Genomic DNA, 46,795 nt, shown 5'->3' with positions numbered 1-46,795 from the left:
GGTTCGCGTGAAGAAAACGCGTCAAAACAAGAATCTAGAGCTTCGGTTCTGATTCAATCAGAACCGAAAATGCTCTAGTTCCGCGCGGCGTAGAGCGGGGTTCGCAGGGTCAGCTGGTAGGACGGCTTCGGCATCCAGGCGATCTGCGCGGTGATGCCGAACAGGCGGTTGTCGTTGTCGTCCATGCGATCGAGGTCGAGCCGCAGGATCGGCTGCGTGAAGGACTCCGCCAGCGTCCGGCCCGCGAGCTGCGCGCCGCCGAACGACTGCACGCCGAGGCGCCCGGTGAACTTCCAGTTGCTCGGCCATTGGTAATAGCCGCCGGCATAGAGGATCGTGTTTGGCCGGATGCTGGCGAACGGGCTGGCGATGGTGGTGTAGGTATATTGCATGCCGGCCAGCCAGCCCCGCGTCTCGTCCTCGTCGAGCGCGTAGTCGAATTCCAGGATGTTGTTGAACGAGTTCGTCATGCCCTGCTCGTTCGGCACCGACTGCGTCAGGGTCGATTGCAGCGTGATGGTCGGGATCCTGCCGCCATTCTGCTGATAAAGGTCAGCCTGCACGCCAATGTTCCAGCTCGTGACGTCGAACGTCGACCAGCCGCCGCCGATGTCGGTCGTCGAGCCCGATACGCCGCCATAGAGCGAGACGCGGTCGTTGACGTCGACGGTCAGCGGCAGGTCGACGGCAATCGACTTCGCGGCCGGCAGGCCGTTCGGCAGCGTCGCGCCTCTGCGCACCGCCAGGGCTTCGAGGGCGGTCGACAGCGACGTGCTGCCGAAGCCGAGCCCGAGCGTCCCCGCAGGGATCGACGCATAGCTCGTACGCAGATCGAGATAGAGGTTCGGGATCGCGGGTTTCGCCGGCGCATCCTCCTCGTCGTCGGCGGCGAAGGCCGCGCCGGCCGAAACCACCAGACAGGCCAGTCCCATCGCGACAGCGCGCAAGACTGGACGATGTGATGGGCGGCGAGGGGACACGTGACAATCCGACGCGTGGGTCGTGGTGGCGAAATCGTGAGCTAGATGGAACGTGATTGTTCCCGCGGTCAAGCGCTATCGGCAGACCATGGACGGCATCGACAGGCGCGGCTACCTTGCCGGGATCGCACTGACTCGCTCGCCGGCCGAGATAGGCCGGACAACGGAGGACGACAGCCATGACCACGTCACGCCGCATCCTGCTCGCTGGAATGGCGGGGCTCGCCGTCGCTCCGACCGCCGTGGCGGCTGCGCCCGCGCCGGTGCCCGATGACACGACGGTTGCCGAGGAACGCTTTGCGCGCATGATTGCCGCCGCGCATGCGCCCGATGTCAGCTGCGCCCGCCAGGCGGAGCGCTATGCGGACGCGCATTGGCCTGACTACGTCATGGCCGCCCGGGCCGTGATCGACGCGCGCGCGTAATCCGCACTACCTCTCCACCGCTCGCCGCACCTGCTCGCCGATCTGCGACAGCACCAGCTGCGCTTGCGGCAGGATCGCGCCCATGGCGTGGAAATTGTGAACCATGCCGTCGTGACAGACATGCTCGACGGCGACGCCTGCGGCGAGCAGCTTGCGGGCATAGGCGTTGCCTTCATCGCGCATCGGGTCGTATTCGGCGGTGTGGATGATCGCGGTCGGCAGGCCAGCGACCCGTGTTGCGCGCAGCGGAGACACGCGGGGATCTGCCGTGTCGATTCCCTCGGGCAGATAGTCGGCGAGATCGGCCTCGATCGTGACGCGGTCGATCAGATGGCCCTCGGCAAAGGCTTCGCGTGAGGGCGAGGTTTCCTCGAAATCCAGCACCGGGCAGATCAGACATTGCGCGGCGATGGCAAGGCCTGCGGTCTGCGCCGCCTCCTGGCATACGATCGCCGCGAGCGTTGCCCCGGCGGAATCGCCGCCGACCACCAGGCGGTCGGCGTCGACGCCGAGCGAGGCGGCCTCGCGCGCAACCCATTCGGTGGCGGTGATCGCGTCCTCGATCGCGGCCGGAAAGGGATGCTCCGGCGCGAGCCGGTAGTCGACCGAGACGAGGCGGCAGCCGGTGGCATGCGCCAGCGCCGCCGCGATGCGGTCATGCGTGGCAATGCCGCCGGCAACGAGACCGCCGCCGTGGAAGAACACGAAGCCCGGCGCAAGCTCCTCGGCACTTGCAGGCGTGTAGAGCCGATAGGGCACCTCGTGGTCGCGGCCGGGCAGCACGCCGTCGCGCGTCGTCACGTCAGGCGCATCGGTGCGGGCGAACTGCATCAGCTTTGCCAACGATTGCCGCCGCGCCTCCACGCTCGGCCGGGTTCTCGCCTGCGGCGCAGCCGCGGCCATCATGGTCAACAAGCGCTTTGCGAGCGGATCGAGCGGCATGGCGGACTCCATATCGTGGCCGACATTATAGCCGATTTGTCATGTCTTACCCTCCAGGGAAGTGTCCCGGCCCCCTACGCAAATCGTTTAGAAATTGGGGCAATAGTGCCGGGATATTTGCCAGGGGAGGCCTGACATGGCCGAGATCAAGAAACCGATCGAATATTCGCCGAGCTGGACCTTCTTCGAGGGCAAATGGCACGACGGCAACGTGCCGATCATGGGCCCGCGCACGCACGCGGCCTGGCTCGGCTCGGTGGTGTTCGACGGTGCACGTGCCTTCGAGGGCGTCGCGCCAGATCTCGACCGTCACGTCGCCCGCGCCAATCAATCCGCGATCAATTTCGGCCTGAAGCCGGTGGTCGATGCCGGGACCTGGCTCACGCTCGCAAGCGAAGGCATCGCGCGCTTCGCGGCCAATGCCGAGCTCTACATCCGCCCGATGTACTGGGCCGAGAACGGAAGCGGCGGCGGCGTGCTGTTCGATCCCGAAACGACCAACTGGTGCCTGTGCATCTACGAGGCGCCGATGCCCAAACCCGTCGGCAACGCCATCACCTTGTCGCCGTTCCGCCGGCCCACGGCCGAATGCGCGCCGGTCGAGGCGAAAGCGGCCTGCCTCTATCCGAACAATTCGCGCGCGCTCGCCGAAGCCGCCTCCCGCGGCTTCCAGAACGCCTTGATGCTCGACATGCTCGGCAACGTCGCCGAGTTCGGCAATTCCAACGTGTTCATGGCCAAGGACGGCGTGGTCTTCACGCCCGTGCCGAACGGTACCTTCCTCAACGGCATCACGCGCCAGCGCGTCATCAGCCTGCTGCGCGGCGACGGCGTCACGGTGGTCGAGAAGACGCTGCGTTACGCCGATTTCTTGGCGGCCGACGAGATCTTCTCCACCGGCAATTTCGCCAAGGTCGCGCCGGTGATCCGTATCGACGAGCACGAGCTGACGCCGGGCCCGTTCTACACCAAGGCACGAAAGCTCTATTGGGACTTTGCGCATGCGGTGAAGCTGGCGGCGTAGTTGCTGTTTACTCCGCTGTCATCGCCTGACTTGATCGGGCGATCCAGTATTCCAGAGACGGTTGTGATTCCTCGATAAGCCGCGGCGTACTGGATGCGCCTTCGCGGGGCACGACGGCTACTTTTGGCCGCGCCTTCGAAACCGGCTGAACTGAAACGCCTGCGTCGAATCCCACGGCGTATGATGCGTCTCGCTCTGGGTCTCGATCAGCGCGAAATCCGGCCCGAGCTCCGCTGCGAGGCTCGCGCTGTCATGGCGCTGCACCGGCAGGCCGCTGCACTTCTCCGGACCGTCGGGTGCGAACGTTGCGATGATGACATGGCCGCCGGGGGCGAGCGCCGACCGCAGCCGTTCGACGTAGGCCGCCCTGTCGCGGGGATCGGTCAGGAAGTGAAAGGCGGCGCGATCGTGCCAGACCTCGTAGGTCTTCGCGGGCTGCCATGTCGTGGCATCGGCAACGATCCAGCTGGCTGATGCTGCGGCGGGGCCGATGCGCTTCCTGGCGGCGTCAAGCGCGTTCGCGGAGAGATCCAGCACGGAGACGTCGCGATATCCATCCCGCAACAACGCATCGACCAGACGGGACGCGCCGCCGCCGATATCGATGATGGCCGCGTCATGATCTGGACCGGCCGCCCGGATCATCGCGAGCGAGGTCGAGGGGCTATTCTGAAACCAGCTGACCTCGGCCTCGCCCTTGGTGGCGTAGACTCCGTCCCAATGGGAACTTCGGTCGGACATCGCGCATCCTCCGGCGCATTGGGTGCGGAGGTAAGGAAAGACCTATTCGTCCTTCTTCGACATCCGCTCCAGGCGGTCCTGCATTTCCTTCATCTGCTGGCGCAAATCGTCGATGTTGCTGTCCTTCGGCGTCTCCGCATTCGCATCGGGCTCCGGCTCGGCGGTCGCCGGACGGGGCGGGGCGAAGGGCTTGAACATCGAGAAGGTCTGCTGGAACAGCTCCATGTTGCGGCGGACCTGTTCTTCCAAAGGAGCAAAGGGAGTGCCGGACAGGGTGTTGGCGATCTGCTTGCGGAACTTCTCTTGCTCCTGGGTCAGGGTCGCGATCGACTGCTCCAGATATTTCGGCACCACCATCTGCATGCTGTCGCCGTAGAAGCGGATGAGCTGACGCAGGAAGGTGGTCGGCAGCAGGTTCTGGCCGGCCTTGTTCTCCTGCTCGAAGATGATCTGGGCGAGCACGGAGCGGGTGATGTCGTCGCCGGTCTTGGCGTCATAGACCAGGAAATCCTCGCCATCCTTGACCATCGCGGCGAGGTCTTCCAGCGTCACGTAGGTGCTCGTCCCGGTGTTATAGAGCCGGCGGTTCGCGTATTTCTTGATGGTTGTGGGTTGGTCTGATTTCGCCATGGGCTCTCACTTGCAAACGCGGAGAACGGGAACCCGGCGGGCCATGCCGCAGGGCGGGAAGAGTACGCAACGCAACAAAATAAGCATTTTCAAAGGGCTCACGCTACCGTTTTGTGCGGCACGGTTAATCGCGGAGCAAAATCTTGCTTGCGAAAGCGCCAAGAACGCTATTTTGAATGCGCTGCGGCATGAATTCGGTCGCCGGCCGATTGACATGCCTCAACGACGTTAACAGGATGGCTCACGACACTGGCGAGCCGTTTCTCTAGCCCCGCCTGCCCCTTCAAAGAACCTCAAGCCTCAGGAGATGCCCATGTCAGACGATGTCGTCATCGTCAGCGCCGCCCGCACCCCGGTCGGAAGCTTCAACGGAGCGTTCGCGACCCTTCCCGCTCATGATCTCGGCGCCGTCGCCATCAAGGCCGCGCTGGAGCGCGCTGGCATCGAGCCCGGCCGCGTCTCCGAAGTCATCATGGGCCAGATTCTGACCGCCGCCCAGGGCCAGAACCCGGCCCGCCAGGCGTCGATCGGCGCCGGCATCCCGGTGGAGAGCCCGGCCTGGGGCGTCAACCAGCTTTGCGGCTCGGGCCTGCGCACGGTCGCGCTCGGCTATCAGGCGCTGCTCAACGGCGATTCCGAGATCGTGGTTGCCGGCGGCCAGGAATCCATGAGCATGGCCCCGCACGCCCAATATCTGCGCGGCGGCGTCAAGATGGGTCCCGTCGAGTTCGTCGACACCATGATCAAGGACGGCCTGTGGGATGCCTTCAACGGCTACCACATGGGCAACACCGCCGAGAACGTCGCGCGGCAGTGGCAGATCACCCGTGCCCAGCAGGACGAGTTCGCGGTCGCCTCGCAGCAAAAGGCCGAGGCGGCGCAGAAGGCCGGCAAGTTCAACGACGAGATCGTCCCCGTCACCATCAAGACCCGCAAGGGCGACGTCGTCGTCAGCGCCGACGAATATCCGCGCCATGGCGCAACGCTCGATGCGATGGCCAAGCTCAAGCCAGCCTTCGAGAAGGACGGCACGGTCACCGCGGGCTCCGCGTCCGGCATCAATGACGGTGCTGCCGCCGTGGTGCTGATGACCGCCAAGCAGGCGGCCAAGGAAGGCAAGAAGCCGCTCGCGCGCATCGTGTCCTGGGCGCAGGCCGGCGTCGATCCGAAGATCATGGGCTCGGGCCCGATCCCGGCCTCGCGCGCCGCGCTGAAGAAGGCCGGCTGGAATGTCGGCGATCTCGACCTGATCGAGGCCAACGAGGCCTTCGCGGCGCAGGCCTGCGCCGTCAACAAGGACCTCGGCTGGGATACCTCGAAGGTCAACGTCAATGGCGGCGCGATCGCGATCGGTCATCCGGTCGGTGCCTCCGGCGCCCGCGTGCTGGTGACCCTGCTGCACGAGATGCAGAAGCGCGATTCGAAGAAGGGCCTTGCCACGCTGTGCATCGGCGGCGGCATGGGTATCGCGATGTGTCTGGCGCGCGACTGAGGGTAACTGACGCGTAGCTGAGGTGCTGTTGCGCGTGCGCTGCACACCTCGGTGAGTGCGTTGCACGCGACTAAAAAGGCAGCGGTTGCAAATCAAATATTCTTCGCAAGCGCGCAGGCCTCGACTAAATACAAACGCCCGGCTCAACGCCGGGCGTTTTGTTCTTGATGTCCGTCAAACCAACCGCATAATCCAACGCTAAAAACAATCACTCCAGAAACGTCCGAAGAGTCCAAGGGAAGGAATGGGATATGGCACGTGTTGCATTGGTCACGGGTGGTACGCGGGGCATCGGTGCTGCGATCAGCAAGGCACTGAAGGCGGCTGGATACAAGGTTGCGGCGAGCTATGCCGGCAACGATGCGGCCGCGGAGAAGTTCAAGGCCGAGACCGGCATTGCCGTCTACAAATGGGACGTCAGCAGTTTCGACGCCTGTGCCGAAGGCGTGAAGAAGGTCGAGGCCGATCTCGGACCGATCGAGGTGCTCGTCAACAATGCCGGCATCACCCGAGACACCGCCTTCCACAAGATGACGCTCGAGCAGTGGAACGCCGTCATCAACACCAATCTCGGCTCGCTCTTCAACATGACGCGCCAGGTCATCGAGGGCATGCGCTCGCGCAAGTTCGGCCGCATCATCTCGATCTCGTCGATCAACGGACAGAAGGGACAGTTCGGCCAGGTCAACTATTCCGCGGCGAAGGCCGGCGACATCGGCTTCACCAAGGCGCTGGCGCTGGAGAATGCCAAGGGCGGCATCACCGTGAACGCGATCTGTCCCGGCTACATCAACACCGAGATGGTGCAGGCGGTACCGAAGGACGTTCTGGAGAAGAACGTGATCCCGCAGATCCCGGCCAACCGGCTCGGCGAGCCCGAGGAGATCGCGCGCGCGGTCGTGTTCCTCGCGGCCGACGAGTCCGGCTTCATCACCGGCTCGACCCTGACGGTCAACGGCGGTCAGTACATGGTGTGATGCGATCGCATCACGCCGGCTGATATTGTCGCCATCGACGTGCCCGGGCTTGTCCCGGGCATCCACGGACTTACAACAGCCGTCGCCACGGAAGAACGTGGATGGCCGGGACAAGCCCGGCCATGACGGAAACATTGGGCCAATGACTCCCCGCACCGCCACGCTGATCGGCCTGACCGCGATCCTGATGTGGTCGCTGCTCTCGGTGATGACGGTGGCGACCGGAAAGATCCCGGCGTTCCAGCTCGCTGCGATGACGTTTGCGATCGGCGGTCTGGTCGGCCTGCTCACCTGGATCGGCCGCGGCGATGCGGCGAAGAGCCTGCGTCAGCCGCTCGTCGTCTGGGTCGTCGGCGTCGGCGGCCTGTTCGGCTATCACGCGCTGTATTTTCTGGCGCTGCGCTTTGCGCCGCCGGCCGAAGCCGGCCTCCTGAACTACATGTGGCCGCTTCTGATCGTGCTGTTCTCGTCGTTCCTGCCCGGCGAGCGGCTCGCCCTGCATCACATCATCGGCGCCGTGCTCGGTCTCGTCGGCACCGTGCTGCTGTTCGCCGGCAATTCCAGTGGGTTTGCGCCGGGAGCGGTGCCGGGATTGATCGCGGCTTTCATCGCGGCCTTCGTCTGGGCAACCTATTCGGTGCTGTCGCGTCGGTTGAAAGCTGTGCCGACCGACGCGGTCGCGGGCTTCTGCCTTGCAACGGCCGTGCTCGCCGCACTGATGCATGGCCTGCTCGAGACGACGGTCTGGCCGGAGACCGCGGTGCAATGGCTCTCGGTGATCGCGCTCGGCATCGGTCCCGTCGGTGCCGCCTTCTACGCCTGGGACATCGGCATGAAGCGCGGCGACATCCGCGTGCTCGGCGCCGCCTCCTACGCAACGCCGCTGCTCTCGACCGGCTTCCTCATCGCCGCAGGATTCGCAAAAGCCAGCGCCAACATCGCCATCGCCGCGGTCCTGATCGCCGGCGGCGGCCTGATCGCGGCGAAGGACATGGTGTTGCGCAAACGATGATTCGTCCGCTCGCGATATCGCTCATGCTGCTTGCCGACCTCGCTTGTCCGGGCGCCGTGGCACAGGTCGTGGCGAAGCCCGAAACATTCACCGGCATCCATCGGAAGGAGCGCGTACGCGGCCGTTCCGAGACCGCCACGGTCAGTGACGGCAAATCCTTCGTTCAGCTGACTGAGCGGCGATATCGGACAGGCGGCTTTTGGCCGCCTTACGAGACATTGCCCACGATCATCGTCCGACGATTGCCTGTGCGGAGCCGCGCTTCGGCCAATCACGACTGATCTGCAGCTAAGGCGCGGGCTGCCAGCCCGGCGGCCGGTACATCGCTTCCGGGATCTGTCCGAGCTCGGAGCGCTGCAGGCGTTGCGGCGTCAGGCCGTAGAACTCCTGGAAGCTGAGGATCAGCGGGCGCCATTTGTCGGGATCGATGCGGTTGGGCGCGCCGTCCATCATGATATCGGGGTGTGCGTGCACGCGGGTGATGCGAACCTCGATGGCCGCGAGGTTGCCGCGCCAGACCGCGTCGTCCTGTGCCATGTCGTGCACATGCGCGAGCTTTGCCTCCATCTGCACCGGACATTCGACCGCACGCGGCGCGCGGACTGTTTCGCCCGGCAGCGCCGTCAGACCGCTGAGATTGAATTTGTCCCTCTCGTGCCGATAGCCACGATAGAGCTTTCCCGGCGGCACGGGATCCGATCCGGTGGTGCGGGCGAGGCGATCGACGGCGGCAACGAGGTCCGCCGACGGCAGATTGAGTACGCATTCGCCGGTGCGAATCAGATTCTCGGTGGTCTTGGAATTGCGGGCGAGGCCGAGCATGCAGCGCCATCCGATCCACCACGCTGACGACATCGGCGCGAGATTGTGCGAGCCGTCGTCGTTGGTCGATCCGATCAGGACGACGGGCGTTCCGAAATAGAGAATGGCCGGGTCGATCTGAACCGTCGGGGGATCGAATGTACCGTGCATCTTGCGCTCCTGTTCGCTGCGAGCGCCGTCCTACGATGCGCGACGGATCGATCCCACCCGATTCCAGATCGCGTTACGGCTCCCAGCCCTGAGGTGCGAGCTCGAAGCCGGCGAATTCGAACGCGGGTGCCACGGTGCAGCCGACCAGCGTCCACTCGCCCGTGGTTTCCGCCATCTGCCAGGCCTGCGCCGGCACGATCGCCTGCGGCCGTTCGCCATGGACGAGGTCCGCGCCCAGCCGCACCTCGTGCTGCGAGCAACCCTCATGGGCGATGCGCAGCATCAGGGGGCTGCCGGCGTAATAGTGCCAGGTCTCGACCGCATCGACGCGATGCCAGTGCGAGCGCTCGCCGCGTGCCAGCAGGAAGTAGATCAGGGTCGAGCGCGAGCGGCCGTTGGCGTCCGTAGTCTGGTCGCGAAACGTCTCGCGATAGTGCCCGCCTTCGGGATGCGGGCGGAGTTCGAGGCGCGCGATGATCTCGGCTGCTGTCGGCATCGATCCTCGTCAGGACTTGTTCTTGCGCTCGCGCAATTCGCCGAACACCGCGGCGGCATCCGCGCCCTTCATGTGCAGCCTGGCTGCGACCTGCGGTTCGTCGGCCCGCAGGAACACGTTGGCCCGCTTCTCCTCGCCAAGCAGGGTGGGAATGGTCGGCTTGTTCTCGGCCCGCAGCTTCGCCACCTCCGCCGCGCGCGCCTGGAGCGCCGCATTGTCGGGCTCGACGGTGAGGGCGAACTTGACGTTGGACGCCGTGTATTCGTGGCCGCAATAGAGCTTGAAGTCGTCGGGCAGGGCGCGCAGCTTCAGCAGCGAATCCCACATCATCGGGTAGGTGCCCTCGAACACGCGCCCGCAGCCGATCGAGAACAGCGTGTCGGCGGCGAATACCGCTTTTTCGTTGTCGAACACGTAGGAGATATGGTCGAGCGTGTGGCCGGGTGTCTCGATGACGCGCGCCAGCAAATTGCCGATCTTGACCACGTCGGCATTGGCGACGCGCAGATCGACGTCCGCGATCCCCGTGGTCTTGTCGTGCGGCGCGACGACGCGGCAATCGTATTTCCGCTTGAGCTCGGCGACCCCGCCGACATGATCGCCGTGATGGTGGGTGATCAGGATGTCGGTGAGCTGCCAGCCCTCGCGCTCCAGCGCCTTGATGATGGGGCCCGCCTCCGGCGCGTCGATCGACGCCGTCGCCTTGGTTTCGACATCGTGGATCAGATAACCGAAATTGTCGTTTAAACAGGTGAAAGTACGAATTTCGGCGGCCATGTCATCTCCATCGGGCTCAGCCCCGCCAGACAAATATGGCGTTAACGTTGCGCAGGCAATGCAATATTCCGCGCGCGGCGGCGCTCTCGTGCATGTTACATTGCCGTCATGACCATCGACGTCGTCGACCTCCGCGAGTTCTATTCCCGCCGCCTCGGGATCGTGGCGCGGCAAATGATCAACCGCGGCATCAGGGAGCGCTGGCCGGGCGCGCAAGGCCAGCGCGTGCTCGGCATCGGCTATCCCACGCCCTATCTGGGGTTGTTCCGGGAGGATGCCGAGCGCTGCATCGCCTTCATGCCGGCGGCCCAGGGCGTCCTGAAATGGCCGACGGGGCGGCCGGCGCTGGCCTCGCTGGTCGACGAATTCTCGTTGCCGCTTCCCGACGCCGCGGTCGACCGCATCCTGCTGATCCATGCGCTGGAGATGTCGGATGATCCGGCCGCGCTGCTGCGCGAGGTCTGGCGGGTGCTGTCGCCCTCGGGCCGCGTGATCGCGGTGATTCCGAATCGGCGCGGGGTGTGGACCCGCACCGACAGCACGCCGTTCGGTCACGGCCGGCCCTATTCACGCTCGCAGATCACCGACCTCTTGCGCCAGACCTGGTTCACGCCGACCGCCTGGGGCGAGGCCCTGTTCATGCCGCCCTATGCCGGCGGCTGGGTGCTGAGATCGGCGCAAATGTGGGAGCGTGCCGGCGCAGCGCTGTCACTGCCCTTTGCCGGCGTGCACATCGTCGAGGCCACCAAGCAGGTCTATCGCGCAATCCCCGCCAAGCGCGAACGGGCGCGGTTGATTCCCTCGCTGGCAAAGCCGGTGCTGGTGCCGTCCTCGACCACGGTGACACGCAGCTGAAAACAAAACGTCCCGGCGCGAGGCCGGGACGGTTGCAGTTCAAAATTCAGAACAGGCTCACTCGCCGGGGGCGACTTCGTCGCTCGAGGCGGCTGGAGCTGCCTCGCGCTCGGGGCGCGGGCCATGCGGCCGGCGCCGCCGGCGCGGATAGCGTTCGCCACCGCCGGCACCGCCTTCGAAGCCGGCCTGACCGCCATTGGCGCCGACATTCACTTGCGGTTGCGGGCCGGTGATGAAGGATGGCAGGCGATCGACGCTGCCGGCGTCGCCGATGACGGGCTGCGGCTGGTTCGCAGGCTGCGGCTGATATTGCGGTTGGGGCTGGAATTGCGGCTGCGGGCGATGGTCGCGTTCGCGGTGCTCGCGCGGCTGCTGGTTGTCGCGCTGCTGATGGTCACGCTGATGATGTTCGCGCTGGCCGTCGCGGTCGCGCATGAAGGACTGCTGCTGCGGCGGCTGCGGGACGAAGCCCGGCTCCTGGCCGAAATTCGAGAAATTCTCGCCGTCGTCTTCGCCGTCGTCGCCATGGCTGCTGACGGGCTCGTCACCGCGCGGCTGCTGGTTCTGGCGGAACTGCTCCTGAGCGGCCGCGATCAGGCGGAAATAATGCTCGGCATGCTGGTAGTAGTTCTCGGCCGCAACGGGGTCGCCGGAGGAGCGCGCGTCGCGCGCGAGCTGCAGATATTTCTCGGCGATGTGCGAGGCGGTGCCGCGGATCTTGATGTCGGGTCCGTTGGACTCGTAGACCCGGGTCATCGGGTTCTGGCTGCGCCGGTTGTTGTTATTGTTGTTGTTGCGGTTGCGCATCCGCTGCTTGTTCTGACCGTTTCTCATGTCCTGCCTTTAATTCCAGCCCTAAAGGTTGCACGCATTACTGATTGCTAGGAGTGACCTGGTGACAGCGGTTCACATTGCTCACGCGCACGAGCGGATTGATCCCTGCCGATGTTCGTCGACCGTCGCGCTCAACAAAGACGCGTTCCCCACCCGCCAGCACTGATCGCCAGCGAACCCATTCATTTTGCCTGCCGAAACAAGCCCAGCTTTGTTGCGTAAGTCTTCAAGCGCAATATCAGGCTTTCGTTCACGTTGCGGTCGGAGAGCAGCACAGCTCCAATGGCCATCGCGCTCAACAGGACCTGCGGCTTGGAACCTATAATCAGTAAAGCTCTCGCCCGAGAGCCCGGCTTTCGCCCGTAGGTCTACGGGGCCGGCACCGATCTGTTGATCGGAACGTAGTCGTTCCCAAGGGATATTCCAAGAGCTTTTTGCACGCCAATCCGGCTTTTATGGGGGCATTTTTCGGGCCGAAACGGCCCGCGGAATGCCCGCCAGGTCGGCCTTCGCTGGCCTGTCCACCGTTAACCCCGCGGCTTCCATAAGGGTCTCAATGTTTCTCGCCTGGCCCTGTCCGGCCTCGACAATCAGCGCGCCGCCGGGGGCGAGGCACTCGCTCGCCTGAGGGATCAGGGCGCGATAGGCGTCATATCCGTCATTGCCGCCATCCAGCGCCAGATGCGGGTCGTGCTCGCGCACCTCGATGCTCAATGTCGGGATTTCGGCCGAGGGGATATAGGGCGGGTTCGACACGATGAGGTCGAACGGGCCGCGCAGCGCCGACGCATAGGAGCAGGCGACAAAGACCGCGCGGCCGGCAAGGCCGAGCGCGCGGGCATTGTCCCGCGCCGTGCCGAGGGCGGTGAGGCTGAGATCGGTGCCGACGCCGAAGGCATCGGGAATTTCGTGCAACAGCGCCAGCAGGATCGCGCCCGAGCCGGTGCCGATGTCGGCGATTCGCGGCTGCTTGACCTCCCGATCGCGAAGGACCTCGAGCGCAAGCTCGACCACGGTCTCGGTATCGGGGCGCGGCACCAGGGTGGCATCCGACAGACGAAACGGCAGGCCCCAGAATTCCTTGGTCCCGAGAATCCGTGCCACCGGTTCGCCGGCGACCCGGCGCTGCGCGTATTGCGCAAGCCGCGACGCCTCGGCGTCGGTGAGCGGCCGGGTGGCCTGCGTGACCAGGCCGGTCAGATCGAGACCGAGGACCGCGCCAAGCAAAATACGGGCATCGAGTTCGGCGTCATCGAGCAGTCCCGACCTCAGTTGCGCAGCCAGTGCGCGCCGCGCGCTCTCGATGGATTGTCCGGTGAAGGAATTGCCCACGCCGCTACGCCGCCGCGCCTTGTGCGGCGAGCTGTGCGGCCTGGTGCTCGGTGGTCAGCGCGTCGATCAATTCGCCGAGCGCTTCGCCCGCGATCACCTGCGGCAGCTTGTAGAGCGTCAGGTTGATGCGGTGGTCGGTGACGCGCCCTTGCGGGAAATTATAGGTGCGGATGCGTTCGGAGCGATCGCCGGAGCCGACCTTCTCCTTGCGTTCGGCCGACCGCGCGGCGTCGACGCGCTGGCGTTCGGCATCGTAGATGCGCGAGCGCAGGATGTTCATGGCGGAGGCGCGGTTCTTGTGCTGCGAGCGGCTGTCCTGCATCATCACCACGATGCCGGTCGGGATGTGGGTGATGCGGATCGCCGATTCCGTCTTGTTGACGTGCTGGCCGCCCGCGCCTTGCGCGCGCATGGTCTCGATGCGCAGATCGTCGTTCTTGATGTCGACGTCGACATCCTCGACCTCCGGCAGCACGGCCACCGTCGCGGCCGAAGTGTGGATGCGCCCCTGCGTCTCGGTGTCGGGCACGCGCTGCACGCGGTGCACGCCGGATTCGAATTTCAGCTTGGAGAACGCGCCGCGGCCCTGCACCTCCGCGATGATTTCCTTGTAGCCGCCGACGGTGCCTTCGCTGGCCGAGATCACCTCGACCTTCCAGCCCTGCAGGCTGGCGAAGCGTTCGTACATCCGGAACAAATCGCCGGCGAACAGCGAGGCCTCGTCGCCGCCGGTGCCGGCGCGGATTTCCAGCACCACGTTGCGATCGTCCATGGCGTCCTTGGGCAGCAGCGCGACGCGGATCTTCTGAACCAGCTCCTCGATCCTCGGCGTCAGCTCGTCGCGTTCGGCTTCCGCCATGCCGCGCATCTCGGCATCGGTTGCGGGATCGGCGATCAGCGCCTCGGTGTCGGCGAGCTCCTTGACGGCGGAACGGTAGGTCTTCACCGCTTCGATCAGCGGCGTGAGCTCGGCGAGCTCGCGCGTGATCTGGACGTAGCGCTCGGAGGCGAGCTGCCCCAGCGATTCGGCCTCGAGCGAGGCGTGATGCGCGAGCAGGACGTCCAGTTTGGCTTCGGGGAGTGACGACATCGGTACGGTCTCAAATGCGGAAAAGGGGCGGGGCGGCAGGGAGCGGCGACAGGCCCGCTACAATGCCAAGCCTTCGGCCTCGGCAAATTCCGTCAGCTTCTGCCGGATCGAGACGCTGCCTGCCGGCGCGTCCAGGAGCGGGCCGAGCATGGCTTCGGCCTTCTTGGCATCGAGATCGATCACCATGGCCTTGACCGGGCCGAGCGCGGTCGCCGAAAGCGACAGCGAGCGGTAGCCCAGCGCAATCAGCGCCAGCGCGCCGATCGGCTTCGACGCCATCTCGCCGCAGAGCGAGAGCGACTTCTTCGCCTCCTGGCACTTGCGCGAGATATCGCGCAGCGCGCGCAGGATCGGCGCCGACATGGTGTCGAAGCGCTCGGAGACCTTGGCATTGCCGCGGTCGACCGCGAACAGGAACTGGAACAGATCGTTGGAACCGACCGAGATGAAGTCGACCTTCTTCAGGAGCTCGTCGAGCTGATAGAGCAGCGCGGGAACCTCGACCATGGTGCCGATGTCGATTCGTTCAGGCAGCGTGTGGCCGTGCTGGCGCAGATAGGTGAGCTCGCGCTCGACCAGCGCCTTCGCCGCATCGAACTCGGCGACCTCCGAGATCATCGGGAACATGATGCGCAGCGCGCGGCCGCCGCCGGCGCGTAAGAGCGCGCGGATCTGGCCGCGCAACAGGCCGGGACGGTCCAGGCCGAGCCGGATCGCACGCCAGCCGAGCGCGGGATTTTCCTCGATCACCGCTTCCATATAGGGCAGCGCCTTGTCGCCGCCGATGTCGAGGGTGCGGAAGGTGACCGGCTTGGTGCCGGCGGCATCCAGCACGGTGCGGTAGAGCGCCAGCTGGTCGCTGGTGCGCGGCAGGCTCTGGCCCACCATGAATTGCAGCTCGGTGCGGAACAGGCCGATGCCGGCGCTGCCGGTGTCCTCGATATGCGGCAGGTCGATCGCGAGCCCGGCGTTGATCATCAGCTCGACCTTCTGGCCGTCCTTGGTGACGCAGGGCCGGTCGCGCAGCGCCAGATATTGCGCCTGGCGGCGGGCGCGGAAGCGCACGCGCTCGGCGAAGGCCGCCTCGACCTCCTGAGAGGGCCGCACATAGATCGAGCCGGAGGTGCCGTCGACGATGATGGCATCGCCGGGATCGGCGATACCGGGCGCGTTCGGCACCTCGCCGACCGCGGGGATGCCGAGCGCGCGCGCCACGATCGAGACGTGGGAATTGGCGGTGCCTTCCTCCAGCACGATGCCGCGCAGGCGCTTGCGGTCGTAGTCGAGCAGCGCCGCCGGGCCCATCGCGCGCGCGATGACGATCGCATTGTCGGGCAGTTGTTCACGCGACGGTGCGTGGTCCTGACCGACCAGCTGCCGCATCAGGCGATAGCCGAGATCTTCCAGATCGTGCAGCCGGTCGCGCAAATAAGGATCGGTCGAGCGCAGCATGCGCGCGCGGGTGTCGGACTGCACGCGCTCGACCGCGGCTTCCGCGGTGAGGCCGGTGGCGACCGCCTCGTGCAGCTTGTGCGACCAGCCCTGGTCGTTGGCGAACATGCGGTAGGCTTCCAGCACCTCGCGATGCTCGCCGCCTTCGGCGACGTCGCCGCGCTCCAGCATGCGATCGAGATCGGCGCGCAGCTTGGCGAGCGCGGTGTCGAGCCGCTTGATCTCCTTCGGCAGGTCCTCGGCGATGTAGTCCTTGATGACGACGCGCGGCTCGTGCAGCACCACATGGCCGAGCGCGATGCCCTCCGAGAGGATCGCGCCGACCTTCTGCGCGGAATGGCGCGCGGCCGGCTCCTGGCCCGGCTGGGCCAGTGCGGAGAGCTCGCCGGAGGCGATCAGCTCGGCCAGCACCATCGCGGTGGTCTGCAGCGCCTCGAGCTCCTCCTCGACATAATTGCGCTTGGCGCGGTTCTGCACCACCAGCACGCCGAGCGTGTTGCCGGCCCGCAGGATCGGCACGCCGAGGAAGGAATGGTAGATTTCTTCGCCGGTCTCGGGGCGGAACGAGAAGGCCGGATGGCTCTGCGCATCGCTCAAATTGAGCGGCGTCGCCTCGCTGGCGACGAGGCCGACCAGGCCCTCATGGGCGCTCAGCACGGTGTGGTGCACCGCCTCGCGGTTGAGACCTTCGGTGGCGTAGAGCTCGAGCGTGTTGTCGATGCGCAGCACATAGACCGAGCACACTTCGGCCACCATGTTGGCGGCGATCAGCACCACGATCTTGTCCAGCCGCTCCTGGGCCGAGACCTGCTCCGCCATGGTTTCGCGGAGCCGTCTCAACAAGACGCGGGGACCTCCCGACGCGCTCCGCATGTCCCCTCAATCTCCTTCGTCTGCCCGGCCCGGCGGTATCGGCCGGCGGCTGGCCAAAATCCCAGAAAAACAACCAAATTGTTCGTCCGGCGCAGGCGCAAACCCAAATTTTCTTGAAAATCTAGTGCCTGCACCGAATCAGCGGCCTGAACTGGGACACAGTCTGCGGCAGCCCACCCTGTTCGCCGTATAGCGAATTGGGGCTTGTTTTGCCAAGCAAAACGCCTGCCAAACGCGAAAGTGTGGACACCTCGCGTTTGCTGCGGCCGCTAAGAGAAAATTCGTCTAGGCCTGATCGAGACCGTAGAGCGTGTGCAGCGTGCGCACCGCAAGCTCGGTATAGGCCGTGTCGATCAAAACCGAGAATTTGATCTCGGAGGTTGTAATGGCCCGGATGTTGATATTCCGCCCCGCGAGGGCCGAGAACGCCTGGGCGGCGACGCCGGCATGGCTGCGCATGCCGCTGCCGATCACCGAGATTTTTGCGACGTCGGTGGCGGTATCGAGCCGTGCATAACCGATCTTGCCCTTGGCGGCGGTAATCGTGTCCTTGGCGCGGGTGTAGTCGGCGGCCGGCACCGTGAAGGTCAGATCGGTGGTCTTGCCGTCCTCGGAGACGTTCTGCACGATCATGTCGACGTTGATGTTGGCATCCGCCAGCGGGCCGAAGATCGAGGCGGCAACGCCCGGCTTGTCCTCGATCTGGCGCACCGAGATCTGGGCCTCGTCCTTGGAGAAGGCGATACCGGTGACGACGTGGCTTTCCATGATCTCCTCCTCGCTGCAGATCAGCGTGCCGGGCGGCTGGTTGGCATGCGGGTCGATATCCTCGGGCTTGTCGAAGCTCGAGCGGACGAAGATCGGCATGTTGTGGACCATGCCGAGTTCCACCGAGCGGACCTGGAGCACCTTGGCGCCCTGGGAAGCCAGTTCCAGCATGTCCTCGAACGCGATCTTGTCGAGCCTCTTGGCCTTCGGCACGATTCGCGGGTCGGTGGTGTAGACGCCGTCGACGTCGGTGTAGATGTCGCAGCGGTCGGCCTTGACGGCGGCGGCAACCGCCACGGCCGAGGTGTCCGAGCCGCCGCGGCCGAGCGTGGTGATGCGGTTGGTGTTCGGTTCGATGCCCTGGAAGCCGGCGATGACCGCGACCTCCTTGCGCTCCTTAAAGCGCTTGATGATCTCGCTGCCGTCGATGTCCTCGATGCGGGCCGAGGCATGGGCGTCGCTGGTCTTGATCGGGATCTGCCAGCCCTGCCAGGAGCGGGCCTGGATGCCCATGCCCTGCAGCACGATGGCCAGCAGGCCGGACGTCACCTGCTCGCCCGAGGCGACGACGGCGTCGTATTCGCGCGCATCGTGCATCGGCGAGGCCTCGGTGCACCAGGCCACCAGCTCGTTGGTCTTGCCCGACATCGCCGAGACGACCACGGCCACTTCATGGCCGGCATCGACCTCACGCTTCACATGGCGTGCGACGTTGCGGATACGTTCGATGTTGGCGACGGATGTGCCGCCGAATTTCATCACGAGGCGGCTCATGACGACGCGTGCATTCCTTCAAAGGGATCAGTATGGTGGCCCGCGCGAAACGATGCCGCGAGCACCCGACCGCGCGTATACAGAGGGGCGGGGCCGGGGGCAAGCGGGTTCCTGCGGGCCGGGTGCGGGCAATGGGTTAACCGAGGTCATGGCGCGTTACATCGACGAGATTCTGCAGCCCGGCGAACGGGTGCTGTATTCGACCAATGCGCATTGGATATTCTATTTCCCGGCCATCCTGGCCTGGATCGTGGCCGTCGCACTCTTCGTTGCGTCCCGGCAAACGGTGGTCGAAGGGCTCGTGCTTCTCTGTCTCGTCGCCGCCGGCCTCGTCGCGTTGGCTGCGCTGTACTGGACCTTGAAAGGCTGGTTCCACCGCTTCACCACCGAGACCGACGTCACCAACCTCCGGGTCGTGCACAAGACCGGCTTCATCAAGCGCCGCACCTTCGAGATGGCGCTGGACAAGGTCGAGAGTGTCGACGTCAACCAGACCATCCTTGGACGTATTCTCAATTACGGCGATGTGACCATCAACGGGGTCGGCGAAGGCCGCGAAACCATCCGGACCATCGCCTCGCCGCTCGCCTTCCGTAGTTCGATCACCACGCGGTAGGACCGCGCCTGACCATGAGCATGCAGCAAGATACTTCCACGACCACCGCCCAGCCGGGCTCGACCGTCGATGCCGCCGAGATCGCGAAATTCTCAAAGCTCTCGGCAGAGTGGTGGGACCCCAACGGCAAGATGGCGCCGCTGCACCGGATCAACCCGCTGCGGCTCGGCTATATCCGCGATGCCGCCTGCCGCAAGTTCGAGCGCAATGTGCGCAGCCTCAACTGCCTCGGGGGCTTGCGCGTGCTCGACATCGGCTGCGGCGCCGGCCTGCTTTGCGAGCCGCTGTCGCGCCTCGGCGCGCAGGTCATCGGTGTCGATCCTTCCCAGAGCAATATCGCCGCGGCCAGGCTGCATGCCGACAAGAGCCATCTTGCGATCGACTATCGCTGCACCACGGTCGAGGAGATCGACCCGCGCGAGCGCTTCGACATCGTGCTGGCGATGGAGGTGGTCGAGCACGTCGTCGATGTCGGCGTCTTCCTGAAACGCTGCGCCGCGATGCTGAAGCCGAACGGCCTCATGGTGGTCTCGACGCTGAACCGCAACTGGAAGAGCTTCGCGCTCGCCATCGTCGGCGCCGAATACGTCCTGCGATGGTTGCCGCGCGGCACCCACGAATGGAACAAGTTCGTCACGCCCGACGAGCTGACGAAATATCTGCTCGACAACCGCCTCGTCATCACCGAGCAGACCGGCGTGGTCTACTCCCCCTTCGCCGACAAATGGTCGCTCTCGTCGGACATGGACGTGAACTACATGGTGGTGGCCGAAGCGATGGTGTGAGGGTGCGAGCGAGCTCCGAGCATCGCTCCTATGACTTGGGTGTGATTGACCTGTCGCCACGCTGACGGCAGGTTGGCTGCACGCCTCTCCAGCCGCAGCCCTCCACCCATGCTCACCGTCACCAGCCTCTGGATCCCCTTCACCGTCGTTGCTGCGCTCGGGCAGGTCGCGCGCAATGCGATGCAGCGGTCGCTGACGAAGCCGCTGGGCACGTGGGGCGCGACCAACATCCGCTTCCTGTTCGGCTTCCCGTTCTCGCTGCTGTTTCTCGGCGTGGTGCTGATCGCGACCGGCGATCATCTCGGCTTGCCGCCGACCGTGTTCTGGCCGTGGCTGCTGCTGGGCGCGCTCAGCCAGATCGTCGCCACCGGGTTGATGCTGCTGGCGATGAACGACCGCTCCTTCGTGGTGACGACGGCTTACCTGAAGACCGAGGCGATCCAGACCGCGATCTTCGGCTTCGTCTTCCTCGGCGATCACCTGACCTGGCTGAAGGTGCTGGCGATCGTGATCGCGACGATCGGCGTCGTCATCACGGCGCTGCGGCCCGGCGGCGAGAAGAGTTTTGCCGAGCTGAAGCCGACCATCACCGGCCTCGTCGCGGCCGCGGCCTTCGCGCTGTCGGCGGTCGGTTTTCGCGGCGCCATCATCAACGTATCAGGCGTCTCCTTCGTGACTGCGGCCTCGTTCACCCTGGTGCTCGGCCTGTTCGTGCAGACGCTGGTGCTGACGATCTATCTGCTCTGGCGCGCGCCAAAGGTGCTGCAGGCGATCCTCGGCTTGTGGAAACCGTCGATGCTGGCGGGCTTCATGGGCGCCTTCGCCTCGCAATTCTGGTTCCTGGCATTCGCGCTGACCGCCGCCGCCAATGTCCGCACGCTCGCGCTGATCGAGGTGCTGTTCGCGCAAGCCGTGGCGTACTACTCGTTCAAGCAGCCGATCGCGGCGCGCGAGATCATCGGCATCGCGCTGATCGTGATCGGTGTGGCGGTGCTGGTGGGGGCGTAGGATTTGTCAGCGGAGCCTGGCGAGGATCACGGGCGCCACTGCGCTCAACTCGCCATTCAAGATAGGGTTTGCCAAATCAAATATCGCGGCATCGATCAACTCCTCAAACCCTGCTTCGAAGCCGATATCTTCGCGGCATTCCACGAGATTTGCCCAATCCTCAACGGTGGGCGCATCGATCTCACCCCTGGAATATCGGTCGAGCACAGCAGCGATATGGCTACGCAACAAAGTAACCACCGGAGCGCAGTCCCAAGTCAACGTGCCAAGTTCCGCCTTGAGTTGCGCTACGGGTACATCGAACTGGATGAGCGACGAAAGAACGGATTCGCGGCTCATGGCTCGCGTTAGTTCCGGTCTTCCGGCAGCGTCGGCAGGGGCGAGACCTCGATGCCTTCGTCGATCAGCGACTTCGCTTCCTCCGGCGAGGCCTCGCCATAAATCGGGCGGTGTTCCTTGTCGCCGTAATGCATCGCGCGGGCTTCGTTGGCAAAGCGCTCGCCGACATTATCGGCATTCTTCACGATGTGATCGCGCAATTCCTTCAGCTTGGTGCGCAGCTCTTTTTCCTGCGCCATCAGCAGCGACGTCGGGCCTGACGGCGCGGCCTCGGGCGCGGCGGTCGTCACCGGCTCGGGCGGTGGCGTCGCGCGCCCGCGGCCCTTCTTGCCGACGATGCGGGGGGCCATGATCGCCTTGTCGACCTTGGCGGAGCCGCAGATCGGGCACGTCACCAGCTTGCGCTTGACCTGCGAATCGTAAGCCGACGAGCTCTGGAACCAGCTTTCGAACGCGTGGTCCCGATCGCAGCGGAGCGCATAGCGGATCATGCCGATCCCCGCACCAGATGCAGATGGTCCGGCCCCGCCTTGGGGTCGGATACGCCGAAGCGGCGGCCATGCTGGAGCGAGGGAATCGCGCGGCGCGCGGTTTCGACCTTGGCCGGATCGATCCTGGCCATGATGACGCCGGGTTCGACGTCGCCCTCGGCGAGGATCTCGCCCCAGGGGTCGATGATCAGCGAATGGCCGTAGGTCTCGCGCTTGTTCTCGTGGGTGCCTGCCTGCGCCGCAGCGAAGATGAAGCAGCCGGTCTCGATCGCGCGCGCACGCAGCAGCACATGCCAATGCGCTTCGCCGGTCTTGCGGGTAAAGGCCGAGGGCACGGTGATGAAATAGGCGCCGCTCTCGGCCAGGGCACGGTACAGCGCAGGAAAGCGCACATCGTAGCAGATCGTCAGTCCGACACGGCCCCAGGGCAGGTCGGAGATCACCGCGGTCTCGCCCGGCTGGTAGTTGGCGGATTCGCGATAGCTCTCGCCGTCCGGCAGCTCGATGTCGAACATGTGGATCTTGTCGTAGCTCGCGAGCACATTGCCCTCGGGCCCGATCAGGAAGGAGCGGTTGACCGCCTTCTCCGGCGAAAACCGCAGCGCCAGCGAACCGACATGGAGATGGATCTTCAGTTCCGCCGCCAGCGCCCGATAGGCCTTCAGCGAAGTGTCGTCCTCTTCGCTTTGCAGATGCTCGAACAGCGCCTTGCGGTTCAGCTGCATCATGTTGCTGACTTCGGGCGTCTGCACGTAGTCGGCGCCATTGGCTGCCGCCTGGCGGATCAGCTTCGTGGCCTGCGCGAGGCTCGGCCCCGGCATCAAGCCGGTGCGCATCTGCACCATGGCGGCGGTGAATGTGCGGTCATCGCTCATGACACTGCCTTCACGCTTTCGAGCATGCCGTCGAGCTTGCCCTCGCGGTCGAGCGCATAGAGGTCGTCGCAGCCGCCCACATGGGTGCCGCCGATCCAGATCTGCGGGAAGGTCGAGCCCTCGCCGGCACGATCGTACATCTCGGCCCGCCATGAGGCGTTCTTGGCGACGTCGAATTCGGTGAAGGTCGCCTTCTTGCGGGTCAGCAGCGACTTGGCGGCGGAGCAATAGCCGCAGCCCGGCCTAGTGTAGATCTCGACAGCAGCGGTCATCTCGTCTGGCGCTCTCATGTCATGAATTCGTTGAATTATATGGGACTTTACTTGGTCTCCACAACCCGGGCGAAGACCAGCACGTCGACCTGGGCGGCCTTGGCGCGGAGCAGCGCCCGCGCACAGGCATCCAGCGTTGCGCCCGAGGTCAGGACATCGTCGATCAGGATGATGCGACGTCCCTGGACCTCGGCCTGGCGGTCTGGAGATACCTGGAATGCGCCCTGCACATTGGTGGCGCGCTGGGCTCGCGACAGGCCGATTTGCTGCTCGGTGGCGCGCACCCGGCGCAGCACCTCGGCCCTCGCCCTGACGCCGCTCTGCCGCTCGATCACGCGCGCCAGCGCCCCGGACTGGTTGTAACGTCGCCGCCAGGCCCGCCGCCAATGCAAGGGAACAGGCACCAGCATATCGGCCCCGGCCAGCAGCTCGCCGCCCGCCCGCGCCATCCAGCGGCCCATGGCCGGCGCCAGATCGGTACGATCCTGGTATTTCAGCGCATGCACCAGCGTGCGCGCGACGTCGTCATAGCGCACCGCGGCGCGGGCGCGCTGGTAAGCCGGCGGGCTTGCAATCGCTTCCATCGACAGCATGTCGGGGCCGGGGTCGTAGACGAAGGGAATGCCGAGCCGCGGGCAATAGGGCCGCTCGATGAACGACAGCCGCGCCCAGCACGCCGCGCAAACGCCCTCGCCATCGACCGGCTCGCGGCAGGACACGCATTGCGTCGGCAGCGCGATGTCGAGCGCCAGCCGAGCTGCGCGATTCAGCACGTTGCGGCCAGCCGTCCACGCGGCCCGCAGCGGCGCGGCGATGGAACGGGTAGGGGCGGCGTCGGCGTCCATGGGGAGAGGCTAACGCCGCATGCGCCGGATTGCCAGAACCGTGGAGATCGGCGTAACCAGCGGCATGGCTCAGCCCCCGCAAAGTCCGCCCGCTTTGTTCGATCGTGCCTTGCTGCACGTGCGGCAACGCCGTGCGCAGGCACAAGGCGCCGTGAGCTTCCTGCTCGACCGCGTCGCCGAGGACATGTCCGACCGGCTCGCCGCGGTGATGCGGGAGTTTCATGCGCCGGTTGATCTCTGGACGCCCGGTGAGGGGCTTGCTGGCTTGCGCGCCCGGCTGCCCTCCATCGCGCACATTGCGCTCGACGCGGCCGGTGCGGAGAGACTGCCTGTTTCTCCGGAAAGCCTCGATCTCGTCGTCTCGGCGCTGGCACTGCAATTCGTCAACGACCTTCCCGGCGTGCTCGCGCAGGTCCGTCGCGCGTTGAAACCAGACGGGCTCCTGCTCGCCGCGATGATCGGCGGTGACAGCCTGACCGAGCTGCGGCAGGCCTTTGCGGCCGCCGAGGCCGAATGCGAGGGCGGTGTCTCCCCGCGCGTCGCGCCGTTCGCCGATCTGCGCGACATCGGCGCGCTGTTGCAGCGGGCCGGCTTCGCGCTGCCGGTCACCGACGTCGACCGCGTCGTGGTGCGCTATGGCAATGCGTTCGCCTTGATGCAGGATCTTCGCCGCATGGGCAGCGCCAACGTGTTGATCGAACGCCGGCGCACACCGAGCCGGCGCGCGACGCTGCTGCGCATGGCCGAGATCTACGCCGAACGCTTTGCCGATGCCGACGGCCGCATCCGAGCCACGTTCGACATCATCTGGCTGTCCGGCTGGGCCCCGCATGCAAGCCAGCAGCAGCCGCTGAAGCCGGGATCGGCGAAAGCCAGTCTGGCAGAGGCGGTGAAGAAGGCTGGGGAGACGTAAGCTCTCTCCTCCGTCATGGCCGGGACAAGCCCGGGCATGACGCGGAGAGTGTGGCGAGCACCTCGGGCTCACATCAACAAGTCAATCAAATGCGGGATCAGCGGAATGTCCGCGGGCGGCATCGGGTAGTCGCGCAGCTTGTTGGCGCGGACCCAGGCGAGGGTCTGGCCTTCGCGCGGCGCGACCTGCCCTTCCCAGCGCCGGCAGATGTAGAGCGGCATCAACAGATGGAAGGTCTCGTAGGCGTGGCTGGCAAAGGTCAGCGGCGCGAGGCACGGTTCGGCGACGGTGATGCCGAGCTCCTCGTTGAGCTCGCGGATCAGGCTCTGCTCCGGCCGCTCGCCGGGCTCGAGTTTTCCGCCGGGAAATTCCCAGAGGCCTGCCAGCGTCTTGCCCGGGGGGCGCTGCGCGATCAGGACGCGTTTGTCGGCATCGACGAGCGCGCAGGCCACCACCAGTGTCAATTTGAGATCGGCCATAGGTCCCTGTCGCCCGCTCGAGATGGTTCGCAATGGTTTGTTAACCCCCGTTGCGGCTCCGCGTTTTTACGGTTTGCATAAGTCATATTTAATCAACGGTTCCTAGAGTGGAAGCATATTTAAACCATTCCAGGCCAATCCATGCGCGCCGTGTTTCGCACCACCATCCGCCGGTTCGCCCGCGACCGGCGCGGCAATATCGCGGTGATTTTCGCGCTGGCCTGCGTTCCCCTGATCACGGTGGTTGGCTGCGCCGTCGATTACTCCCGCGCGACGCAGATTCGGGCCAAGCTTCAGGCCGCGGCCGATGCGGCCAGCGTCGGCGCAGTCGCCAAGGCCTCGCCGGGATTTGCGGCGGCGGGCACCATGACCTCGGACGGAGGGATCCCGGCCGGCGTCACCGACGCCAAGAACATCTTCAATGCCAACGTCGCCAACCTGACCGGCTACACGCTCAACAGCGTCACGCCGACCGTGGTCAAGAGCGGCTCGACGGTCACCTCGACCGTCGCGTTTAGCGCCAGCATCAAGACCATGTTCCTCGGCGTGATCGGCAAGACGGCGCTGACGATGACCGGCACGTCGACGGCGACGGCCAGCATGCCGCTCTATATCGACTTCTACCTCCTGCTGGATAATTCGCCGTCGATGGGCGTGGCGGCGACGCCGGCCGACGTCACCAAGATGGTCAACAACACGTCGGACAAATGCGCCTTCGCATGCCACGACTACAACGACTCGAACAACTACTACAATCTCGCCAAGACGCTCGGCGTCACGACGCGGATCGACGTCTTGCGCAGCGCAACCCAGTCCCTGATGGATACCGCCGCGGCCAGCGAGACCTATTCGAACCAGTTCCGCATGGCGATCTACGATTTCGGCGCATCGTCGAAAAACATCGGCCTGCGCGCGCTGTTCTCGCTGTCGGCGAGCCTGTCGAGTGCCAAGACGGCGGCGGGCGGCATCGACCTGATGGGCGTCTATGGCAACAACGATTCCTACACCGCCGACAAGGACACCCAGTTCAGCACGGTCTTTCCGGCCATCAACTCCGCAATCACCGCGCCGGGCGCCGGCACGTCGTCTGCGCCGCTGAAATATCTGTTTTTCGTCTCGGACGGTGTCGCCGACGAGTACAATACCGGTTGCTCCAAGCCGCTCGTGAGCGGCGGACGCTGCCAGTCGCCGATCGACGTCTCGCTCTGCACCACCATCAAGAATCGTGGCATCAAGATCGCGGTGCTCTACACCACCTATCTGCAGCTGCCGACCAACTCCTGGTACATGACCTACATCGACCCCTTCAACAAGGGCCCGTTCGGTCCGTCGCCGAACAGCGAGATCGCCGACAACATGCAGAGCTGCGCCTCGCCGGGGCTGTATTTCGAGGTCAGTCCGACGCAAGGCATCTCGGATGCGATGAACGCGCTGTTCCGGAAAGCGGTCGCGGACGCCCGGATCTCGGGGTGAGATAGTCCCGTCATTCCGGGGCGATGCGTCGGCATCGAACTACGGGGCGCAATTGCGCCCCTGAGAATCTCGAGCTTCCGGGTTCTCGCTTCGCGAGCCCCGGAACGACAACCATGGTCCTACGACCTGTAGTCCCCGTTGATCGCCACATATTCCTTGGTGAGGTCGCAGGTCAGCACGCGGTCGCGGCCCTTGCCGAGGCCGAGCGAGACCAGAATCGCGATCTCCGGGGCCTTCATCGCTTCCGATACCTGCACCTCGTCATAGGACGGATCGCGCGCGCCGCTCTTGGCGACGCGGATGCCGTTGAAGGAGATCGAGAGCTTGTCGCGATCGGCCGGCTCGCCGGCCTTGCCGACCGCCATCACGACGCGACCCCAATTGGCGTCCTCGCCGGCGATCGCGGTCTTCACCAGCGGCGAGTTGGCGATCGACATCGCGATTCTGCGCGCCGAGGCCTTGGTCTTGGCACCCTCGACGGTGATCTCGACCAGCTTGCGGGCGCCTTCGCCGTCGCGCGCCACCTGCTCGGACAGATTCGCCAGCACCTGGTTGAACGCCTTCGCGAAGGCCTTCAGGCGCGGGTCGCTGGCGCGGCTGATCTTTGGCGCGCCGTGCTCGGCGGCAGCGCCGGTGGCGAAGGCCAGCAACGTGTCCGACGTGGACGTGTCGCCGTCGATCGTCACCGCGTTGAACGTGTCCTCGACGCCGGCCTTGAGCAGGGCCTGCAGCGCCGCGGGCGCGATCGGTGCGTCGGTGAAGATGAAGGACAGCATCGTCGCCATGTCGGGCGCGATCATGCCGGCGCCCTTGGCCATGCCGTTGATGGTGACCTTGGCCTTGCCGAGCTTGACGGTCGCGGTCGCAACCTTCGGGAAGGTGTCGGTGGTCATGATCGCCTTGGCCGCGGCGAGATAGTCGCCGGGCTCGGCGGTCTCGGCGAGGCGGCCCAGCACGCCGTCGAATTTCGTGGCATCCAGCGGCTCGCCGATCACGCCGGTTGAGGCCAGGAAGATTTCGCCCTCGCTGCAGCCGACCGCCTTGGCTGCGATCTTGGCGGTCAGCGCGGTGGAGGCGCGGCCGGTCTTTCCGGTGAAGGCGTTGGCGTTGCCGGAATTGACGACGAGGGCACGCGCCTTGCCGCCCTTCAACTTGGCGCGGCACCATTCCACCGGCGCCGAGGGGCACTTCGACTTGGTGAAGACGCCGGCGACCGCGGTGCCCTTGTCCATCACCGCCAGCAGCACGTCGGTGCGGTTCTTGTAGCGGATGCCGGCTTCGGCCGTCGCAAGACGGACGCCCGCGATCAAGGGCATATCAGGAACGTTTTTCGGGGCGAGCGGGGAGACGGTTGATGACATCGCGGGGCGCCTTGGTGGGATCTGGATATGCAGATGCCCGGCCCCTCTTTGCGAAGACGAGCTTCGCTCTCAGGGCCGGGCATCAGGAAGACTTAAATACTCTTGGCGTCAGCGAAGTGACAGCGAATTCTTACTTCTTCGCGGGCGGCGCCATCTTGCTGTCGGAGGGCTTGGCTGCGTCGGCCGGCTTCGCATCCTTCGATGCGTCTGCCGCCGGCTGGTCCAGCCGCTCGACCTTGGCCTCGGCGCGCAGCTTGGCGACGTACTCGGCCTGGGCCTTGCGGGTGACGTAGCTTTCGATCTGGGTCTTGACCTGCTCGAAATCCGGCGCCTTGCGGTTGCGCTTTTCCTCGACCTTGATGATGTGCCAGCCGAATTGCGACTTCACGGGGTCGGAGATCTTGCCCGGCTCCAGCGAGAAGGCCACGGCCGAGAATTCCGGCACCATCTGCTCCTTGGTGAAGAAGCCGAGATCGCCGCCGTCGGCCGAGCCCGGATCCTTGGACTTCTTCTTGGCCAGCTCGGCGAAATCGGCGCCCTTGTCGAGCTCGGCCTTGACCGCCTTGGCCTCGTCCTCGGTCTCGACCAGGATGTGGCGGGCGCGCACCTCCTGCTCGCCGGTGATTTGCTTGGAGGCCTCCTCATAGACCTTCTTCATGGCGTCCGGGGTGGTGGCGGCCTTGCCCTCGCCCGCGAGCAGGCTGTCCATCAGAAGCCGGTTGCGGGCGAACGCCAGGCGCTTCTTGAACTCCTCGCTGTCGGCGACCTTCTTGTCCTCGGCAGCCTTGCTGACGATTTTCATGTCGATCAGGAAGGACAGGACGTTCTCGTCCTTGGTGGCCGGGTCCATCTGGGCGAGGCTCGGTCCGAGTTCCTCCTCGGCCATGGCAACGTCGCTCTTCTTGATTTCAGCGCCATTGACCTTCGCCAGGACCGGATCGTCAGCGGCCCGGAGCGGGCCCGCGAACGCCAGGGACAGCGCCAAAGCGAGGCAGCCCGCCAGGGCGGACGCATGGCGGAAACGCTGGCCGGTGGATACCGGGAACGAGGTGGTCATGGAAAATCCTTTTGTTGAAGCAGGGGGGCTGCTCGAGCGGGGCGGACACTCGCCCAATTCAGGGGGGCTTGGCAACGCGAAAAGTCTGTCAAAATGATGAATTAGCCGCAATGCGCCCGCCGTTGACAAGGCCCTGACCGGGCCATATCTCTGCCCGGTCGCGACCATGGCGATGGCGTTTATTTTGCTGCGTTTTTGGCCGTTGAACCCAGACTTGCCCAATTCCCACCCATATGGCGGACGACCCCGCGGTCCGGGCCGAAGGCGCCATCAGGCGTCACGGTGAGTTGATAGGCAGGCGGGTGACAACTTCTTGGCTGCAACGCGGTTAATTCGCGAACACAGGAACTAGGCATGATCGGCGCGCTCGCCCGCAAGTTTTTCGGCTCCGCCAACGACCGGCGGGTGAAGGGATATCAGTCCCGCGTCAACGCGATCAACGCGCTGGAGGCGGAGGTCTCGAAACTCTCCGACGAGGCGCTCAAGGCCCGCACCGCGGAATTCAAGAAGCAGCTCGCCGAGGGCAAGACGCTCGACGACCTGCTGGTGCCCGCCTTCGCCACCGTGCGCGAGGCCGCCAAGCGCACCCTCGGCCAGCGCCATTTCGACGTCCAGCTGATCGGCGGCATGGTGCTGCACGAGGGCGACATCGCCGAGATGAAGACCGGCGAAGGCAAGACGCTGGTCGCGACGCTCGCGGTCTACCTCAACGCGCTCGCCGGCAAGGGCGTCCACGTCGTCACCGTCAACGATTACCTCGCCCGCCGCGACTCCGGCTGGATGGGCCAGATCTACGGCTTCCTCGGCCTGACCACCGGCGTGATCGTCCACGGCCTCGACGATGCCGAGCGCAAGGCCGCCTATGCCTGCGACATCACCTACGGCACCAACAACGAATACGGCTTCGACTATCTGCGCGACAACATGAAGTACCGGCTCGAGGACATGGTCCAGCGGCCGCACTTCTACGCCATCGTCGACGAAGTCGACTCCATCCTGATCGACGAAGCGCGCACGCCGCTAATCATCTCCGGCCCGCTCGACGACCGTTCCGATTTCTACAACACCATCGATTCGTTCCTGCCCAGGCTCGACAAGACCGACTACGACGTCGACGAGAAGCAGCGCACGGTGACGCTGACCGAAGCAGGCATGGAGAAGATCGAGGGGCTGTTGCGCGATGCCGGCCAGCTCAAGGGCGAGTCGCTCTACGACGTCGAGAACGTCTCCGTCGTGCACCACATCAACCAGGCCTTGCGCGCCCACACGCTGTTCACCCGCGACAAGGATTACATCGTCCGTGACGACGAGGTCGTCATCATCGACGAGTTCACCGGCCGCATGATGCAGGGCCGCCGCTATTCCGAAGGCCTGCACCAGGCGCTGGAAGCCAAGGAGCACGTGACGGTCCAGCCCGAGAATCAGACGCTGGCCTCGATCACCTTCCAGAACTACTTCCGCATGTACGAGAAGCTGGCCGGCATGACCGGAACGGCGCTGACGGAAGCCGACGAGCTGTTCGACATCTACAAGCTCGAGGTCGTGGAGATCCCGACCAATCTGGCGGTCGCGCGTCTCGACGAGGATGACGAGGTCTATCGCACCCAGAACGAGAAATACGCCGCGATCCTGGCCGAGATCGAGCGCGCCAACGCGCGGCTGCAGCCGGTGCTGGTCGGCACGGCCTCGATCGAGAAGTCGGAAGTGATCGCCGAATACCTCAAGAAGCACGGCTACCGGCAGATCGATTTCGGCAACGAGAATTCGATGCAGAAGCTGTACGCCGCAGCGCGTGCCAACAAGCCGGCAAAGCTGTTCGCGGTGTTGAACGCGCGCTTCCACGAGCAGGAAGCCTATATCGTGGCGGAAGCCGGCGTTCCCGGCGCGATCACGATCGCCACCAACATGGCCGGCCGCGGTACCGACATCAAGCTCGGCGGGTCGCTCGAAATGCGGATCCAGCAGGAGACCGCCGGCATCGAGGACGAAGCCGAGAAGGCCAAGAAGATCGAGCAGATCAAGGCCGACATCGAGCATTTCCGCGACATCGTGCTGAAGGCCGAGGAGACCGTCGAGATCGAGCCGGCGAAGGGATCCAAGCCCGCCAAGACCGTGAAAAAGCCCGGCGGCCTCTACATCATCGGCTCCGAGCGTCACGAATCCCGCCGCATCGACAACCAGCTGCGCGGCCGCTCCGGCCGTCAGGGCGACCCTGGCCGCTCCAAGTTCTTCCTGTCGCTGGAAGATGATCTGATGCGCATCTTCGGATCGGACCGTCTCGACAGCATGCTGCAGCGTCTCGGCCTGCAAGAGGGCGAGGCCATCATCCATCCCTGGATCAACAAGGCGCTCGAGAAGGCGCAGCAGAAGGTCGAGGCCCGCAACTTCGACATCCGCAAGAACCTCTTGAAGTTCGATAACGTCCAGAACGACCAGCGCAAGGTGATCTTCGACCAGCGTGTCGACCTGATGAAGGACGAGAGCGTCGCCGAGACAGTCGCCGACATGCGCCACGCCTTCATCGACGACCTCGTCGCCAAGCACGTGCCCGAGCATGCCTATGCCGAGCAGTGGGACGTCGCCGGCCTGAAGGAAGAATTGAAGCGCGTGCTCGACCTCGACCTGCCGGTCGACGAATGGGCCAAGGAAGAGGGCATCGCCGACGAGGAGCTGCTCACCCGCATCGAGACCAAGGCGGACGAGCACATGGCGGCCAAGGTCGCGCAATGGGGTCCCGACGTGATGCGTTACGTCGAGAAGACCATTCTGTTGCAGACGCTCGACCATCTCTGGCGCGAGCATCTGATCATGCTCGACCATCTGCGCCAGGTCATCGGCCTGCGCGGCTACGGCCAGCGCGATCCCTTGCAGGAGTACAAGACGGAAGCCTTCAACCTCTTCCAGGAGATGAGCGCGCATCTGCGCGAGGCCGTCACGGCGCAGTTGATGCGCGTCGAGATCGTCCCGCCGGAGCAGGAAGCCCCCGTGCTGCCGCCGATGGAGGCGCACAAGTTCGATCCGAACACCGGCGAGGACGAGATGGCGCTTGCGAGCGTCACGCTCGGCGCGCAGGCCTCCGACGCGGCGCTGCGCGATCCGAAGAATCCGGCGAGCTGGGGCAAGGTCGGTCGCAACGAGGATTGCCCGTGCGGCTCGGGCAAGAAGTACAAGCACTGCCACGGGCGGTATGCCTGATCGATGATCTCAATACCCGGCGAACTCGCGGTGCCGTATTGGCTGACGAGTTCGCCAGGGGTTGAAATGCTTCCGATCCATGTGGTGCCTGCTGATCTTCAGGTGCATCACGAATGGTAGGCGCACGCCATTGAGGATGGCTGCCTCACATTTGTCAGGCGAGCTGCCTTCGGTCACGCGCGGCTGAGCACGCTTTGGCCATTTGGCAGCCGGCCCCGATGTTGAGCGAACTGGTCCTTGGCCCGTTCATCACCTTCGCGAGACGATCGCCCCGTTGTGGGCGCGTGGCCTGCAGCGCCTGTTCCTGTGATCGCTTCCGGGTGCTGCGGCAGATTGTCGGCGGCCACGCGCTCGTTCGGCTGCGCAGCTGCAGCCCGGAAGCCGATGGTCGAAGCGCGGCATCGTGTCTCGGAGGATGCCTGCGGGTGGATCATTCAATCCTTTGCTGCTGCTCATTGTGAACTGGATCACCTCTACTGGGCTCAATCCATGTTCTGATTGAATCGCACGGGGGGCCGAAAATTGGGAGCCAGACAATGTCCAGACGCGCGCTGCCAACCACCTTGTGTGTTCTTGCCCTGAGTTTTTATGCTTGCGGTTCCGCCCCTGCGAGCCAGGTGGCCGGATGGTGGGGCGGAACATGGTCGTGCAACATCGACGGCCGGCCCGCCCGGATGAAATGGGCCGCCGTTGATGACAGTCAAACAAGCTGCGACGGCGACACTTGCACCACCAGTTCGGGAGCGCGCTGGGCAGGCAGCTTCTCGGACAATGGCTCGCGATGGGTGAAGTTGACAAATCCCCGCAGCGGAACGCAGGGCGGCGTCTACTTCAACCATGCCGACGGCAATAAATGGTATTTGGCCAAACCGGTCAGCAACAAGGCCGCTGGCTGGACGACATGGAACGGCCAACGCTATCGCCTTTCGTGCTGGCGATGATGCCACCATGTGGCGCCTGCTTATTCTCCGCCTGAACTCGAAAGCGAGCCTTGAGGACTGAATAAGGCCCGGATGCGCGCTGTGAGCGCCAACGCCAGCCGGCGTGACCAGCGCGCGTGCTTTCGTGGAGAGCCTCTCTCCCTGCATTGAATGGCAGATGAGCGTGTCGGCTTCGCAAGGCCGCCACGCTCGCATTAATTCGAGCTGTCGATCAGGCTCTCCAGCAGCCGCTTGAGCTCGCTCGTCGACTTGTCGCCATAGCTCTCCAGGATGTGCTCCTCCTGGTCGACCGCGAGCGAGTTGAGCTTCCTGCACAGCACCTTGCCGCGGTCGGAGATGAACATCAGCACCTTGCGGCGGTCGTTGGGGTCCTGCACGCGATAGACCAGCGTGTCCGAGACCATGCGGTCGATCATCTTGGTCAGCGTCGGATGGTTGAGCAGCACGGCCTCCGCGAGCTCGCCCATCGAATGGCCGTTGCCATCCGACAGCACCTTCAGGATGCGCCATTGCTCGACCGGCACGCCTTCCTTGCTCAACCGCAGTTCGAGCTGCCGGTTGATCTCCCGGTTGGCTTGCGCGAGCAGATAGGCGAGATGCTCGGTGATCGGGGTGTTTGTTTTGGTCGGTTTTGCCACGGCTAAGACTTCGTCTTGACCCAAATGAGTGAATGTCTTGCAATCAATGCTGCATCTATATGCACTTCAATTGTTGAATATTCAATATTTTCAAAATAGGATCATTGCCCAACAAAAGGGCGGATGCCGCGGCCGCCCGCAGAATGTGCTTTCAGGTCTGCTGCCAGACAGGAGTTGGCGTGCGCGCGACGGTAAACTTCCCGGCTCACGGCGGTCCGGCGTTGCCGCCGTCCATGCTGCTCAGGAATCTGTCGTCATCGGCGGCTGACGGTGCGTTGTCGCCGAGCGATCATGCCCTTTTCAGGCGGCGCGGCAGCAACAGGCTCCGCATCGGCGGCTTCATCTGCTGCTCCGGCTCCCCCGGCGTCTGGGGCCCCTGCGCCACCAACAGCGCGCAGCTCGCCGTCGCCGAGATCAACAGGCGCGGCGGCATTCTCGGTCGCGAGATCGAGTTGTCCATCTACGACGCCGGCGGGCCGCTGGATGAGGTCCTGGACCGCGCCGAGCAGGCGATCGCGTTCGACGAGGTCGATCTCATCGTCGGCCTGCACACCAGCGCGGTCCGCGTGGCCTTGCGCGACGTCACCACGCGCCATCGCATCCCCTACATCTACACGCCGGTCTACGAGGGCGGCGAGCGCACGCCCGGCGTGATGGCGATCGGCGAGACCCCGCGCTGGCAGAGCCGGCCGTCGATCCACTGGCTTGCCGACGTCAAGAAGGCCCAGCGCTGGTACCTGATCGGCAGCGATTACGTCTGGCCCTGGCAATCGCACCGTGCGGTGAAGAACTACATCAGGGAAACCGGCGGCCATGTCGTCGGCGAAGAGTTCGTTCCTCTCGGCGAGGACAACCACGAGCCGCATCTGGCGCGCATCCGCGCCGCCAAGCCCGACGTGGTGCTGATCTCGCTGATCGGCACCGACAGCGTCACCTTCAACCGCGCCTTCGGCGAATGCGGGCTCGGCGCCACGACGCTGCGGCTCGCGGGCGCGATGGACGAGACCGTGCTGCTCGGCATCGGCGCCGACAACAGCGAGAACATGTTCTGCGCCTCCGGCTATTTCACCGGCACGGGGGCGCGCGCCAATGACGAATTCCAGAGCCGCTATCACGCGATGTTCGGGCCGAACGCGCCGCCGATCGGCTCGGTCGGGCAGTCCAGCTACGAGGGCCTGCGATTTCTCGAAGCCGTCGCGAACAAGGCCGGTTCGTTGTCGATGGGCCCGATGCTCGCGGCCGCCCGCAACATCGTCTATAGCGGCGCCCGCGGCCCGGTCACCGTCCGCGACGGGCGCGCGCGGATGCCGATGCATCTCGCCGAAGCCGACGGTCTCGATTTCAAGCTGATCAAGCCGATCTGACTCCGCCGCGGCAATTCCTGCAGGCCGGCCTGCAAAATAATACTTGAAAAGGAAAATATTTCCGTTTTGAATGTTTCCGCCGGGCCGGTGCGCTCGTCGCGCCAAACGCGGCCGCACGCCCAAAGACGGATCCAGAAAACTTCAGGAGAGCGCCGTGACAGTTGTCCTTCCCACGCCAGCCCAGCTTCGCAGTGTCGCCGAGCAATGCGGCCTTTCGCTCACCGACGAGGACGTCACCTCCTTCCGCGGCCTGATGCAGGGCTCGATCGAGGCCTACAATCTCGTCGCCGCGATGCCGGACGAGCTGCCCGAGGTGAAATATCCGCGTACGCCCGGCCATAGGCCCTCGGCGGAGGAGAACCCCCGCAACGCCTGGTACCGCAAGTCGACCGTGAAGGGCGCCGCCGGCGGCAAGCTCAAGGGCAAGACCGTCGCGCTGAAGGACAACATCATGCTCGCCGGCGTGCCCATGACCAACGGCTCGTCGACGCTGGAAGGCTTCGTGCCTGACTTCGACGCTACCATCGTCACGCGCATGCTGGATGCCGGCGCCGAGATCAAGGGCAAGGTGCATTGCGAGCATTTCTGCCTGTCCGGCGGCAGCCACACCGGCTCCTACGGGCCGGTGCACAATCCGCACAAGATGGGCTACTCCGCCGGCGGATCGTCGTCGGGCTCCGGCGTCGTGGTCTCGCTCGGCGAGGTCGACATGGCGATCGGCGGCGACCAGGGCGGCTCGATCCGCATGCCGTCCTCGTTCTGCGGCGTCTACGGCATGAAGCCGACCTGGGGCCTGGTTCCTTACACCGGCATCATGCCGATCGAGATCTATGTCGACCATACCGGTCCGATGACCGCGACGGTCGCCGACAACGCGCTGCTGCTCGAAGTGCTCGCCGGCGACGACGGCTACGATCCCCGCATCAAGGCACCGAAGGTCGAGGAATACACCAAGGCGCTCGGCCAGGGCGTCAAGGGCATGAAGATCGGCATCGTCAAGGAAGGTTTCGAGCAGCCGGTCGCAGAGGCCGCGGTGAATGAGAGCGTGCGCGAGGCCGCCAAGCGCTTCAAGGATCTCGGCGCCAGCGTCGAGACCGTGTCGATCCCGATGCACATGCTGGGCGGCGCGATCTGGACCCCGATCGGCACCGAGGGCCTGACCCAGACCATGATGTTCGGCGACGGCTACGGCCTGTCCCGCGGCGATCTCTATTCGACCTCGCTGATGGATTTCCATCGCGGCTGGCGCCGGCAGGCCGATTCGCTGTCCGAGACCACGAAACTGTTCATGATGCTCGGCACCTACATCAACAACAATTTCGGCCCGCGCTTCTACGGCAAGGCGCTCAATATCTCGCGCCGCCTGACCGCCGCCTACGACAAGGCGTTCAAGGACTACGATCTGCTGCTGATGCCGACCACGCCGATGAAGGCGACCAAGCTGCCGGAGCCCAATGCCAGCCGCGAGGAATACGTTGCCCGCGCGCTGGAGATGATCTCCAACACCGCGCCGTTCGACATCACCCACCATCCCGCGATGTCGCTGCCCTGCGGCATGGTCGACGGCCTGCCCGTCGGTCTGATGCTGGTGGGACGCATGTTCGAGGAATCCACCATCTACCGCGCCGCGCACGCCTTCGAGCAGATCGGCGACTGGAAGAAGATGTGAGCGGAACCTCAGTGAAGACGAGCGGAACGGCAAAGCATGGCTAACGCGTTCGTCGCAGCGTTCGAGATCCTGAGCTTCGGCGCGATCATCGTCCTGATCGTGCTGGGGCTCGGGATCATCGCCAGCATGATGGGCATCTTCAACTTCGCGCAGGGCGAGTTCGTTCTGCTAGGGGCGTACATCACCTATCTCGCCTATGCCAAGGGACTGCCGATCTGGACCGGCATGGTCGCCGCGCCCTTCGTGGTCGGCGGGCTCGGCTTCGTGCTGGAGGCGCTGATCATCCGCCGCTTCTACGCCGCGCCGATCGTGGCCATGCTCGGCACCTATGCGCTCGGCCTGATCATCCGCGAATCCGTGCGCGGGTTGATCGGCGGCTTCTATCTCACCGTGCCCGAGCCGATCGGCGGCTCGATCGACATCGGCGCCATGCACATCTCGGCCTGGCGCTTCACCATCATCGTCATCACGCTGCTGGTGATGGCCGGTTGCTATCTCCTGCTGTCGCGCACCAGCTTTGGCCTGCGCATGCGCGCCACGCTGGAGAACCCGTCGCTGGCCCGCGCCTCCGGCATTTCCACGCCCCTCATGTACGGCGCCACCTTCGCGTTCGGCTCTGCGCTTGCCGGTCTCGCCGGTGCGCTGATCGTCCCGGTGTTCAGCCTCTATGCCGATCTCGGCCTGCGCTTCCTGATCCAGGGTTTCGTCGCGGTCATGGTCGGCGGGGTCGGCTCCTTCATCGGGCCGGTCGCGGGCGCCGGCGTCATCGGCACGCTCAGCGCGGCGCTGCCATGGATCATGGCGCCCGTCGTCGCCGACGTCCTCGTCTTCGTGCTCGCCATTGTCTTCATCAAATTCCGCCCGCAGGGCCTCATCGCTGGAAAAGGGGTTTAGTCATGTTCGATCGCACGCAGCTCTCGCGCCGCCGCTTTCTCTCCAATTTCGCCTTTGCGTCCGGCGCGGTCGCGACCGGGGTCGGCAGCTGGGTGATCCCGGCACCCTGGGCCAATGCGGCCGAGGCGCCGATCAAGGTCGGCATCGCCACCGACCTCACCGGCCCGATCGCCTATGCCGGCAACGCCGACGCCAACGTCGCCAAGATGGTGATCAAGGAGATCAACGCCGCCGGCGGCCTGCTCGGCCGTCCGCTCGAGCTCTACATCGAGGACACCGCGTCGAACGAATCCGTTGCCGTCGGCAACGTGCGAAAACTGATCCAGCGCGACAAGGTCGACATGGTGCTCGGCGGCATCACCTCCTCGATGCGCAACGCGATCAAGGACCCGATCGTGGCGCGCGGCAAGACCCTCTACATCTATCCGCAGCTCTACGAGGGCAAGGAGTGCACGCCCTATCTGTTCTGCACCGGCCCGACGCCGGCCCAGCAATGCGACGAGTTCATCCCCTGGCTGATCAAGAACGGCGGCAAGAAGTTCGCGCTGCCGAGCGCCAATTACGTCTGGCCGCACACGCTCAACGTCTATGCCCGCAAGGTGATCGAGGCGAACGGGGGCGAGGTCGTGTTCGAGGAATACTATCCGCTCGACCAGGTCGATTTTTCCGCGACCGTCAATCGCATCATCTCCAACAAGGTCGACGTGGTCTTCAACACGGTCATTCCGCCGGGCGTCGGCCCGTTCTTCAAGCAGCTTTATGAAGCGGGCTTCCTCAAGAACGGCGGCCGGCTCGCCTGCGTCTACTACGACGAGAACACGCTCAACATCAATCAGGCCGCCGAGATCGAGGGGCTCGCCAGCTGCCTCGACTATTTCAAGGTGCTGACCAAGGAGAACCCGTTCGACGCCAAGATCCAGGCGGCCTATGAGAAGGACTTCCCGGGCAACTTCCTGTTCGCCGCCGGCAGTGCCGCCACCGGCACCTATCGCGGCCTGAAGCTGTGGGAAGCCGCCGTCAAGGAAGCGGGCAAGATCGACCGCGACTCGGTCGCGGCCGCGCTCGACCACGCCAAGATCGCCGAAGGTCCGGGTGGACCTGCCGAGATGGTCCCCGGCAAGCGGCACTGCAAGATGAAGATGTACACCGCCGTCGCCAAGGGTGGGAACTACGAGATCGTCGCGCGCAGCAACGGCCTCGTCGATCCCAAGGAATGCTGAGGCGGAATGCCGAAAGCAATGGGCGCTGTGAAGCAGGCAGTCCCCGCCGAGATCGGCGGGGAACGGGACGTTGCAATGGCCGGTAGCCGAGCCGCGGGAGCGGTCGCGTCGACGCGAAAAATCCTGCCGATCGTCGAGGGCGTCGTGCTTCTCGCGGCGCTGCTCGCGCCGCTGCTGCTGCAGGACTATCTCACGGTGTTCGCGACGCGCGTGATCATCCTCGCGCTGTTCGCGCTGTCGTTCGACCTGGTCTGGGGCTATGCCGGCATCATGAGCTTCGGCCAGGCGCTGTTCTTCGGCTCGGCCGGCTATGGCGTGGCGCTGCTCGCGCGCGACCTCGACATCACCAACATCTTCCTGGTGCTGCCCGCAGGCACGCTGATCGGCCTCGCTTTCGCGTTGCTGCTCGGCGGCTTTCTGCTCTTGGGCCGGCATCCCTCGAGCGTCATCTTCGTCTCGCTCGGCACGCTGACCGGCTCCTACGCCGCCGATCGTCTCGCGCGCGGCTGGTATTATCTCGGCGGCCAGAACGGCATCCCCTCGATCGCGCCGATGTCGCTCGGTTCTTACGAGTTCACGGAAGGCCCGGCGTTCTACTATCTCGTGCTCGGCATCCTCGTCGTCGTCTACCTGCTCTGCCGCTTCCTGGTCCGCTCGCAGTTCGGCCTCGCGCTCGCGGGGCTGCGCGAGAACGAGCAGCGTATCGCCTTCTTCGGCTACAAGGTGCAGCATCTGAAGGCGATCATCTTTACCATCGGCGGCGCCGTTGCAGGCCTTGCCGGCAGCCTCTATGCCTTCCACGAAGGTTTTGTCTGGCCCAACATGGTCGGCGTCGTCGTCTCGACCCAGGTCGTGCTCTACGTGCTGTTCGGCGGCTCCGGCACGCTGATCGGCGCCGTCATCGGCGCGGTCATCGTCGAAGGTGTCAGTTTCTGGCTCTCGGACAATTACCGCGACATCTGGCCGATCATCCTCGGTCTCTTGCTGCTGCTTGTGATCCTGTTCCGGCCGCTCGGCCTGATCAGCTTCGTGCTCGGCGAGCGCGAACGTGTCGGCAGCTTCGGTGCCAGGTCCAAGGAGAACGTCAAGGAGAAGCGCAATGCTCCTTGAAGCCGCCGGCATCAGGAAGGTCTTCGGCAAGCTCACCGCGCTCGACGGCGCCGCGCTCAGCGTCGGCGAGAACGAATTCCACGGCCTGATCGGCCCGAACGGCTCCGGCAAGAGCACGCTGATGAAGTGCATCGCCGGCGCCGAAGTGCCGACGACAGGAAAGGTCTCCTTCGTCAACACCGACATCACCGCCTTCACGCCGACCGAGCGCGCGCGGGCGGGCATGAGCCTGAAGTTCCAGATCACGTCCGTGCTGCCGTCGCTGACGCTGTACGACAACATTCTGCTCGCGCTGCAGGCGCAATCTTCGCTGGTCGACCTCGTGTTCTCGCGCACACGCGGGCTCCTGCACGACCAGGTCATGACCATGCTGACGCAGTTCCGTCTCGCCGACCGCGCCTTCGAAGCCGCGGCTGCGCTGTCGCACGGCCAGCAGCAATGGCTGGAGATCGCGATGGCGCTTGCCGGCAAGCCGAAACTTTTGCTGCTCGACGAGCCGACCGGCGGCATGAGCCTCGAGGAACGCCGCGTCACCGGCGAATTGCTGCAGCCGATCAAGCAGCACTGCTCGCTCGTCATCGTCGAGCACGATCTCGATTTCATCCGCGACATCTGCGACCGCCTCACCGTGCTCGACCAGGGCAGGGTGCTGGCCTCCGGCACCGTCGCGGAAATCCAGGCCAACAAGGCCGTTCAGGAGATTTATCTGCGCCGTGCCTGAATTCTTGGACATCAAGCATCTCGACGCCGGCTATGGCCGCAGCCAGGTCCTGTTCGACGTCACCCTCGGCATCCCCTGGCGTGGCGGCGTTGCCGTGCTCGGGCGCAACGGCGCCGGCAAGACCACGCTGATGAAGACCATCGTCGGCGAGCTGCCGGCGTGGAAAGGCGAGGTCGCCTTCGACGGCCGCGACATCAGCCGCCGCGCCACCCAGGAGCGTGTCCGGGCGGGCATCGGCTACGTGCCGCAGGAGCATTCGGTGTTCGCGCGCCTGTCGGTGCGCGACAATCTTGCCGTCGGCTCGCTCGCGAACAAGAAGGCCGATGCCGTCGACCACGTGCTGACGATCTTCCCCAAGCTCGGCCAGCGCCTCGACCAGCCCGCCGGCACGCTCTCCGGCGGCGAGCGCAAGATGCTCGCGATCGGCCGCGCCATGCTGGGCGATCCCAAGCTGCTGCTGCTGGACGAGCCGACCGAAGGGGTCTGGATCGGCGTGATCGAGGAGATCACCGAGCGCCTGATCGAGCTTGCCAAGAGCATTGCCGTCATCATCGTCGAGCAGCACCTCGATCTCGCTTTGCGCGTCGCCGACTACGCCTATGTGCTCGACCGCGGCCGCGTCGCGCTGCAGGGCGAAGCCGGCGAGGTGCGGGGCAATCCGGAGCTGATGCGCTATCTGGCGCCGTAGACGGCGAGCTGCCGTAGCCCGCATGAGCGAAGCCGCGAGCAGAGTCATCAGTTCGTGTTCTGAAGAGCAGCAATCCGTTTTTGCACCGCTGCCACCAACTCAGAAAAGGGCAGGCATGAATTCGGGTAGGGAGTCATCGCGCCCGCGGCCCCGTCATTGTGAATCTGCGTCTTCTTTGCGGGGGCGGTCACGGGTGCGTAGCTCTTTGGCTCCCGGTAATCGCCCGCCCGAGCGGCCGAGACGATCGAAGCCGCGGCGAGAAAAAGGGCCGCAACCGAAAGGCGGGTCTTGCGAGAGTACCTGATCAGAGGAAGCTCTTTCTTGAAGGCGATTATCGTTGCTCGAATCAATCCAGCAGGCTCCATCCTTCAAATTCCGCTTGTGCAAAGCCGGATGCTAGCGGCCGCACTTCTCAATGGCGGCCCGCCAGCCGGCCGCATCGATTTTGGGAAGCCGGTAGCTCGCGGTCCTGCTCGAAATCGTCAGCGGCGACGCTCGTTCCATCAGGTCCAGCAGGCGCGCTTCGGCCCGCTTCCAGCGCCTGCCGAACAGCTCCGGGTCCTGCCGTGAATAGCCGAGGTCCCATTGGACGAAATTGGTTGCGTCGTCGTCTGCCGAAATCTCCTCGAATTCGCCGACGAGCTTCATTGACTTGCGGCGGCTCCCGATCGTGATCGTCGCCTTTCCGGCGCGGCCGGCCTCGCCGGGATATCTTGCATGCAGGCCCAGGGCGCGTCCGCAGCCCAGCATGAACGTGATCTTGCCCTGATCCCTGTAGCTCAGCGAGGGAAGATCGCGATTGTCGAATTCGAGCTTCCAGCTTCCCGCGCTCGCGAGAGAAGGAGCAGTGAGGAGAGCCAGAGCAAGGGCGGCGGCTTTCATGGTCACTTTCTCCGCGGGTTCGGAACGATCTTGATGTGCCGCGCGATGGCTTTGATCAGTTCCTGGTCCTCGGCCGCGGTCGGTGGCGGCGGCTTGCCCTCGAGCGCCTGGCCGATCGTATATCGCCCGTCATCCCTGGCTGCGATCTTGTCGCGATGAAAGGCAACGATCTCGGCAAAGGGATATCCCAGCTCTTCGGCCGTCAATTCGACAGTCAGTGCCTCGGCCGCCTCCCAGCTGGATGCCCGCCGCAGGACGTCGAGGAGGAGCAGGCGGGTGTCGATCGAGGTGATCCGGGGGCCCTCGAGATGACGCGCGGCCCGGAGGCGGAGGGAGGCCGCCTCAGTCGGCTGGTTGGCGTCGTCGGCGACCCAGGCCGCCGACAACGTGCTCAAGAACGCCAATCTCCGCTCGCCCTGATAAGCGCGCTGCGCAGCACGCACCAGGAAGCGGCGCGTGACCGGATCGGGCGAAGGGTCGAGCGAGGCGACGCGGAATTCGTCGCTGTCGAGAAATTTCCGCGCCTTCGCATCGCCCTTGTCGATATCAGGGGCGACGTAGCCGCAATAGGGGCACTCCTGCAGCCAGCTTCCGATCGTCCAGCGATGCATTTTCGGCGGCCTCTGGTCGAGGTCGGGCGAGCCGTGCGTGTTCGAGCTCATGAGCACGGAGTGCTCGGAAGCCTTGCCGCAGCAATAGCATTGCAGCTTCTGGGTGCTGTAATCCGTCATCCGAGGTCCGACCTACGCTCCCCATCGCTTCCGCAAATTGCCGCGCAGCGTCTCCGACGCCTGGACCAGCGTTTCGAGCACGCCTTTCTGACGGCCGCCGTAGAGCACATTCCGGTTGCCGGCCATGTTCACGATGCTGCGGTGAAAGATCGGTTTGCCGACATCGAGGAAGGTCCGCAGCACCGCGAAGCCCCGTTCCAGGACCGGCTCGGCCTCGTCCACCCGTTCGCGCGCATAGCCCGCGGCGAGCTCCGCCAGGATCCAGAGCAGGGCCGCAGCGTCGTCTCCATAAGTCCGCTCGCAGATCTCGAGCAGCCGCTTCAGCAAGGGCTCGGCGTTCGAGAACTCTCCACAGTCGAGATAGGCCAATATCATGGCCTCGAGGGCCTTCTGAACCTCCAGACTGTCGGGTCCAAATCGTTCCTCGATGATGTCGAGACCGGCCGCGAAGGCGGTCGCGGCCTTGCGCAGACGTTCGAACCTGGTCCCGTGTCGGTCCAGCTTGCTGGAATTGGCGTGGACGATGGCGGAGGTGAGCAGCGTCCGGCCCGCTTCCTCGCTTCTCTTCCCGAAGATCGTCTCTTTCAGATGCAGGCTGCGCTGCAGACTGGTTTCGGCCTCCGCCCATTTCGTCAGGCGTGCGCCGATCTCGGCGAGCGCGTCGACCGTGGTTGCGACTTCGACGCTGGCCGCACCATGGAGCTTCTCGAGGATCGAGATGCTGCGCTCCAGAAAAGCCCTGGCGCGGGAATAATCCCCCTGGGAGGCCCACCGGCGGGCGATGGCTTCGCATTCCCTGGCAGCTTCCGGACTGTCTGCGCCGAAGAGCTTCGACTTGATCGCCAGCCGCCGCAGCTGAAACGGCTCGACCAATTTGAAGTCGACATGACCTGCCCGACCGATCCAGTCATCGAGGTCGCCCATGATGGATTGCGGCCCATGCAGGCTCTCCTGGATCGAGATGCAGCGGTCGAGAAAGGGGATGGCTTCGACGGGATCTTCACTGCGGCAGATCAACTTGATCAGCGTGCGCAGGGCCGTGACGACCTCGTCGCTGATCGATCCGTGACGCTGTTCCAGCCCGGCGATATGTCGAAGGTGGCTCTCTGCGTAAAAGGATGCCATGGATCGCCCCGTTCAACCCAAGCCGCTCAAAGCCGCATCCTGGCCAATTTTTCGCCGCGAGTCCGGCTTGGTCGTGAGCCGAATGCCTTGCGGCACAGCGGCCCGAAGGCTTCGATGGATGCGAGGGCGCCGGCCCCGACATCCGCGGGCCTGGCTTCGAAGGTCTTGACCCGCCCGTTCTGTCCAACGATGGCGGTCACATCGCAGAAGAAATCCTCCCGCCGCTCGCCTTGGTCGGCTCCCTCGAAGGAGGCCGTCGTCTTCAGTCGCCAGTGATAGGCCCGGTCCTGGTCCTTGCGGCCGAAAGGGACGATCTGATCAGGGTGGCCGTATTTCTGCATCAGCTCGACGATGGCGGTGCCCCTGAAATCGTCGCGCGATCCCGCCAGCGCGTGGCGGTTCGGAATTGCGACCGTCGACAGAAGAACAAGAAAAATCACCGGACGAAGATAAGTGCGTTGCAGCATGTCTTTGGCTCTATCGGAGGCCGCGGAAAGATATCTGGTTATGTCCTCGCCGCGCGGTTCGCACGTACAACTTTCGGCGGGGCGTGCAGGGATGGTCAAGCCTGAATGGCCAGGACACCAGATGGACGGTGGCGCGCAAGAAAGCTCCCGCAGCGCGCAGCGCCCGGGTTCTGCTTCGCTCTCGCGCCCCCGGAGATCGGAAGGGCGCAGGGAAGGCCGGGTACCGGCTGGCACCCGAGAGCCCCTGTGCAATGATGCGTGAGTCAACGCTCACAGGGGAGACACAGGTGCAGCCCGATAACCGGCCTTCCCTGCGCGATGGGTTGACGGCTTATGTCGCGCTCTCCCCGGGGAGCGATGCACTCTTGCCCCCGTCGCCTCGCGAGATCGCTGATGTGCGCAGCCCGGTCGGGCCCGCACACCACCGCGGAGACTTGACGCCAGCCTGCGGGCGCCAGGACCACACGATTTTGCCGTACGCAAGCAGCGCTGTCGTGCACGCGCCCGCTGATCGCTCACGGGGACACCCCGCCCTGCGACCGCCTCTGGCGCCAACACCGCCCGCGTCCACCGCAACTCACCCCACGAACCGTGACGATCGCGACCCGCCCCTTCCGGCGGGATGAGATGGCGAGGGAGTATAGGGTGTGTCGCGGTTCGGGTAAAGAGAAAATGTGTTGAATCCGAATTTGGGGTGTTAAAGTGTCGCCTTGTCCGGAGCTTTTGGGGACGCACCATCGCGTGTGTTCATAAACGGCTATGTCGCCTTGTGACCCAAAGCGGACTTCATCGCCATCGCTTGATTGAGCCGCGTTGATTGTGTAATTCCCCTGCCAGCGCCGATTTGATACTCAGCTTGCGGGCGCTTCTACAAATGCAGCTAAAGAGAACCGCTAGTCCTGCATCCTCCCGCATTGCGTGAATGGTCGGCCATCTCGAATGGGAGGGCCAAATGAAGTTTGCTGCAATCGCAGATGTGCACGGAAATCATCCGGCGCTTGAAGCCGTACTTGCGGACATTGCCGGGCTCGGCATCAACGAGGTTGTAAACCTCGGTGACCACGTCAGCGGTCCGTTGGAGGCGGCCAGAACTGCGGACTTGCTGATTGAACGAGATTTTCCGTCGGTGCGCGGCGATCAGGATCGAATCCTCATCGAGCTCTGGCAGGGGGGCACTTCGACTCGCGGCGATTTCCGACAGCTTGAGCGCAAGCACTTCGATTGGCTGGCGAGTATGCCACCCACGCTAATATACAGAGACCAAGTGTTCTTATGCCATGCGGCGCCGAGGAACGACGCTGCTTTTTGGCTCGACTACGTAACCGAAAACGGTGATGTGCGCGCCAGTCCGATCGAGGCCATTGAGCCCGAAGCCGAGGGGATCAACGCCCAGCTCATCTTGTGTGGGCACACTCACATTCCAAGAGTTGTCCGCCTGAGAGATGGACGACTAGTCGTTAATCCCGGCAGCGTTGGATTGCCCGGTTACGACGGGAGGACGCCGGTTCCTTACGTAGTTGAGGTCGGCACGCCTCATGCGTGCTATGCGATCTTAGAACGGACCGGAGAGGGCTGGCTGGTGACCATGCGGCACGTGCCCTACGATAACGCACCTATGGCTGAACTCGCGCGCAGCAGAGGAATGCGCAGTTGGGCGGACGCAATTGCAACTGGTTGGGTCCAACGGGAGAGCAAGTAAGTCCGCTTCTGGCCCACAGCGGGCCTCATCCGACTACGTCTTTACGGTAGCAAAGGCCCGTCGGACGCTCCTCCGGCTGGCCACGCTTGGTGCTCAAGTCAAGTCCAGGCGCAACCTCAATGAGAGCTTGTTATGCCGGAAGTCGTGACCGATATGGCGCGGTCAGAAGCAGCATGAAAAGCGCTCGTTCGGCCTGGTACCTGGCGGCAGATCGGCTCGATTCCCGCCCCTGCGCCACGACCGCTCCATGGCTATTGCAGATGCTCCAGGCCCATCTTTTTCGCCTGCGCGGCGCCAACGTCACTTCGAATGTTGGAAACTCCGGATCGACCATTGTCACCGCTTTTCGCCCTGCATCCAGCCGGACAAGCTGAACCCGGGGGGCCGACCCCTGTCTTCACCCATTCGGGTGAAAGAGTGCTTGCCAAAAAGTCGGATCCAGGCCCTCGGGCCAAGAGCGATGACGGATGTGGCTGCGGATGGATGAGCGG

Annotated in this window: 48 protein-coding genes; 22 read left to right on the top strand and 26 right to left on the bottom strand. The window is 64.7% G+C overall.

Annotated elements, in window-relative coordinates; all coding sequences use genetic code 11:
- Positions 1 to 74: 74 nt before the first annotated feature.
- Entirely contained in the window at positions 75 to 947 is an 873-nt protein-coding gene (locus TSA1_RS38270) for a hypothetical protein (protein WP_100180841.1), read from the bottom strand.
- A 212-nt stretch (positions 948 to 1,159) separates the two neighbouring features.
- Here TSA1_RS38270 and TSA1_RS38265 point away from each other — a divergent pair, with 212 nt between their 5' ends.
- Positions 1,160 to 1,405, top strand: coding sequence for a hypothetical protein (locus TSA1_RS38265; RefSeq protein WP_100180840.1), 246 nt, complete (start codon positions 1,160 to 1,162; stop codon positions 1,403 to 1,405).
- A gap of 6 nt (positions 1,406 to 1,411) precedes the next feature.
- Here the strand turns inward: TSA1_RS38265 and TSA1_RS38260 are convergent, their stop codons facing one another.
- Entirely contained in the window at positions 1,412 to 2,347 is a 936-nt protein-coding gene (locus TSA1_RS38260) for an alpha/beta hydrolase (protein ID WP_100181572.1), read from the bottom strand.
- Between the two features lie 136 nt (positions 2,348 to 2,483).
- Here TSA1_RS38260 and TSA1_RS38255 point away from each other — a divergent pair, with 136 nt between their 5' ends.
- The gene (locus TSA1_RS38255; protein WP_100180839.1) at positions 2,484 to 3,371 is read left to right on the top strand and encodes a branched-chain amino acid aminotransferase; all 888 of its coding nucleotides are present in this window, start codon (positions 2,484 to 2,486) and stop codon (positions 3,369 to 3,371) included.
- Between the two features lie 117 nt (positions 3,372 to 3,488).
- Here TSA1_RS38255 and TSA1_RS38250 read toward each other — a convergent pair whose 3' ends face one another.
- The gene (locus TSA1_RS38250; protein ID WP_100180838.1) at positions 3,489 to 4,112 is read right to left on the bottom strand and encodes a class I SAM-dependent methyltransferase; all 624 of its coding nucleotides are present in this window, start codon (positions 4,110 to 4,112) and stop codon (positions 3,489 to 3,491) included.
- Between the two features lie 42 nt (positions 4,113 to 4,154).
- Positions 4,155 to 4,742, bottom strand: coding sequence for a polyhydroxyalkanoate synthesis repressor PhaR (phaR, locus tag TSA1_RS38245; RefSeq protein ID WP_100180837.1), 588 nt, complete (start codon positions 4,740 to 4,742; stop codon positions 4,155 to 4,157).
- Between the two features lie 313 nt (positions 4,743 to 5,055).
- On the opposite strand from phaR, the gene TSA1_RS38240 reads away from it, so the two are divergent.
- The 4 genes from TSA1_RS38240 to TSA1_RS38225 all read left to right on the top strand — a co-directional run bounded on the left by TSA1_RS38240 (position 5,056) and on the right by TSA1_RS38225 (position 8,504).
- Positions 5,056 to 6,234, top strand: coding sequence for an acetyl-CoA C-acetyltransferase (locus tag TSA1_RS38240; protein WP_100180836.1), 1,179 nt, complete (start codon positions 5,056 to 5,058; stop codon positions 6,232 to 6,234).
- Between the two features lie 251 nt (positions 6,235 to 6,485).
- Entirely contained in the window at positions 6,486 to 7,211 is a 726-nt protein-coding gene (gene phbB / locus TSA1_RS38235) for an acetoacetyl-CoA reductase (RefSeq protein ID WP_100180835.1), read from the top strand.
- A gap of 142 nt (positions 7,212 to 7,353) precedes the next feature.
- Positions 7,354 to 8,223, top strand: coding sequence for an aromatic amino acid exporter YddG (gene yddG, locus TSA1_RS38230; RefSeq protein WP_100180834.1), 870 nt, complete (start codon positions 7,354 to 7,356; stop codon positions 8,221 to 8,223).
- Positions 8,224 to 8,246: 23 nt separating this feature from the next.
- Entirely contained in the window at positions 8,247 to 8,504 is a 258-nt protein-coding gene (locus tag TSA1_RS38225) for a hypothetical protein (protein ID WP_142250975.1), read from the top strand.
- 7 nt (positions 8,505 to 8,511) lie between these two features.
- Here the strand turns inward: TSA1_RS38225 and TSA1_RS38220 are convergent, their stop codons facing one another.
- The 3 genes from TSA1_RS38220 to gloB form a co-directional block, all read right to left on the bottom strand.
- Entirely contained in the window at positions 8,512 to 9,195 is a 684-nt protein-coding gene (locus tag TSA1_RS38220) for a flavin reductase family protein (protein ID WP_100180832.1), read from the bottom strand.
- Positions 9,196 to 9,268: 73 nt separating this feature from the next.
- Positions 9,269 to 9,691, bottom strand: a complete 423-nt coding sequence (locus tag TSA1_RS38215; protein ID WP_100180831.1) for a cupin domain-containing protein — start codon at positions 9,689 to 9,691, stop codon at positions 9,269 to 9,271.
- Between the two features lie 9 nt (positions 9,692 to 9,700).
- On the bottom strand, positions 9,701 to 10,468 hold the full coding sequence (gene gloB / locus TSA1_RS38210) for a hydroxyacylglutathione hydrolase (RefSeq protein WP_100180830.1): 768 nt from the start codon (positions 10,466 to 10,468) through the stop codon (positions 9,701 to 9,703).
- A gap of 108 nt (positions 10,469 to 10,576) precedes the next feature.
- Here gloB and TSA1_RS38205 point away from each other — a divergent pair, with 108 nt between their 5' ends.
- Positions 10,577 to 11,323 carry a methyltransferase domain-containing protein gene (locus tag TSA1_RS38205; RefSeq protein ID WP_100180829.1) on the top strand — a complete coding sequence of 249 codons (747 nt, stop codon included), beginning with the start codon at positions 10,577 to 10,579 and terminating at the stop codon, positions 11,321 to 11,323.
- Between the two features lie 57 nt (positions 11,324 to 11,380).
- On the opposite strand, the gene TSA1_RS38200 is transcribed toward TSA1_RS38205, so the two are convergent.
- The 5 genes from TSA1_RS38200 to TSA1_RS38180 all read right to left on the bottom strand — a co-directional run bounded on the left by TSA1_RS38200 (position 11,381) and on the right by TSA1_RS38180 (position 18,446).
- On the bottom strand, positions 11,381 to 12,157 hold the full coding sequence (locus TSA1_RS38200; RefSeq protein WP_100180828.1) for a DUF4167 domain-containing protein: 777 nt from the start codon (positions 12,155 to 12,157) through the stop codon (positions 11,381 to 11,383).
- Between the two features lie 453 nt (positions 12,158 to 12,610).
- Positions 12,611 to 13,489, bottom strand: coding sequence for a peptide chain release factor N(5)-glutamine methyltransferase (prmC, locus tag TSA1_RS38195; RefSeq protein ID WP_100180827.1), 879 nt, complete (start codon positions 13,487 to 13,489; stop codon positions 12,611 to 12,613).
- Positions 13,490 to 13,493: 4 nt separating this feature from the next.
- The gene (gene prfA / locus TSA1_RS38190; RefSeq protein WP_100180826.1) at positions 13,494 to 14,579 is read right to left on the bottom strand and encodes a peptide chain release factor 1; all 1,086 of its coding nucleotides are present in this window, start codon (positions 14,577 to 14,579) and stop codon (positions 13,494 to 13,496) included.
- A gap of 57 nt (positions 14,580 to 14,636) precedes the next feature.
- Entirely contained in the window at positions 14,637 to 16,904 is a 2,268-nt protein-coding gene (gene ptsP / locus TSA1_RS38185; protein ID WP_100180825.1) for a phosphoenolpyruvate--protein phosphotransferase, read from the bottom strand.
- 285 nt (positions 16,905 to 17,189) lie between these two features.
- Positions 17,190 to 18,446 (bottom strand): aspartate kinase, encoded by a 1,257-nt coding sequence (locus TSA1_RS38180; protein WP_100180824.1) that lies wholly within the window; start codon positions 18,444 to 18,446, stop codon positions 17,190 to 17,192.
- 148 nt (positions 18,447 to 18,594) lie between these two features.
- Between TSA1_RS38180 and TSA1_RS38175 the strand changes: the two genes are divergently transcribed.
- From TSA1_RS38175 to TSA1_RS38165, 3 genes are all read left to right on the top strand, one after another.
- Positions 18,595 to 19,062 (top strand): PH domain-containing protein, encoded by a 468-nt coding sequence (locus TSA1_RS38175; protein ID WP_100180823.1) that lies wholly within the window; start codon positions 18,595 to 18,597, stop codon positions 19,060 to 19,062.
- Positions 19,063 to 19,076: 14 nt separating this feature from the next.
- Positions 19,077 to 19,847, top strand: coding sequence for a bifunctional 2-polyprenyl-6-hydroxyphenol methylase/3-demethylubiquinol 3-O-methyltransferase UbiG (gene ubiG, locus TSA1_RS38170; protein WP_174719261.1), 771 nt, complete (start codon positions 19,077 to 19,079; stop codon positions 19,845 to 19,847).
- 108 nt (positions 19,848 to 19,955) lie between these two features.
- Positions 19,956 to 20,855, top strand: coding sequence for an EamA family transporter (locus tag TSA1_RS38165; RefSeq protein WP_100180822.1), 900 nt, complete (start codon positions 19,956 to 19,958; stop codon positions 20,853 to 20,855).
- A 6-nt stretch (positions 20,856 to 20,861) separates the two neighbouring features.
- Here the strand turns inward: TSA1_RS38165 and TSA1_RS38160 are convergent, their stop codons facing one another.
- The 5 genes from TSA1_RS38160 to TSA1_RS38140 are packed head-to-tail and all read right to left on the bottom strand — an operon-like array spanning position 20,862 to position 23,677.
- Positions 20,862 to 21,194, bottom strand: coding sequence for a hypothetical protein (locus TSA1_RS38160; RefSeq protein ID WP_100180821.1), 333 nt, complete (start codon positions 21,192 to 21,194; stop codon positions 20,862 to 20,864).
- Between the two features lie 8 nt (positions 21,195 to 21,202).
- Positions 21,203 to 21,685: a DUF1178 family protein gene (locus TSA1_RS38155; protein WP_100180820.1), complete on the bottom strand. Its 483-nt coding sequence runs from the start codon at positions 21,683 to 21,685 to the stop codon at positions 21,203 to 21,205.
- Positions 21,682 to 22,560, bottom strand: coding sequence for a carbon-nitrogen hydrolase family protein (locus tag TSA1_RS38150; protein WP_100180819.1), 879 nt, complete (start codon positions 22,558 to 22,560; stop codon positions 21,682 to 21,684). The genes TSA1_RS38155 and TSA1_RS38150 overlap by 4 nt, the downstream gene beginning before the upstream one ends.
- Entirely contained in the window at positions 22,557 to 22,832 is a 276-nt protein-coding gene (gene grxC, locus TSA1_RS38145) for a glutaredoxin 3 (protein ID WP_100180818.1), read from the bottom strand. The genes TSA1_RS38150 and grxC overlap by 4 nt, the downstream gene beginning before the upstream one ends.
- A gap of 47 nt (positions 22,833 to 22,879) precedes the next feature.
- On the bottom strand, positions 22,880 to 23,677 hold the full coding sequence (locus tag TSA1_RS38140) for a ComF family protein (RefSeq protein WP_100180817.1): 798 nt from the start codon (positions 23,675 to 23,677) through the stop codon (positions 22,880 to 22,882).
- 19 nt (positions 23,678 to 23,696) lie between these two features.
- On the opposite strand from TSA1_RS38140, the gene TSA1_RS38135 reads away from it, so the two are divergent.
- Positions 23,697 to 24,590 (top strand): methyltransferase domain-containing protein, encoded by an 894-nt coding sequence (locus TSA1_RS38135; RefSeq protein ID WP_100180816.1) that lies wholly within the window; start codon positions 23,697 to 23,699, stop codon positions 24,588 to 24,590.
- A 68-nt stretch (positions 24,591 to 24,658) separates the two neighbouring features.
- Here the strand turns inward: TSA1_RS38135 and TSA1_RS38130 are convergent, their stop codons facing one another.
- Positions 24,659 to 25,069 (bottom strand): (deoxy)nucleoside triphosphate pyrophosphohydrolase, encoded by a 411-nt coding sequence (locus TSA1_RS38130; RefSeq protein WP_100180815.1) that lies wholly within the window; start codon positions 25,067 to 25,069, stop codon positions 24,659 to 24,661.
- A gap of 141 nt (positions 25,070 to 25,210) precedes the next feature.
- Here TSA1_RS38130 and TSA1_RS38125 point away from each other — a divergent pair, with 141 nt between their 5' ends.
- Entirely contained in the window at positions 25,211 to 26,542 is a 1,332-nt protein-coding gene (locus tag TSA1_RS38125; RefSeq protein WP_100180814.1) for a TadE/TadG family type IV pilus assembly protein, read from the top strand.
- Between the two features lie 119 nt (positions 26,543 to 26,661).
- Here the strand turns inward: TSA1_RS38125 and argJ are convergent, their stop codons facing one another.
- Complete coding sequence (argJ, locus tag TSA1_RS38120) at positions 26,662 to 27,903, bottom strand: bifunctional glutamate N-acetyltransferase/amino-acid acetyltransferase ArgJ (protein WP_100180813.1); 1,242 nt, start codon at positions 27,901 to 27,903, stop codon at positions 26,662 to 26,664.
- Between the two features lie 130 nt (positions 27,904 to 28,033).
- Positions 28,034 to 28,960 (bottom strand): peptidylprolyl isomerase, encoded by a 927-nt coding sequence (locus TSA1_RS38115; protein WP_100180812.1) that lies wholly within the window; start codon positions 28,958 to 28,960, stop codon positions 28,034 to 28,036.
- 354 nt (positions 28,961 to 29,314) lie between these two features.
- Between TSA1_RS38115 and secA the strand changes: the two genes are divergently transcribed.
- Positions 29,315 to 32,155, top strand: coding sequence for a preprotein translocase subunit SecA (secA, locus tag TSA1_RS38110; protein WP_100180811.1), 2,841 nt, complete (start codon positions 29,315 to 29,317; stop codon positions 32,153 to 32,155).
- A gap of 536 nt (positions 32,156 to 32,691) precedes the next feature.
- Positions 32,692 to 33,096: a DUF6006 family protein gene (locus TSA1_RS39195; RefSeq protein ID WP_142250966.1), complete on the top strand. Its 405-nt coding sequence runs from the start codon at positions 32,692 to 32,694 to the stop codon at positions 33,094 to 33,096.
- Positions 33,097 to 33,290: 194 nt separating this feature from the next.
- Here TSA1_RS39195 and TSA1_RS38105 read toward each other — a convergent pair whose 3' ends face one another.
- Positions 33,291 to 33,734 carry a MarR family winged helix-turn-helix transcriptional regulator gene (locus TSA1_RS38105; RefSeq protein WP_100180810.1) on the bottom strand — a complete coding sequence of 148 codons (444 nt, stop codon included), beginning with the start codon at positions 33,732 to 33,734 and terminating at the stop codon, positions 33,291 to 33,293.
- A 179-nt stretch (positions 33,735 to 33,913) separates the two neighbouring features.
- Between TSA1_RS38105 and TSA1_RS38100 the strand changes: the two genes are divergently transcribed.
- From TSA1_RS38100 to TSA1_RS38070, 7 genes are all read left to right on the top strand, one after another.
- Entirely contained in the window at positions 33,914 to 35,098 is a 1,185-nt protein-coding gene (locus TSA1_RS38100; RefSeq protein ID WP_174719260.1) for a substrate-binding domain-containing protein, read from the top strand.
- 154 nt (positions 35,099 to 35,252) lie between these two features.
- Positions 35,253 to 36,767 carry an amidase gene (locus TSA1_RS38095; RefSeq protein ID WP_100180808.1) on the top strand — a complete coding sequence of 505 codons (1,515 nt, stop codon included), beginning with the start codon at positions 35,253 to 35,255 and terminating at the stop codon, positions 36,765 to 36,767.
- A 36-nt stretch (positions 36,768 to 36,803) separates the two neighbouring features.
- Positions 36,804 to 37,661 (top strand): branched-chain amino acid ABC transporter permease, encoded by an 858-nt coding sequence (locus tag TSA1_RS38090; RefSeq protein ID WP_100180807.1) that lies wholly within the window; start codon positions 36,804 to 36,806, stop codon positions 37,659 to 37,661.
- A gap of 2 nt (positions 37,662 to 37,663) precedes the next feature.
- The gene (locus TSA1_RS38085; protein ID WP_100180806.1) at positions 37,664 to 38,881 is read left to right on the top strand and encodes a substrate-binding protein; all 1,218 of its coding nucleotides are present in this window, start codon (positions 37,664 to 37,666) and stop codon (positions 38,879 to 38,881) included.
- 6 nt (positions 38,882 to 38,887) lie between these two features.
- A complete protein-coding gene (locus TSA1_RS38080) occupies positions 38,888 to 39,991 on the top strand; it encodes a branched-chain amino acid ABC transporter permease (RefSeq protein ID WP_100180805.1) in 1,104 nt (367 codons plus the stop codon).
- Positions 39,981 to 40,712 (top strand): ABC transporter ATP-binding protein, encoded by a 732-nt coding sequence (locus TSA1_RS38075; protein ID WP_142250961.1) that lies wholly within the window; start codon positions 39,981 to 39,983, stop codon positions 40,710 to 40,712. Before TSA1_RS38080 ends, TSA1_RS38075 begins: the two co-directional genes overlap by 11 nt.
- Positions 40,705 to 41,400, top strand: a complete 696-nt coding sequence (locus TSA1_RS38070; RefSeq protein WP_100180803.1) for a branched-chain amino acid ABC transporter ATP-binding protein — start codon at positions 40,705 to 40,707, stop codon at positions 41,398 to 41,400. Before TSA1_RS38075 ends, TSA1_RS38070 begins: the two co-directional genes overlap by 8 nt.
- Before the next feature lie 47 nt (positions 41,401 to 41,447).
- Here the strand turns inward: TSA1_RS38070 and TSA1_RS38065 are convergent, their stop codons facing one another.
- Genes TSA1_RS38065 through TSA1_RS38045 form a run of 5 tightly spaced genes read right to left on the bottom strand, consistent with a single transcriptional unit; the run spans position 41,448 to position 44,704 of the window.
- Positions 41,448 to 41,765 carry a hypothetical protein gene (locus TSA1_RS38065; protein WP_100180802.1) on the bottom strand — a complete coding sequence of 106 codons (318 nt, stop codon included), beginning with the start codon at positions 41,763 to 41,765 and terminating at the stop codon, positions 41,448 to 41,450.
- 31 nt (positions 41,766 to 41,796) lie between these two features.
- Positions 41,797 to 42,282, bottom strand: coding sequence for a hypothetical protein (locus TSA1_RS38060; RefSeq protein ID WP_100180801.1), 486 nt, complete (start codon positions 42,280 to 42,282; stop codon positions 41,797 to 41,799).
- A gap of 2 nt (positions 42,283 to 42,284) precedes the next feature.
- Entirely contained in the window at positions 42,285 to 43,013 is a 729-nt protein-coding gene (locus TSA1_RS38055; protein ID WP_100180800.1) for a hypothetical protein, read from the bottom strand.
- A 12-nt stretch (positions 43,014 to 43,025) separates the two neighbouring features.
- Positions 43,026 to 44,138: a tetratricopeptide repeat protein gene (locus tag TSA1_RS38050; protein WP_100180799.1), complete on the bottom strand. Its 1,113-nt coding sequence runs from the start codon at positions 44,136 to 44,138 to the stop codon at positions 43,026 to 43,028.
- Positions 44,139 to 44,164: 26 nt separating this feature from the next.
- The gene (locus tag TSA1_RS38045; protein WP_145984429.1) at positions 44,165 to 44,704 is read right to left on the bottom strand and encodes a hypothetical protein; all 540 of its coding nucleotides are present in this window, start codon (positions 44,702 to 44,704) and stop codon (positions 44,165 to 44,167) included.
- A gap of 853 nt (positions 44,705 to 45,557) precedes the next feature.
- On the opposite strand from TSA1_RS38045, the gene TSA1_RS38040 reads away from it, so the two are divergent.
- The gene (locus tag TSA1_RS38040; RefSeq protein ID WP_100181570.1) at positions 45,558 to 46,304 is read left to right on the top strand and encodes a metallophosphoesterase family protein; all 747 of its coding nucleotides are present in this window, start codon (positions 45,558 to 45,560) and stop codon (positions 46,302 to 46,304) included.
- Positions 46,305 to 46,795 lie beyond the last annotated feature (491 nt).

This window comes from Bradyrhizobium nitroreducens (assembly GCF_002776695.1).
GTDB classification, from domain to species: Bacteria; Pseudomonadota; Alphaproteobacteria; order Rhizobiales; family Xanthobacteraceae; genus Bradyrhizobium; species Bradyrhizobium nitroreducens.
This window is presented reverse-complemented; position numbering and strand designations above follow the sequence as displayed.

Bases quoted from the DNA above. Each gene is read 5' to 3' on its own strand.
- TSA1_RS38265 (WP_100180840.1), top strand. From the start codon at position 1,160: ATGACCACGTCACGCCGCATCCTGCTCGCTGGAATGGCGGGGCTCGCC.
- TSA1_RS38260 (WP_100181572.1), bottom strand. From the start codon at position 2,347: ATGCCGCTCGATCCGCTCGCAAAGCGCTTGTTGACCATGATGGCCGCG.
- TSA1_RS38255 (WP_100180839.1), top strand. From the start codon at position 2,484: ATGGCCGAGATCAAGAAACCGATCGAATATTCGCCGAGCTGGACCTTC.
- TSA1_RS38250 (WP_100180838.1), bottom strand. From the start codon at position 4,112: ATGTCCGACCGAAGTTCCCATTGGGACGGAGTCTACGCCACCAAGGGC.
- phaR (WP_100180837.1), bottom strand. From the start codon at position 4,742: ATGGCGAAATCAGACCAACCCACAACCATCAAGAAATACGCGAACCGC.
- TSA1_RS38240 (WP_100180836.1), top strand. From the start codon at position 5,056: ATGTCAGACGATGTCGTCATCGTCAGCGCCGCCCGCACCCCGGTCGGA.
- phbB (WP_100180835.1), top strand. From the start codon at position 6,486: ATGGCACGTGTTGCATTGGTCACGGGTGGTACGCGGGGCATCGGTGCT.
- yddG (WP_100180834.1), top strand. From the start codon at position 7,354: ATGACTCCCCGCACCGCCACGCTGATCGGCCTGACCGCGATCCTGATG.
- TSA1_RS38225 (WP_142250975.1), top strand. From the start codon at position 8,247: ATGCTGCTTGCCGACCTCGCTTGTCCGGGCGCCGTGGCACAGGTCGTG.
- TSA1_RS38220 (WP_100180832.1), bottom strand. From the start codon at position 9,195: ATGCACGGTACATTCGATCCCCCGACGGTTCAGATCGACCCGGCCATT.
- TSA1_RS38215 (WP_100180831.1), bottom strand. From the start codon at position 9,691: ATGCCGACAGCAGCCGAGATCATCGCGCGCCTCGAACTCCGCCCGCAT.
- gloB (WP_100180830.1), bottom strand. From the start codon at position 10,468: ATGGCCGCCGAAATTCGTACTTTCACCTGTTTAAACGACAATTTCGGT.
- TSA1_RS38205 (WP_100180829.1), top strand. From the start codon at position 10,577: ATGACCATCGACGTCGTCGACCTCCGCGAGTTCTATTCCCGCCGCCTC.
- TSA1_RS38200 (WP_100180828.1), bottom strand. From the start codon at position 12,157: ATGAGAAACGGTCAGAACAAGCAGCGGATGCGCAACCGCAACAACAAC.
- prfA (WP_100180826.1), bottom strand. From the start codon at position 14,579: ATGTCGTCACTCCCCGAAGCCAAACTGGACGTCCTGCTCGCGCATCAC.
- ptsP (WP_100180825.1), bottom strand. From the start codon at position 16,904: ATGCGGAGCGCGTCGGGAGGTCCCCGCGTCTTGTTGAGACGGCTCCGC.
- TSA1_RS38180 (WP_100180824.1), bottom strand. From the start codon at position 18,446: ATGAGCCGCCTCGTGATGAAATTCGGCGGCACATCCGTCGCCAACATC.
- TSA1_RS38175 (WP_100180823.1), top strand. From the start codon at position 18,595: ATGGCGCGTTACATCGACGAGATTCTGCAGCCCGGCGAACGGGTGCTG.
- ubiG (WP_174719261.1), top strand. From the start codon at position 19,077: ATGAGCATGCAGCAAGATACTTCCACGACCACCGCCCAGCCGGGCTCG.
- TSA1_RS38165 (WP_100180822.1), top strand. From the start codon at position 19,956: ATGCTCACCGTCACCAGCCTCTGGATCCCCTTCACCGTCGTTGCTGCG.
- TSA1_RS38160 (WP_100180821.1), bottom strand. From the start codon at position 21,194: ATGAGCCGCGAATCCGTTCTTTCGTCGCTCATCCAGTTCGATGTACCC.
- TSA1_RS38155 (WP_100180820.1), bottom strand. From the start codon at position 21,685: ATGATCCGCTATGCGCTCCGCTGCGATCGGGACCACGCGTTCGAAAGC.
- TSA1_RS38150 (WP_100180819.1), bottom strand. From the start codon at position 22,560: ATGAGCGATGACCGCACATTCACCGCCGCCATGGTGCAGATGCGCACC.
- grxC (WP_100180818.1), bottom strand. From the start codon at position 22,832: ATGACCGCTGCTGTCGAGATCTACACTAGGCCGGGCTGCGGCTATTGC.
- TSA1_RS38140 (WP_100180817.1), bottom strand. From the start codon at position 23,677: ATGGACGCCGACGCCGCCCCTACCCGTTCCATCGCCGCGCCGCTGCGG.
- TSA1_RS38135 (WP_100180816.1), top strand. From the start codon at position 23,697: ATGCGCCGGATTGCCAGAACCGTGGAGATCGGCGTAACCAGCGGCATG.
- TSA1_RS38130 (WP_100180815.1), bottom strand. From the start codon at position 25,069: ATGGCCGATCTCAAATTGACACTGGTGGTGGCCTGCGCGCTCGTCGAT.
- TSA1_RS38125 (WP_100180814.1), top strand. From the start codon at position 25,211: ATGCGCGCCGTGTTTCGCACCACCATCCGCCGGTTCGCCCGCGACCGG.
- argJ (WP_100180813.1), bottom strand. From the start codon at position 27,903: ATGTCATCAACCGTCTCCCCGCTCGCCCCGAAAAACGTTCCTGATATG.
- TSA1_RS38115 (WP_100180812.1), bottom strand. From the start codon at position 28,960: ATGACCACCTCGTTCCCGGTATCCACCGGCCAGCGTTTCCGCCATGCG.
- secA (WP_100180811.1), top strand. From the start codon at position 29,315: ATGATCGGCGCGCTCGCCCGCAAGTTTTTCGGCTCCGCCAACGACCGG.
- TSA1_RS39195 (WP_142250966.1), top strand. From the start codon at position 32,692: ATGTCCAGACGCGCGCTGCCAACCACCTTGTGTGTTCTTGCCCTGAGT.
- TSA1_RS38090 (WP_100180807.1), top strand. From the start codon at position 36,804: ATGGCTAACGCGTTCGTCGCAGCGTTCGAGATCCTGAGCTTCGGCGCG.
- TSA1_RS38085 (WP_100180806.1), top strand. From the start codon at position 37,664: ATGTTCGATCGCACGCAGCTCTCGCGCCGCCGCTTTCTCTCCAATTTC.
- TSA1_RS38080 (WP_100180805.1), top strand. From the start codon at position 38,888: ATGCCGAAAGCAATGGGCGCTGTGAAGCAGGCAGTCCCCGCCGAGATC.
- TSA1_RS38075 (WP_142250961.1), top strand. From the start codon at position 39,981: ATGCTCCTTGAAGCCGCCGGCATCAGGAAGGTCTTCGGCAAGCTCACC.
- TSA1_RS38065 (WP_100180802.1), bottom strand. From the start codon at position 41,765: ATGGAGCCTGCTGGATTGATTCGAGCAACGATAATCGCCTTCAAGAAA.
- TSA1_RS38060 (WP_100180801.1), bottom strand. From the start codon at position 42,282: ATGAAAGCCGCCGCCCTTGCTCTGGCTCTCCTCACTGCTCCTTCTCTC.
- TSA1_RS38055 (WP_100180800.1), bottom strand. From the start codon at position 43,013: ATGACGGATTACAGCACCCAGAAGCTGCAATGCTATTGCTGCGGCAAG.
- TSA1_RS38050 (WP_100180799.1), bottom strand. From the start codon at position 44,138: ATGGCATCCTTTTACGCAGAGAGCCACCTTCGACATATCGCCGGGCTG.
- TSA1_RS38040 (WP_100181570.1), top strand. From the start codon at position 45,558: ATGAAGTTTGCTGCAATCGCAGATGTGCACGGAAATCATCCGGCGCTT.